The following is a 54,559-nucleotide window of genomic DNA, read 5'->3' on the forward strand; positions in this document are numbered from 1 at the left end:
AACCTAGGATCGGTGTCAAGCATCACCCGAGCACCAAACGTCAAGCACCAACCGAGGTTGCACAGGCTGTTTGCCCTGGTGCCGGGTCTCATGACCTGCGTGACAGCTCGGCTGGCGGTGGCCTGGTTAGGCTCCTGGTGCGTTGGCCAGTTGGGCTGGGGGTGGCATTGTCCGAGAGACGAGACCCGATCGTGAATGTTGCCATGGGTGTCCTGGAGAACATGTGGCTCGGGCATGGTGTGCGGGAGGCGGTAGGTCTGTTGATCGCCGCTGATGCCCGAATGAACCGATGGATGCTGGAAGTTGGCAAGGCCCGGCTCTCGCTTGATGAGTACCTGGCGGTCACTGTCGAGTTCGGCGAGTGTCTCGATGAAGCAGAGGCTGCCTGGGCGCGATACGAGGCTCTCGGCATACCTGAGGCACGGAAGAAGGCCAACGCCCTGCCGACCGCAGAGGAGCGTCGCGCTGGTCATGAGCAGCTGTCTCCGCGGGCGCATGCGGCTGAGGAAACTCTCTTGGCCGTGCTGCGGGACATCCTCGAACGGATACAGCGGCTCCCTGGGGGGACACCTGGGACGGCCCCTTCATCCCCGTGACCAGGGCAGGGGCCTGGTCAGGACATGAGTTTGCGGAGGGTTTCGCGGGTTTGGTCGGCGAGGCTGGTGGCTGCGCCCAAGCGGTTGTCGATGGTGTGGTGTACGCCTGGCGGGGCCTCGTCGGTGTTGAGGGTGCTGGCGTACTCGTCCCAGTGGGCGAGCTTCCAATGATCGCGTGGGGCGTCGCGGACCTCGATGTACTCGTGCATCGTGTCCAGATCGCTGTGCACCCAGACGGCGGCCACCTCGACGCCTCGGGCCTGGCACCGGTGGGTGAGGCGGGGCAGCCAGCCGGCGGTGTTCAGCTCGGTGATGAACGGGGCCGCGAGGATGATCGAAACGCCGGTGTCGATATTGGCGTACGCGCTGTTCATCAACACCCGGTACTCGTGCGGGCGGACCTCGGCCTTGTAGAGGTCGGTGTGGCGGTCGTGGGGGTCGGCGGCCAGGGAGGCCAGGAGCCGTTCGGTCATGCGGCGGGTGAGGGCGTCCTTGTCCAGGAACGCCCACCCGGTGAGGCCGGAGAGGAATCGGGCGAACTCGGTCTTGCCTGATCCGGCGTAGCCGCCGACCAGGACGAGCGCGGGGCCGCCGCCTGCGTTGGCGACTGCGCGTCCGTGCCATGCGTTGGCTATGCGCGACTTGAGCGCGTCGGCGTGGGGGAAGAACGCCGAGAGATCGAACGGGTGCCCGCTGGGGCCGGGCTCGTCGCCGCGGGCGTAGGCGGCCATGCGTTCCAGGACCGCAAGCGGCACGTTGTGCGCCTGGGCGATGTAGGGCAGCCAGTCGTCGGGGATGCGCTCGCCGCGTTCGTAGCGGGAGACCTCGTTGCGGGTGAGCGTGGAGGTCGCCGCCAGCTCGCACAGAAGGGCGGCCTGAGCGCGCTGGCTCCTGCTGCCCCGTAGGCGTGCGAGGTAGCGGCCGAATTCTCTGCGTCGATCGGTCGTCATCTGCGGCAACCTCCGTGTTTCAGTCTGGCCCCCTACTGGCCCCCTGTCAGGCGCCTTTGTCGAACGAGTCCGTACGGGAAGTTAGATCGGCCCCATTCCTGCGAACGGGTCTGGCCGTTAATGGCCGGAATCGAGCACGAACAGGAGGTCCCTGATGACGGAAAGATTCCCAAATGCCGATGATTCGGCGCTTGCTCGACTCCGCGTAGATTTCCCTGGCCATCGCATCTGGCGGTCGGTTCGCGGTGACGGTCGTCTCGGCGACTGGGTCGCGACCCTGCACGATCCGGCGGCGGGCGTCGAGCCGACGGTGATCCGTACCGACCCTGAGGCGCTGCGTAGGGCGCTGGAAGAGGAACGGGACCAGGCCGAGCAGCGCGCTCGGGCCCGGTGATGGACGGCGAGAGGCCATCGGTCCCATCACCGGATGGGGCAGCGGCGCGGTCGGTGAATATCTCCCCGGATGCATCGGCTGCGCTGTCCTTCGCCGATCAGTGGAAGCGGCGTTGGGCGTGCCGTCGGCTGGATCGGCTCGCGCGGGAACTGCGGCGCCAGGGCTGGGCTACGGAACGGCGTTACGGCCAGAATCCCCCGGTGCTGCACGTGTTTCCGAAGAGTGCTCCGCTCGTGGGCGACAGCATCTCGGTCGTCCGAGAGCCAAAGCTGTGGTGGTTCCGGTCGAGCACGGGCGCATGGCTCGGGCAGTGCACCCAACCCTGGCGGGCGGCCGATTCGATCACGATGCTCATGGCCATGTGGGGTATCACCCCGCGTGGTCGGCGGGGTGCATCGTGACCGCCGATCCGCGCTCGGACGGACCGCCGGCGGCGGTCGCCGTGGAGGGGCTCCGCGAGCAGTTTCCGGGGATACCGCTCTGGTACGGGTTGCACACCCGGATGTTCTGGGCGCTGGTCCAGGTGGCGGACTCCCCACGGCTGGTAGAGGCCATCACGCCCCAGGAACTCGCTACGGCGATCCGGCAACCGCGGTTGTGGCCGTGGCCGTCGCGGTGATGGTCAGGGGTTGACGGCTTCGATGATCCGGCGGGCCGATTCGGCGGGCTCGGCTTGGTCGGTGTGTATGACCAGGTTGAACGGCAAGGCGAGTCCCCGGGCCTCGCCTTGCCGTAGGTCTGCGTCGGTTTCGTCCCATGCGCGCAACCGTGCGGGTGTGTCGACGTCGCCTCGCTGCCGGGAGCGTTCGGCGCAGACCTCGCGCGGAATCGCGAGACGCACGCTCGTCCAGTCCAGCGGGACGGCGGCGCGTAGCTCGGTGAGGTCGGCGAGGTTGCCGATGTGGACGACCGGAACACCACCCGCATTGGTGAGTGCGTTGATGTCGTGGCGGTCCACGGCGTAGCGGTTGCCGTAGCGCTCGGTCTCCACTACCAGTCGTCCGGTCTGGCGAAGCGCTGCAAGGTCGGCGGCTGAGACCCGTCGATAGCCCGTTGTACGGCCCGTTCCGGCCTTCAGCTTGGCCAACAGCGCGAACCGGTCGTTCTGGTTGGTCAGTTCGGCGGTGATGGTGTCCTTGCCGCTGGTCGGCGGGCCGTACAGGATCACGCCTCGCTTGGTCACCCCAGGATCTTACGGAGGGCGTCCCTTGTCTGGTCGGCGATGCTGATGGCTGCGCCTAGGCGGTTGTCGATGGTGAGGTGAACACCCGGCGGGCTGCTGTCGGTCTTGAGGCCCTGGACGTACTCATCCCAATGGGTGAGCTTCCATTCGTCCCGTGGGGCGTCGCGGAACTCGATGTACTCCCGCATGGAGTCGATGTCACAGCGGACCCAGATCGCGGCGACCTCTACGCCCTTGGCCCTGCAACGGTTGGTGAGGCGGTTCATCCAAGCTTCGTCGTTCAGTTCTGAGATGAACGGCGCCGCGAGGATGGTGGAAATGCCGCAGTCGATATTGTCATTCGCGGTGTCCATCAGGCACTTGTACTCAAGGGGCCTGACCTCTTTGAGATAGAGGTCGCTGTGCCGGTCGTGGGCTTCGCCTCCCATGGAGGTCAGGAGCCGTTCGACAAGTCGTCTGGTCAGAGAGTCCTTGTCCAGGAACGCCCATCCCGATACGTCGCCGAGAAAGCGGGCGAACTCGGTCTTGCCTGATCCGGCGTAGCCGCCGACCAGGACTAGGACGGGCTTGTTGGTCCCGTCCGCGAGTGCTCGGCCTCGCCACGCGTTGACCAAGCGGCTCTTGAGGACGGTACCGGCGGTGGCGTCCCGGTCCTGGGTACCGTCGGTGACCTTGTCCAACCCGCGCGAAATGGTGGTGGCCGCCTCCTCGGTCACTACTGGGCTGGTGCCGGGAGTGGGCAGCGGCAACGCCGCCTCCAGAGCCACCTCCTCACCTGGCAGGGGTAGACGAAACCCCAGGTCGGGCTCTGTGGACTGGTACATCAGACAGTACGCGCGCCGGTAGTGCGGCCCTGGGTAGACGGTGCCGCTCTCGTGTCCCCAGAGAGTTTGGAAGTTGGCCGCAACGCGAAGTTCCGCACGGTCGGCTACCTGGCGCAACTGGTCGCCGGCGGCTTCCAAGCTCAAGCCGTGCGCCTCCCGTCGCTCCCGAAGCCTGCCGGGCTGCCAACCGGGACGCTGCTTGGTTGCGGTCATGCGTTTCGGCCTTTCCGTTCACTGTAGATAATGCCGTGCCCTGGGAGCTGCGCGGCCTACATGGGGGATGTGAAAGCGGACGTATAAACCGTTGTGAAGGCTTCTGATGATCGGTAAGTGATGGGTTCCTTCCGCCTCCTGCGCTGAAATCTCAGTGTGCCAATAAAGCAGAGCACGCAGCATGACAGGGGGCGGTTCTGAGTGGCGGCGGATGGCGAGCAGCGGCAAACCCCTACGGAACTGCTGTCACAGATCCTCGCGGAACTGGACGAGGTCACTTGCCGGGTCGACCAGCTTTCGACGGCTCTGCGAACACGCTCTCCTCAAGCCGGGCGACACGTTCGCCCAGGTCGCGGACAGCGCCGAGAACTTCCGCCAGCTGCTCCATGAGCGCGCCGTCTTCGACGGGCGGGGTCTGCCGCGGCTCGGCTGAGCTGCGGTCCTGGATGAACACGCCCTTGCCCTGCTGGCCGACGACCAAGCCCTCGGTGCGCAACACACTGATGGCGGCCTTCACGACACCGGCGGACACGTCGTACTGCTCGCGAAGCTGCGCGGTCGACGGCAAGGCATCCCCAGGGTTGAGCCGACCCTCGGCGACCTGTGCTCGCAGGTCATCGGCGATCTGGAGGTACCCGGGTCGCCCCGTCCGCTTGACCATCGTCTGCCTTCCCTCACGGCTGTGGACTCCAGTTCAGCACAGTCCGACCGACCAAGAAAGCCAAGGCATCCTTGACAACTTAGACATCTAAGTCGACTATGTTGTCTAAGTAGTCGAGATGGACCGTAGGAGGATCCACATGCGGAACATGCCCATCGACCTCGCGAACCTGGCGTTCGTGTGCGTCTCCCCGCCGCGTCCGAAGCTGGTGAGCCAGGAGACGGGTGAGGTCAAGGTCGACAAGAACGGCGAGGCCGTCTATCAGGTCGGTCTGTCCTGTGCGAACGAAAGCGGCCGTGTCGACCTGCTGACGGTCGCGGTGGCCGGTGACCCTGGGGTTTCGCTCGGTCAGGTGGTGACGCCGGTCGGTCTGGTCGGGTTCTTCTGGGAGCAGACGATCAACGGTGAGCGGCGGTCGGGGGTGTCCTTCCGTGCTGAGCGGGTGGTCCCGGTCGGCGGCGAGACTGCGGCGGCTGCCTGACATGGACGCCTCCACTGTGTTCCCGGTGCTCGGGGTCTCGGCCGCTGCGGCGGCCGGGCTCTGGGCCTGGGCCCGCTGGCACCCGTCCTCGTTCTGGTACGGGGTGGCGTTCCCTGTCCGGGTCGTGCGGGTGTACCTGACCTGGCGTTCGGTTGCGTCGGGCTGCAAGCTCACGCGGTCCAAGCGGGCTTGGCGGGTGACCCTGGACGCGATTCCGGTCGTGGGGCCGGCGGCCCGGTCGGCGGCGACGGTGGTCGAGCAGAAACGGCGGGTGCGGCGGGTCGATGTCGAGCAGGCTCCGCGGCTGGGCCTGATGCTTCCCACCCCGTACGGGTGGCGGCTGCGGGTGAAGCTCCTCGATGGTCAGATCCCGGAGGACTACGCCAAGGTCGCTGAGCGGTTCGCGCACGCGTGGCGGGTGCATGGCGTGCGGGTCTTGGAGCGCAAGCCGGGCCGGATCACGCTGCTAGCCACGCGGCGTGACCCGCTCAAGCTCGTCACGGTGACCGGCGGTTCGGCTGGTCTGCTGGTCGTGCGTCCGGGTGTGTTGGAGAACGGTGAGCCGTGGGTGATGGACTTCCGGACGGTGCCTCACTGGATGATCGTGGGTGCGACGCAGTCGGGGAAGTCGAACCTGGCCAACGCCATCATCAAGGCGCTGTCTCCTCAGCCGGTGGCGTTGATCGGGTTCGATCTCAAGGGCGGTGTGGAGTTCACGCCGTACGCTCCTCGGCTGTCGGCGCTGGCCACCACACGCAAGGAATCGGTGGACCTGCTCGCTGAACTCGTCGGCGAGGTGGAAGCCCGGATGGCGCTGTGCCGCGCGCACGGTGCCCGCAACATCTGGAAGCTTCCCGCCTCGGCTCGGCCGGTCCCGATGGTGGCGCTGGTGGACGAGGTGGCTGAGCTGTTCCTGATGGCCGACAAGTCCGAGAAGGACGAGGTGGCCAAGACAGGGACGGCGCTGCTGCGGGTGGCTCAGCTCGGTCGGGCGTTCGGGGTGTTCCTGATCATCTGCGGTCAGCGCGTCGGCTCTGATCTCGGGCCCGGTGTGACCGCTCTGCGGGCCCAGTTGTCGGGTCGGGTCTGCCACAGGGTCAACGACCCGGAGACCGCGAACATGGCGCTGGGCGACCTGGACCCGGCGGCGGTGGATGTGGCCCGGGCGATCGCTGCCGAGACTCCCGGTGTCGCGGTGGTCTCCGGACAAGACGGCACCTGGCACCGCGCCCGCGCCGTCCACGTCAGCGAGGAACAAGCCGAACAAGCAGCCCGTGACTTCGCGGCCCTGACCCCGTCCTGGGATGACCTGATCGGCCGTCCGCCAGCCATCGACGCCGCCTAACCCCCCTCCCCTCTTCCGGCTCGGCGTGAGCCCTGATCGCGCCACGTCCCTACCCGCCCCATGCCCGAAACCCCGTCCTGGAGGTGCCCGATGTCCATGCAAGCGGTCCCCTTCCGTCCCCGTCCCGTCCCCGGTCGTCCCCGCTCGTCCTGGTCGCCGTCCCCGTCCGTCCTGCTCCTGGGGACCGCGCGATGAGTCGGCGCATCGTGGCTGCGGTGGCCGACTCGGGGCCGGTGCTGGTCCTGGCCGGCATCGCGGCGGCCGGTTCGTTCACCCACATCCGCGATACCGCCGCCGAGCACGGTCAAGGCGGGTGGATGGCCTGGGCCATCGCCGTGTGCATCGACCTGACGTGCGTGATGGCGGCCCGTGAGCGGCAGCGCGACAAGCGCACCGAACGGCGGACGGGACGGCTGTCGTGGCCCACCCTCGTCCTGGTCGGCGGCATCCTGCTCAGCCTGGCCGCCAACCTCGCCCAAGCCGAACCGTCGGTCTGGGGCTGGCTGTCGGCCGCGACACCGGCCGGCGCCTTCCTGGTCGCCGTCTCCATGCTGGAACGCCGCGCGTCCGCTCCCCGTCCCGCGTCCCGTCCTGCGCCGTCGGCCGTCCTGTCCACGCAACCGGTCGCCGTCCCGCCGCCGTCCTTCGGCCGTCCCGCCGACCCGTCCTCGACCGCGCCCCCGGTGGTGGAGGACGGGACGGGCCCGGAACTCCCGGCGGTCCCGGACGGGCAAACCGAGATCCCCGTTCCCGCGGCCGAGTCGGCGCCTCGTCCGGCCGCTCCCCTGCTCGACTTCGCGCGCCGCGTCGCGGACGAGCACTCAGCCAAGCACGGGCGCCCCATCACCCGTGACGCCCTCCGGGGCCGGCTGGGCGTGTCCAACCAACTCGCCTCCGACCTCCTCCGCCAACTCCGCACCGACACCCCCGCCTGAACCCCACCAACCCACAGGAGATCGCCATGACCGACCACACCTTCGTGCCCGACGCTGACGAGACCGCCCACCGGGACCGCATCATTGACGGCCTGATCGACCTGGCCGCCTTCCTGGAGACCAACCCGGGCGTACCCGTCCCGCAATTCGACTGGGAACTACGCGTCCCCTCCGGCGTGAGCGTCAACGGAACCACCGACCTCCGCCAGCGAGCCGAGATCGACCGCATCGCCGAACTGCTCGGCGTCCCGGTCTGGGACGAGACCTCCGACGGCGGCCACTACACCGCGCGACGGCACTTCGGCCCGGTCACCTATTCGGCCGCTCACATCCCGGCCCGCCGCATGGCCCAGCACTACGCCGAACACAGCTACGCGGACAACATCCGGGCCGACTTCGACGGCGAGGCGGCCTGATGACCTCGATGACCTCCGAAGAGTCCACGGCATGGCGACTGCGGTGCCGGACCTGTGACATCACCACCGGCGCCCTGAACTGGGTGACGCTGCTCACCCTGAGCGGCGGTCCCTCGTGCCCGGCCTGCGGGTCGAACGAGGTCACCGCCCAAGACCCGGCGACGGGATCGGCGATCGCCTTCCCGCGGCCTCTGGTCCCGCCGGTCGAGTGGTGGCAGTGCTGCAACTGCGGCGGCACCGGCCTGGACGCCCACAGCGACACCTGCCCCCACTGCGCGGGCCTCGGGCACTGCCCCTGAGCTAGAGCGCCCCCGGCGTGGCCGCACAACCGCCAAGTCCCGCTGCCACGTCGGGGGCCATCCCCTCATCCGACCGAACGGTTAGGAGACCCCTCCATCGTGCCTCACCCTGTCATCACACCGGCCGACGCCCGGCTGATGGCCAAAATCCTCGACCGCCCCGACTTCGACCAGTGGGCGGCCCGTGCCCGCGCTACCGGCGGCTGCTCACAACCGGTCTTCCTGACCGGCACCGTGAACCACGTCCACACCGGTACCGGCGAACTGCTGCACCGCTACACCACCGATAGGGAGCCGGACGGGGCGCTTCCGGTCGCGTGCAAGACCCGGCGGGCCTCTCGCTGCCCCGCCTGCGCCGAGATCTACCGCGCCGACACCTACCAGCTCATCCGGGCGGGCCTGGCGGGCGGCAAGGGCGTACCCGACACCGTGTCCGGGCACCCGGCCGCGTTCGTCACCCTGACCGCGCCCTCGTTCGGCCCGGTCCATGCCCGGAGGGAAAAGGCCGGCGGACGGGTGGAGCGCTGCCACCCTCGCAGGAACGCCAAGCCTTGCCCGCATGGCGTGGTCGCCTCCTGCGGCATCCGGCATGACGAGGGGGACCTTAGGCTCGGCGAACCGCTCTGCCCCGACTGCTACGACCACACAGGGTCGGTCCTGTTCAACGCCCTCGCTCCGGAACTTTGGCGGCGCTTCACCCTCGCGCTGCGCCGCTACCTGGCCAAGTCCGCCGGACTCACACAGAAAGATTTCCGCGACACGTTGGCGGTCTCCTTCGCCAAGGTCGCCGAATACCAGCGGCGCGGCGTCGTGCACTTCCACGCCGTCATCCGCTTCGACGGACCCGACGGCCCGACCACGCCCCCGCCCGGCTGGGCCAACGTCCGGCTCCTGGAGGACGCCGTCCGGCACGCTGCGACGGCCGTAACGGTCACCACTCCGGCCGCTCCTGGAGTCCCGCCGCGGTCGCTGGCCTGGGGCACTCAGGTGGACATCCGGGCCATCACCTCATCGGGCACGCTCACGCAACAAGCCGTAGCGGGCTACATCGCCAAATACGCCACCAAAGCGGCCGAATGCGTCGGCACCCTCGACCGGCGCCTACGCCCGACCGACGACCTTGACGAGCTGGCGATCACGCCTCACGCCCGGCGACTGATGGGCGAGTGCCTCCGCCTGGGGGCACTGGAGGAGTTCGCTGATCTCCGGCTCGTCCAGTGGGCTCACATGCTCGGTTTCCGCGGCCACTTCTCCACCAAGTCCCGCCGGTACTCCACCACCCTCGGAGCGCTTCGCCAGGCGCGCATCGACTTCGTCCGCGAGCAGCATCCCGGCTGGCAACCGCCGGACGACCAAGACCCTGACCTGGTCATCGCCATCGGCGAATGGCGCTTCCACAGCCAGGGACTCACACGCGGCGAAGCACTCGTCACCGCAGCACTCACCGGAAGACCCCTCCCACCTCCCGCCACGACCGACAGGAAAGCCGCATGAGCAAAAGGAAGGCCGAGATGTCCCCGATCGACCTGGGCGAACGACTGCTGACCGTCGCTGAGGCGGCCGAAGTGCTGTCGACCTCCGAACGGTTCCCGCGACGGCTCATCGCAGAGCGGCGGATTCGCTTCGTCCGCCTCGGCGAGCCGGGCAAACGCGGACACGTCCGCATCCCCGAATCGGCCCTCCGCGAGTTCATCGCGGGCGGCCTCGTCGAACCCATGACCATTTCCGACATCTGGAAGGCTGCCTAATGGCGAACAAGGACGGGCACCGCCGTTTCGGCAACGTCCGCAAGCTGCCCTCGGGACGGTTTCAGACGCGCTACCCGGGACCGGACGGGCGCATCCGTAGCGCCCCGAAGACGTTCGCCACCAAACGCGACGCTGAACGTGCCCTGACGCTGATCGAAGGCCAGATGATCAGCGGCGAGTGGACAGATCCGGAGAGGAGCAAGGTCAAGCTCGGCGACTATGCCGCCAAGTGGATTGAGCAGCGTCAGAAGCTACGGCCCCGCACGCGGGAGCTGTATGCCTGGTTGTTGCGTAAGCACATCGCTCCGCACCTGGGCGCGGTCGCCCTCGGGCAGCTCAGTACGCCGATGATCCGGGATTGGCTGTCGGCGCTGGCCGATGCCGGGGTCTCGGCGACCTCGCGTGCCAAGGCGTACCGGCTGCTTCGGGCCGTGCTCATGACGGCCGTGGATGAAGACAAGATCCTCACCCGGAACCCGTGCCGAGTGCGCGGGGCCGGCACTGAGGACGCTCCCGAACGGCCTACCCTGACCGTGGCCCAGGTCTTCGAGCTGGCCGAACGGGTCGGTGTGCGGCCGGTCGGCAACATCCGCAAGTTGGACTCGGGAGAGTTCCGGCTGCGCTACCAGGTCAAGGGCGGGACCATGCGGCGGTTCCCGCAGACCTTCGCGACCCGTCCTGAAGCTGAGCATGTGCTCTGGAAGATGGCGGAAGACGGGCACGCAGACGTGATCCAGGACGATCGGCTTCGGGCGTTCATCCTGCTCGCCGCGTTCGCGAGCCTCCGGTGGGGCGAGATCACAGCCCTCCGGCAGTGCGATCTCGACCTCACGAATCAGACCGTGCGGGTTCGGGGCGCCTATGTCGAGCGGGCCAACGGGGAGATGATCCTCGGTCCCACCAAGTCAAAGGCGGGGATGCGTACCGTCTCCATCCCGGCCGCGATCGTTCCCCACCTGGTCGCCCACATGAACAAGTACGTCCGGCCGGACGCCGATGCCCTGGTCTTCGCTGGGATCAAGGGCGGACCGCTGCGGCGGAGCGGCTTCAACAAGCTCACCCGGTGGAGCTACGTTGCGAATGCGTTGGGGGTGCCGAACCTGCACTTTCACGACCTTCGCCACACGGGCAACACCCTCGCCGCGGACATGGGCGTCTCGCTGCGGAACCTGATGGCTCGCATGGGGCACGACAATGAGCGGGCCGCGCTGCGGTACCAGCACCGGTCGGCCAAGGGGGACCGGGCCATCGCTGACGGGCTTGATGCGCTCGTCCAGGCCGAACAGAACGAGGGCGGGGACGAGGATGACGACGGTTCCGCGGGCGCCCTGGTGCCGGTGGCCTAATGGCACGCTAATGGCACGAGGGTGCGTGTAGGGCTCCGGAAACGATCAAGGCCCGGGTGGGGAGGTGCTCCCTACCTGGGCCTTCGTTGTGGAGCGGGTGACGGGAATCGAACCCGCGCTGTCAGCTTGGGAAGCTGAAGTTCTACCATTGAACTACACCCGCGTGCTGCGGAGCATCGCGACTCGGTCATCGTACCGGATCGTGGGGGGTGGCGGGTTGGTCTGCGGTGGGTCCGCGGAGCCGGTAGCGTTTTTAACGTGCTGCTCTCCGATCGTGACATCAGGGCCGAACTCGACTCCGGGCGGGTGAAGATCGACCCGTATGACCCGGGCATGGTCCAGCCGTCGAGCGTGGATGTCCGGTTGGACCGGTTCTTCAGGGTGTTCGAGAACCACAAGTATCCGCACATCGATCCGGCGGTCGAGCAGAGCGATCTGACCCGGATGGTGGAGGTCGGCGGGGACGAGGCGTTCGTGCTGCACCCCGGGGAGTTCGTGCTGGCCTCGACGTACGAGGTGTTCGCGCTGCCCGATGATCTCGCGGCGCGGTTGGAGGGGAAGAGTTCGCTGGGGCGGCTCGGGCTGTTGACGCACTCGACGGCTGGCTGGATCGATCCCGGGTTCAGCGGGCATGTGACGCTGGAGCTGTCGAACGTGGCGACGCTGCCGATCAAGCTGTGGCCGGGGATGAAGATCGGGCAGATGTGCCTGTTCCGGACGAGCAGCCCCGCCGAGTACCCGTACGGGTCGGAGCGGTACGGGTCGCGGTACCAGGATCAGCGGGGCCCCACGCCGTCACGGTCGTACCTGAACTTCCACCGGACGAGCGTCTGAGCAGGTGGGCGCGGTGTGACGCAGATCACCAAAAGATGAAACATCCTCCCGGTACGGGTAGTTTCGTTCGACGCATGGTGTCTACGTCCGGTTGACTGCTGCTTTGTGTGAAGCACATCTCGATTCCGGGCGCGGCCATACGCGCTGAACGAGCCGTTTCCGCGCAAGCGCGGAAGCCCGGAAGGAGATCGTGTCCATACTCCGCGCAGAAAGCGTTACCAAATTGTTCGGCCGTAAGGCCGCCGAGGCACAGCGAAAACTCGGCGCCGGCGCGGCCCTCGAGGAGATCCGCGGCCTTGGCGTCACGGCGGCCGTGGTGGACGCCACGTTCGCCGTCGAGCAGGGCGAGATCTTCGTTGTCATGGGGCTGTCGGGGTCCGGCAAGTCGACATTGATCAGGATGCTGAACGGGCTGCTGGAGCCGACCTCGGGGACGATCGAGATCGAGGGCCAGGACATCGCCCGGATGGCCGGCAAGCCGCTCCGGACGCTGCGCCAGAACAAGGTCAGCATGGTCTTCCAGCACTTCGCGTTGTTCCCGCACCGGTCGGTGCAGGAGAACGCCGCGTACGGGTTGGAAGTCCGCGGCGTCCCGAAGGAGGAACGTGCCAAAACGGCCCGGGAGTTCCTCAAGTTGGTCGGTCTTGACGGCTGGGAGGACAAGCTTCCCGGGCAGTTGTCGGGCGGGATGCGGCAGCGGGTCGGGTTGGCCCGCGCGCTGGCCGCCGGGACCGACATCATCCTGATGGACGAGGCGTTCAGCGCCCTGGACCCGCTGATCCGCCGTGAGATGCAGGACCTGCTGCTCGATCTTCAGGCCCGGTTGAACAAGACGATCGTGTTCATCACGCACGATCTGAACGAGGCGATGCGGATCGGCGACCGGATCGCGGTGATGCGGGAGGGCCGGATCGTCCAGATCGGGACGGCCGAGGAGATCCTCACCGATCCGGCGAACGACTACGTGGCGCAGTTCGTCGCGGACGTGGACCGGACGCGGGTGCTGACGGCCTCGTCGGTGATGGAGAAGCCGCTGGTGACGGTGCCGGCGAACACGGGGCCGCGGACCGCGCTGCGGACGATGCGCGAGCACCAGACGTCGGCGGCGTTCGTGGTGGGGCGGGACCGCAAGCTGGTCGGGAAGGTGACCGGGACGACGGTCGCCGACGCGGTGCAGGACGGCGTGCAGACCCTGGACGAGCTGATCGATCCCGAGGATCTGGAGCCGGTGGCTCCGGACACCCCCGTGGCCGATCTGTTCGCCCGGTGTGCGGAGAGCGACCTGCCGGTGCCGGTCGCGGACGCCGACGGGATCCTGCTCGGGGTGATCCCGAGGGTGACGCTGCTGGCGGCGCTGGGCACGATCAACACCCATGTGGCCGAGGTGATCATCGAGGAGGGCGGCGTCGTTGAGAAGCATTGAGGTATTGGCGGCCGAGCTGCCCCGGGTGCCGGTGGGCGACTGGTTCGAGGGCCTGGTCACATGGCTGACCGACAACGTGGCGTGGCTGTTCGACGCGATCGGCGCGGCGGTCGAGGGCGCGGTGGACGGTCTGACGACGGTGCTCGTGGCTCCGCCGGCGCTGGTGCTGACGGGCGTGTTCGCGCTGCTGGCGCTGTTCCTGAGCGGCTGGAAGCTGGGCCTGTTCACGGTGCTGGGCTTCGGGCTGATCGAGAGCATGGAGCTGTGGGAGCCGGCGATGGACTCGCTGGCGCTGGTGCTGGTGTCGGCGCTGGTGTCGGTGCTGATCGCGATCCCGCTGGGGATAGCGGCGGCCCGCAGCGACGCGGTGAGCGGGGTGGTGCGGCCCGTTCTGGACCTGATGCAGACGATGCCGGCGTTCGTCTACCTGATCCCGGCGATCTTCTTCTTCAGCATCGGGGTGGTGCCCGGCGTGGTCGCCACCGTGATCTTCGCGCTGCCGCCCGGGGTGCGGCTGACCGAGCTGGGCATCCGCGGTGTGGACGCGGAGATGGTGGAGGCCGGTGAGGCGTTCGGCACGCCGCCGGGGCGGATCCTGACCCGGATCCAGATCCCGCTCGCAATGCCGTCGATCATGGCCGGGGTCAACCAGCTGATCATGCTGTCGCTGTCGATGGTCGTCATCGCCGGGATGGTCGGTGCGGGCGGCCTGGGCAACGAGGTGCTGGAAGGCATCGACCGGGTGAACGTCTCCCAGGGCTTCGAGGGCGGCCTGGCCGTGGTGGTGCTGGCCATCTTCCTGGACCGGATCACCGGGGCGCTGGGGGACCGTACGGCGGTGGCCCGCGCGATGGCGCAGATGACCTGAGTCTCGACCCTCCCAATCCGTTCGATCGAAAGGAACGTTCCGAGCATGCGCTTCAAGTTCAAGGGCGTGGCCGTCGCGGCCGTCGTGCTGTCACTGGGGTTGTCCGCCGCGGGCTGCGGCGGTGGCGACTCCGGCTCCGGCGGAGCCGGCGACAAGAAGATCACCATCGGGATGGTGACGGGCTGGGCCGAGGGCGAGGCCGCCACCGCCCTGTGGGAGAAGATGCTGAAGGACAAGGGCTACCAGGTCGAGATCAAGACGCTGGACACCGGTCCGCTCTACACGGGCATGGCCAAGGGCGACGTCGACCTGTTCCTGGACGCCTGGCTGCCGGGCACGCACGAGGACTACTGGAAGCAGTACGGCGACAAGCTCGAGAAGATCAGCGTCTGGTACGACAAGGCGCCGCTGACGATCGCGGTGCCGAACTACTCGCCGCTGAAGTCGCTGGCGGACCTCAAGGGCAAGGGGTCCAGCTACGGCGGCAAGATCGTCGGGATCGAGAAGAGCTCCGGCCTCTACCGGGTGTCCAAGGAGGACATGCTGCCCGCGTACGGGCTGAAGGACGAGTACGAGGTGACGACGTCGTCGACGGCGGCGATGCTCACCGAGCTGAAGAAGGCCACCGACGCCAAGAAGGACATCGTCGTCACGCTGTGGCGGCCGCACTGGGCGTACTCCAAGTTCCCGATCCGCGACCTCGCGGACCCGAAGGGCGCGATGGGCAAGCCGGACGGCGTCAACATCGTCGGCCGGCAGGACTTCTCCAAGGACCAGGCTGAGGTCGCGGGCTGGCTGAAGAAGTTCCGGATGGACGACAAGCAGCTCGGGACGCTCGAGGACTTGATGGAGAACAAGTACAAGGGCAAGCCCGAGCAGGCCGTCAACGAGTGGATGCAGGCCAACCCGGCCTTCGCCAAGGGCATCACCGGCTGACGCAGCCGCTTCCCCCGCACGGGCCGTCCGATCTTTCGGGCGGCCCTTGCCCTTTTCATCCGGCGACGCCGACGACGAGGAGTACGGCGACGACGCCGCATAGGGTCGCGCAGAGCGTCAGGACGCGCGGATGCCGGCTGTGCGCCTCCGGGAGGATCTCCGCCGCCGCCAGGTAGAGCAGCACGCCCGCGAAGAAGCCCAGGTACGGCCCGAGGACCGCCCTCGGGACGGTGATCAGCAGTGTCGCGAGCGCGCCCGCGATCGGCGCCAGCGCGTCGGCGACGAGCAGCACCAGCGCGGGACGGCGGCCGGAGCCGTGCAGGGACGCGGCGGTGAAGGTGTTGAAGCCGTCCGCGAAGTCGTGCGCGATCACGGCGAGGGCGACGACGACGCCGACGTCTGTGCCGGCCTGGAAGCCGAGGCCGATGCTGAGGCCGTCCACGAAGCTGTGCCCGACGAGCGCGCAGGCGGCCAGCAGCCCGCCCTTGCCGTGGTGCGCGTGGCCTTCCGCGTCGTCGTGGCGGGCGTGGCGGTGCTCGTGCGGCGCGTACTCGCCCTCGTGCGCCTGGTGGATGGCCGCGGCCTGCTCGATGACGTGCAGCAGCAGGAAGCCGACGGCGAAGCCGATCATGGGGGCGGGCACGCCCAGCGGGCCGGTGCCCGACTCCTTCAGGGCCTCCGGGACGAGGTCGAACGCGACGATGCCCAGGATCAGTCCGCCGGCCAGGCCCAGCACCAGGTGCCGGCGGTCCCGCACGCGCATCGCGACGAGCCCGCCGGTCAGGGTCATCAGGAAGGCCACCGCCGCGAGGACCACCGCCGCCATGGGACGGTCCTACCAGCCGGGACGCCCCCGTACACGGGAAAGGCCCCTGAAGCAGCGTGTCGCCGCTCCAGGGGCCTTCTCGCCTTACGGGCTACTCGGCGGACGCCGGTGCCGTTTCCTTCGGGGTGCCTTCGCCCTTGATGGAGCGGATGAGGAGCTGGGAGACGTCCACGACCTCGAGGGACTCCTTGGCCTCGCCGGAGTTCTTCTTCTCGTTGATGGCGTCGCCGAGCATGACCAGGCAGAACGGGCAGGCGGTGGAGACGGTGTCGGGGTCGGTGGTGAGGGCCTCGTCCACGCGTTCGGTGTTGATGCGCTTGCCGATGCGCTCTTCCATCCACATCCGGGCGCCGCCGGCGCCGCAGCAGAACCCGCGGTCCTTGTGCCGGTGCATCTCCTGGGTCTTGACGCCGGGGACCTTGGCCATGATGTCGCGGGGCTGCTTGTACACCTTGTTGTGGCGGCCCAGGAAGCACGGGTCGTGGTAGGTGATGTTCTCCTCGATCGGCGTGACCGGGGTGAGCTTCCCGTCCTCGACCAGGTGCGCGAGCAGCTGGGTGTGGTGGACGACCTCGTAGTCCCCGCCGATCTGCGGGTACTCGTTGGCCAGGGTGTTGAAGCAGTGCGGGCAGGTCGCGACGATCTTCTTGGCGCCCGCCTCGTTGAGCGTTTCGACGTTCTGCTGGGCGAGCATCTGGAACACGAACTCCATGCCCAGGCGGCGGGCGGGGTCGCCGGTGCAGGCCTCCATCGGGCCGAGCACCGCGAACTTCACGCCCGCGATGTGCAGCAGTTCGGCGACCGCCTTGGTGGTCTTCTTGGCCCGGTCCTCCAGCGCGCCGGCGCAGCCCACCCAGAACAGGTACTCGGTGTCCTCGGCGATCTTGTCGTCGACGACCGGGACCTCGAAGTCCAGCTCCTCGATCCATTCGAGGCGCTTCATCTCCGACATGCCCCAGGGGTTGCCCTTGTTCTCCAGGTTCTTCAGCATGACGCCGGCCTCGGACGGGAACGAGGATTCGATCATGACCTGGAAGCGGCGCATGTCCAGGATGTGGTCGATGTGCTCGATGTCGACCGGGCACTGCTCGACGCAGGCGCCGCAGTTGGTGCACGACCACAGCACGTCGGGGTGGATGACCCCGTCCTCGCCGACGAGCTCCTTGTCCACCTCCATGGCGGCCTTCTGCTCATCGGTGAAGGCGGCGCGCTCCTCCTCGGAGGCGAGCATGTAGGGCGCCTTGGCGAAGGCGTGGTCGCGCAGGTCGAGGACGACCATCTTGGGCGAGAGCGGCTTGCCGGTGTTCCAGGCCGGGCACTGCGACTGGCAGCGCCCGCACTCGGTGCAGGTGGCCATGTCGAGGAAGCCCTTCCAGGTGAAGTCCTCGATCTTGCCGCGGCCGAAGGTGTCCTCGTCGGGGTCGGCCTCCTCGAAGTCCAGCGGCTTGCCGTTGCTCATCATCGGCTGCACCGCGCCCAGCCCGTCGGGGCGGCGCTTGAACATGACGTTCAGCGGCGCGATGAAGATGTGCAGGTGCTTGGAGTTGACGACGATCACCAGGAAGATCAGCGCCACCGCGATGTGCGCCAGCAGCCCGATGGACTCCAGCACTTCGAGCGTGTCGTGGCTCAGGCCCTCGAACAGCTTGCCGGTGAGGTGGGAGAAGTAGGCGCCCTTCCCGAAGGCCAGGTTGTCATTGGCGGACGCGACGCCCCGGAAGAAGAACATCGTCCAGATCACGTTGAAGATCATGAACAGGATCAGCCACGCGCCACTGGTGTGCGAGCCCTTGAACCGGGACTTGCGGTCCAGCTTCTTGGGCGAGTTGGTGATCCGGATCGTGGCGAACACCGCCAGGCCGGCCGCGCAGGCGAGCGCGATGGTGTCCTGAACGAACCCGATCGGGCCCCAGGTCTGCAGGAACGGGATGTGCGCGTCCAGCCCGAACAGCAGCGCGACGGCCGCCTCCAGGTAGACGGTGATCAGCAGGATGAAGGCCCACATGACCGCGAAGTGCGCCATGCCGGCGACGGTCCACTTCAGCAGCTTGCGCTGCCCCATGACCTCGACGACCTGGCCCTCGATGTCGGCCTTGGGGTCCCGCTTGACCTGGAGCACGCGCTCAGGGTCGGGCTGGCCGCTCTTGAACAGCTTCCAGAGGAACAGCACACGCTTCCCGGCGAGCGCCAGGGCGATGGCCGTCCCGGCCACCCCTATGATCAATGTGAGCCAGAACACTGTTCCGTCCTCCTGAGGTACGGGCGTTGGCTGTCAGCGTAGGACTCGCGACAGACCGCACTTCATCCGGGCCCCGAATACTACTCGGTAGTAGCTTACGGGACGGCCGGATCACGCCCGGCAGACCGGTGTATATATGCGTGCCCTTGCCCCAGGCAAACGCCGAACCGCCGGCCGCGTCCGGGCCTCGTGGCCAGGGACACGACCGGCGGTCGACGGGATCACGGACGGGTCGGCGTCACGGCAGCGACGGAGGCCGCGGGGCCTGGTCGGTCCAGCCCGCGCCCAGGTAGAGCGTGGTCTTCTCCTTGCCCGGCACGGACTTGGCCTTGGGCTTGCTGACATCGTGCACCGACAGCACCTGCGAGCTGGCCGGATCGATGATCAGCCGGCTGCCCCTCGTGCTCTCCCCGTACGGGGTCACGATCGAGAACGCCACCCCCTTCCGGCCTCGGCCGTCCACGGCCGGCCCCTCCGACTTCACGATCGGCATGTCGGCCAGCGCGCGGTAGGCCGCCGCCCGCACCTTCGGCGAGACCGGCGCGGTGGTGAGCAGATCGATCAGCTTGCCCGCCGCGAAGCTCTGCCTGACCTGCTCGTTCTCGGCGTGCAGGGAACCGGGGCCGCCGTCGGACAGCGCGCGCTTCTCGGCCCGCTTGCGCAGGGCGGCCGGGTCGGTCGGCAGGTTCCGCAGGTCGTCGAAGGAGGGCTTGGGCCCCGCGATGGGGACTTGCAGGTACGTCTTGGGCATCTTCTCCAGGGTCCCGGTGCCGGGCTTGGTCTGGACGTACACGGGGGCCTTGTCCACCGTGTCGCCGACGCCCAGATCCCAGCGTGCCGGGGTGCCGTCGAGCCGCCATGCCTTCTCGTCCTGCGGCGTCTTCGGCTTCGCGCCGCCCACCCGCCGCCCGGCCCATCCGGTGCCGTTGCGGGCGAGCCAGTCCTCGTGGACGCGCGGCTCTACGACCGTGTAGGGCCTCGACTTCGGCCCGACCTTCACCGAGACCAGGAACATCGTCGTGACGCGCCAGTACTTGCCGGTGGCCGGGGCCGTCTCCGCCTTGTCGGCGGCGGCGAGCAGCACCGTGCGGGCCGAGGTCGCCTCCGGCTGCCGACTGGTCCCGCCGCCTGGCACGCCGCCCGTCCCGCCGCCGCCCAAGGACGAGACGACCAGCGCCGCCGCAGCGGCCGCGCCGACCAGCCCAAGGCCACCGCCCCACAGCGTCCCGAAGCGGCGCCGCGCCGGCACGATCCCGCGGTCGGCGGCACGCGCCGTAGCCGGGGCCATGGCCCTGGCCAGCTCCCTCCTCCGGGTTTCCGGGTCGACCGGGGCTTCCGGGTCCAGTTCGGCGGGACGGGCCTCGGCCAGCGTCCGCAGCACGTCTCGGCTCATGACATCTCCTTACTGACCATTCGGACGCGGGAACGGGCGGCCGGGGTCTCCGGGGGAGACTCCTCGACGGCGCGCATGAGGCGCTTGCGCGCGCGGTGCAGCCGGGCGCGCAACGCCGTGGCGCTGCAGCCGACCACTTTGGCCGCGTCCTTCGGGGACAGGCCCTGCCAGGCGACCAGGATGAGGATCTCCCGGTCGCCGTCGGAGAGCGCGGCCATGGCGCGCAGCACGGCGAGCCTTTCGGCAACCCGTTCGGCGACGTCGCCGTCCGCGGACGGCTCCCGTCCGGCCCACGCCCCCGCGGCAAGGCCGGTGGTGAAGGCGTTGCGGCGCGCCTCCTCGCGGTAGCGGTCGCGCAGCACGTTCCGGGCGACGCCGAGCAGCCAGGGCAGCGCCGGTTCGGGCACGTCGCCCAGCCGGCGCCACGCCACCGCGAACGTCTCGCTCACCACGTCGTCGGCCGCCTGCCGTCCCGCGCGTGCGGCCGCGTACGCCCACACGCGCTGCCGGCAGGCGTCGTAGATCGCGGTGAACCGCCTGGCATCGCCGGACGCCTCCGGCTCTCCGGGCTCGGCTGTCATCGCCCGCACCTCCGTCGTCCCTCGTCTCCGGTGTTCTGACACCAGGAAGTGGGACGGGGAGGCCCATCGTTACCGGCGAATCCGAAGATTTCCGGAAAATCCCGGAAGGTCAGGCGGGGACGCGTTCGAAGACGGCGGCGAGTCCCTGGCCGCCGCCGATGCACATGGTCTCCAGCCCGTAGCGGGCCTCGCGGCGGTCCATCTCGCGGGCGAGGGTGGCGAGGATCCGCGCGCCGGTGGCGCCGACGGGGTGGCCGAGGGAGATGCCGGAGCCGTTGACGTTGAGGCGGCCGTAGTCGTCCTCCTTGAGGTCCCACTCGCGGAGGACGGCGAGGACCTGCGCGGCGAACGCCTCGTTCAGCTCGATGAGGTCGATGTCGGAGAGCTCGAGTCCGGCGCGCTGGAGCGCCTTGGCCGTGGCGGGCACCGGGCCGATCCCCATGGTGCGGGGCGGCACGCCCGCCTGCGCCCACGACACCAGCCGGACGAGGGGACGCAGGCCCAGTTCCGCGGCGCGCTCGGGAGTCGTGACGACGCACACGGCGGCGCCGTCGTTCTGGCCGCTGGCGTTGCCCGCGGTGACGGTGGCCTGGTCGTCGCTCCCGCCGAGGACGGGACGCAGCTTGCCCAGGCTCTCCATCGTGGTGCCGGGACGGGGGTGCTCGTCGGTGTCCACGACCGTGTCGCCCTTGCGGGACCGCAGGGTCACGGGGACGATCTCGTCGGCGAAGCGGCCCTCGCGCTGGGCGGCGACGGCGCGCTCGTGCGACATGACGGCGAGCCGGTCCTGCTCTTCGCGGGAGATGCCGTACTCGCGGCGCAGGTTCTCGGCCGTCTCCAGCATGCCGCCGGGGACGGGGTGGTTGCGGCCGCCCGCGGTGACCCGTCCCTGGGCGAGCGCGTCGTGCAGTTCCAGGGCCGCGCCGCGGATGCCCCAGCGGGCCTGGGTCGTGTAGAACGGCGCGCTGCTCATGCTCTCTGCGCCACCGGCGATCACCAGGTCGCTCGCCCCGGTCTGCACCTGCATGGCGGCGTTCAGGACGGCCTGCAGACCCGATCCGCAGCGGCGGTCGAGCTGGCTGCCGCCGACCTCGATCGGCAGCCCGGCGTCCAGCGCGGCGACGCGGCCGATGGCGGGGGCGTCGGAATTGGGATTGCACTGGCCGAGGACGACCTCGTCCACCGCGGCGCCGGGGAGCCCGGTGCGCTCCAGCAGCGCCCGGATCACGGTCGCCGCCAGCTCGACCGGCGGGACGGTCTTGAAAACCCCGCCGAACCGGCCGATCGGGGTCCGCACCGGCTCGCAGATCACCGCTTCGCGCATCACTCGCTCCTCTACCTGGGCTGCCACGCCAACGAGGATAGGCACGCCCCGGGCCAGACCCGATCGCCGTTGATACCAAATGGAGCATGCAGTGAGACGCGGGCGCACATAATCGCTCGGATCGCTCAGACGATCTCCGGCGTCGGGAGGACCTCCTCGGCGACCGCGAGCACCGAGCGCAGCGCCGCGGACGGGTTGTCGGCGCGCCAGGCCAGCGCCAGCTCCAGCACGTTCGGCGCGCCCGCCAGCGGGCGGTAGACCATGCCGGGGATGCGGATGTGCTGCACCGACGAGACCGTGAGCGTGACCCCCACACCGGCTCCGACCAGCGCCAGCATCGTGTGCGAGTCGGGCGCCTCCTGGACGATCCCGGGCCGGAACCCGGCGGCGAGGCACGCGTGCACCAGCGCGTCCCGTACCGCCGAGCCGCGCGTGCCGGGGAAGGTGATGAACGGTTCGGCGGCCAGGTCGGGCAGCCGGATCTCGTGGTGGCGGGCCAGCGGGTGCTCGGCGGGCAGGGCCGCGACCAGGAACTCCCGTTCGATCAGCCGGACCCGCACGCCCTCGCGGTGCACGGGCAGCCGGACGAAGCCGAGGTCGTGATCGCCGTCGGCGACCTTGGTGACCGCCTCGCCGGAGTAGGTCTGGCCGCGCAGCACCAGCTCGATGCCGGGGTGCCGGGCCCGGACGGCCTTGGTGAGCACGGGCAGCGTCTCGTGGCTGCTGGCGCCGGCGAACCCGATGGTGACCCGGCCGACCTCGCCGCGCCCGCCGGCCTGCGCGGCGCGGCGGGCGACGTCCAGGTCGGCCAGCACGCGCCGGGCGGGGTCGAGGAACGCCCGGCCCGCCGAGGTGAGGCGGACCGAGCGGGTGCTGCGTTCGAACAGCTGCACGCCCAGTTCGTGTTCGAGCTGGCGGATCTGCTGGCTGAGCGGCGGCTGGGCGATGTGCAGGCGGGCGGCGGCGCGGCCGAAGTGCAGTTCCTCGGCCACGGCGACGAACCCGGCGAGGTGCCGGAACTCCATGAAACCGATTATGAACGCTCACCTATCACCGGCCGGTCGATTGTGAAAGCGCGGCTCTTGAAAACGCCCGCCCGATGGGATTTCATGCCAGTGCCCAAGTACCGCGCGAGCGCGCTACCTGGCCGATGAGGCGACGCCGGAGGCGAGCCTCACCGGCCAGATCGCGAAGCGATGCCGCGCTCGCACCAAGCACGGTCAGGGTGCGAGCCGCCAGGCGAGCATCCTGAGCCGGGATTGCAAATAACAGGGGATACGGCTGATGGAGCGGTGGACGGCCGGGCGGGTCCGCAGGGTCCGGGTGATCGGCACGGGCGTGATGGGCCGCGGGATCGCCCAGCTCGCGGCGGCGGGCGGCCTCACGGTCGAGTTGGCCGACCTGCGCTTCGAGGCCGTTGCGGACGCCGTCGACCACGTGGGCGCCATGTTCGGCAAACTGGCCGCGAAGGGCCGGATGACGGCGGACGACGCCGCGGCGGCCACGGCCCGGCTCCGGCCGGTCGACGACCCGCTGGCCGCGGCCGACGGCTGCGACCTGGTGATCGAGGCCGTCCGCGAGGACCTGGAGACCAAACGGGAGCTGTTCGCCGCCCTGGAGAAGGTGTGCGGCGCGGAGACGGTCCTGGTCACCAACACCAGCTCCCTGCCGGTGACCGCGATCGGGACGGCGCTGGAGGACCCGGGCCGCCTCGCGGGGCTGCACTTCTTCAATCCGGTTCCGCTGATGCGCCTGGTCGAGGTGATCCCGGGCGCCCGTACGGCCGGGTGGCTGCCGGGCGAGCTGGCCGAGCTGGTGCGGCGGCTGGGCCATGAACCGGTTCTGGCGCCCGACGCGCCGGGCTTCCTGGTCAACCACGCCGGGCGCGGGCTGGCCACCGAGGCGTTGCAGCTGCTCGCCGAGGCGGTGGCCGAGCCGGTGGACGTCGACCGCGTCGCGCGCGACGTGCTCGGCTTGAAGATGGGCCCGTTCGAGCTGCTCGACCTCACCGGCCTGGACGTGTCCCATCCGGTAACGGAGATCATCTCGGACGGTTTCTACGGAGACCCGCGGCTGCGTCCGTCCAGGATCGCGCGCGCCCGCGTGGAGGCGGGGCTGCTGGGCCGTAAGACGGGCGAGGGTTTCTACCGTTACGTGGACGGCGCCAAGCAGGAGCCGCCCGAGCCGCCCGTTCCCCCGGCGGACCCGCGTCCCATCTGGGTGCACGACTCCGAGCCTTTGCGCAGCCTCCTCGCCAACGGCGGCGCACACGTGGAGACGGGGTTCGGCCCTTCCGATGGGGCGGTCGTGCTGGTCACGCCGTACGGCCAGAGTGCGCTTGAGGCTGCCCGCGCGCACGACCTCCCGGTCGAACGTACGCTTGCCGTCGACCCCCTCGGCGACTTCTCCGGACGGCTCACCCTTGCTGTGCACCCCGGAGTGGACCCGGCCGTAGGAGGCGCTGCACTCGCGGCACTCGCCGCTACGGAACAGCCCGTGACCGTTGTCCGTGACGCCCCCGGCGCGGTCGCGCAACGGCTGCTCGCCTCGATCGTCAATGTCGCCTCCGGCATCGCAGAGCAACGTTTGGCCGAGCCCAAGGACATCAACACCGCCGTACGGCTCGGTTTGGGCTACCCGCAGGGGCCCTTGGAGTGGGGCGATCGCGTTGGGGCCTCCACCATCCTGCGCATTCTCCGCGCCATGCACGCCTCCACCGGCGACCCGCGCTACCGTCCAAGCCTCTGGCTGGTAGAACGGGCCGAACTCGGCCTGCCCCTGAGCGAAACCGGCACCACCCCCAACGACTTGCGTTAATCCAGCGTCGCCGCCTCCCGCGGGATCTCCTCCATAGCGCTGGGCCCTCGCAGCACGTAGGCGGCGAAAACAGCGGCCGCCAGCATCACCACGGCGGCTGCCAGGGTCCCGACCGAAACGGCGTGGACGAACGCGTCACGGGCGGCCCGAGCAAGCCCGGCGTCGCCGTACGACAGCGCCTCGCCCAGCGAGTCCCGCGCGGCGCCCGGGACGCCTTCGGGCAGGCCGCGGACGTACGCGGCGGAGATCACGCTGCCGAGCACGGCCACGCCGAACGCGTTGCCGAGTTCCGTTCCGGCGTCGTTGACGGCCGAGCCGATGCCCGCCTCCTCGGGCGGGACGGCGTTCATCAACATGGCGTACGCGGGCGGCGAGCCCAGCCCCGCGCCGAAGCCGAGCACGACGAGCCCGGCGACGATCGGGACGTAGCCGGGGGCGCCGTCCCCGCCCGGTTCGATCAGCGCGCCGACCAGGGCGAATCCGGTGGCCACGCACACGAACCCGAGGACCAGGGCACGGCGGGCGCCGAGCCCGGAGTCCAGCGCGGCGCCCGTCCCGTTGCCGAACGCCGCCGCGATCGCCACCGGGAGCAGCGCCAGCCCGGCCTTGAGCGGCCCGTGCTCCAGCACCAGCTGGAGGAACTGGGTGAGGGCGAACAGCGTCCCGGCCAGCGCGAAGGAGAACAGCGCGATCACGACCGCGGCGCCGGAGAAGTCGGGCCTGGCCAGCAGCCGCAGGTCGAGCATGGGCTCGGGGTTGCGGTGCTGCCAGAGGACGAACGCCCCCAGGGCGACCCCCGCGACGGCCAGCCCGCCGAGCGTGCGGGCGCCGGTCCACCCATGGCCCGGCCCGGAGATGACCGCCCAGACCAGCGCGGACAGCCCGGCCGTGGACAGCAGGGCGCCGAGCGCGTCGGGACGGCGGCGCGGCCCGCGCGACTCGGGCACCAGCAGGAGCAGCCCGAGCACGGCGACGGCGGCCACCGGCACGTTCACCAGGAAAACCGATCCCCACCAGAAGTGCTCCAGCAGCAGGCCGCCGAGCGGGGGACCGGCCGCGGCCGCGACGACCGAGGTGGTGCCCCAGATCGCGAACGCCTTGGCGCGCTCCTCCGCGTCGAAGACCTGCGCCAGGATCGACATGGTGCCGGGCATCAGCAGCGCCCCGCCGACGCCCATGAGCGCGCGCAGCGCGACGAGCTGGCCGGGGCTCGCGGCGAAGGCGGCCAGCAGCGAGCCGGTGCCGAACAGCGCGAAGCCGGCGAGCATGGCCGCGCGCCGCCCGAACCGGTCGCCGAGCGCGCCCGCGGTGAGCAGCAGCCCGGCGAACGCCAGCGAGTAGGCGTCGATCACCCATTGGACGTCGGCGGTGGTGGCGTCCAGATCGCGGATCAGGGCGGGGATCGCCACGTTCAGGATCGTGTTGTCGACCACGACCACGAAGAGGCTGAGGCAGAGCACGGCAAGGATCCGCCATCGACGCGGATGCTTCGGAGGCATCACGAGACTCCTCTCGTACAGTGTGCGATTTGACTCGCACACTGTACGAGTCAAATCGTACGATGTTCAAGTCCCGTACTCTGTACGAGAGCGGAGGGAGACCCAGCGGGCATGGCCGGAAAAGAGAAGGCCCCCACCTCGGTGTGGACGCGGCCCGAACGGCGGCGGCGCGAGCAGCCCACCCTCAGCCGCGACCAGATCGTCGACGCGGCCCTCGACCTCCTCGACGCCGAAGGCCTGGCCGGCCTGAGCATGCGCCGCCTCGGCACCCGCCTCAACGCCGGCGCCACCTCGGTCTACTGGCATGTGGCCAACAAGGACGAGCTGCTAGAACTCGCCCTCGACCGCGTCATGGCCGAAGTCCGCGTCCCCGACCCCGAGCAGGAGGGCTGGCGCGCCGCCGCCACCGGCTACGCACGCAGCGTCCGCGCGCTCATCCACCGGCACCCCTGGACCGTCACGCTCTTCGCCGGCGGCCCCATGCTCGGCCCCAACGCGACCCGCACCCTGGACGAGATCCTCGCCGTCTTCGAGCACGCGGGCTTCACCGGCCACGACCTGGAATACGCCTGGTCCACCCTCATCGACTACGTCATCGGCGTCGCGGGCAACGAGGCGAGCTGGCACACCGGCCAGCCAGGGGTCACCGCAGAGGAATGGATGGAATCGCTGGGCCCGTACCTGGAAGGCATGGACGCCCAGCACCCCCGCGTGGCGGCCCACATCCGCGAGATCTGGGCCAAGGATTATCAGAACGTCCTAGAGGAACGCTTCGCCTTCGGCCTGGAATGCGTCCTCAACGGCCTCGCCACACGCACCCCGACCCCCTGAAGACGCCGAACCGGGTGCCCGCCCCCTTGGGCACCCGGCCGGACGGCAACGCGTCAGTCCTGCGGACCCGATGGCCGCGATCACTTTCACGCCGATCCGCAAGACGCAGGACGCCCGGCCGGGGTCCCCGGCCGGGCGCTCGCCCCGAAACGTGGGATCAGGAATGGTGCGGGGTCTCGTTCGTCCAGCCGGCGCCGAGCACGAGCCGCCGGGACAGGACGTCCCCCGACCGCATGCCCTCCATGGAACCGCCGGGCTTGATCACGACCCGCCGGCCGGCGAGGATCCGGTACGTCTTCGGCTCCAGGACGAGCTGGTAGTCGAAGACGGTGCCGCTGCCCTCGGCCATGGTGCCGCGGGCCGCCAGCCCGATCCCGGTACGCCCCTTGTCGTCGGTCACCGACCCGATCGTCCGGACTCCGGGCACGCCTGCGAGGAAGCGGAAGGCCGCCGCGCGCACCTCGGGCGTGGCTGGCCGCCGGGTGAGGAAGTCGAAGCCCGCCATGAGGTCGGTCGCGGCGCTTCGCGGCCGCTGTCGGAGGCCCGCCGGGAACAGCAGTTCCTTGACCTTCGCCGGGTCGTCCACCAGTTCGACGCTGTCACGCGGGGTCTGCTTGATCTTGCGGCAGCCCTCCTTGGAAAGGGGCTTGCCGTCCTTGCGGAGCCTCGAGCACATCTCGTCGCGCTGCTCGGCCGCCCGCTTCTTGTCCTCGGGGGTGGAGCGGTCCTCGTCCCACGTGCCGGGTCCGACGCCGTAGGTCTTGCCCGGGACGGTGCTGAGCGTGGCCCAGTGGTCGTTGGACCAGACGCGCATCGTCTTGGGCGAGCCCGCCTTCTTCCAGGCCGCCTCGTCGGCCGCCGTCAGCGGGCGGGCGCCCAGGTCGCGGGCATAGAGGACGTCGTCGTCGGAGGCGGAACGGGCCCTCCAGTCGTCCCACTGGGAGCTGTAACCAAGGACCGTGTACCCGTCCGCGCCCTTGCCGACGCGGTACGCCTGGCCGTCGATGGTCTGGACGCGCCAGTAACGCCCATCGGGCTCCTTGGCCGCCTGGTCGGCCGCCGCGAGCAGGATCGAGCGCGCGGACGTCCCGCCTTGCTCCGGCTGCGGCGCCACCGTCCCGCCGCCCCCCAACGTGGCGACGGCGACGGCGGCCGCGGCACCGGCGGCGACCAGGCCGGTCAGGGCGAGCTGCATCCGCCCGGCCAGGCGCGGGCGGGGCCGGACGCGGCGCCGCGGCCCGCGTCCGGCGATCTCCGACTCCAGGGCCGCCAGGGCGGCGCCGGTGGCGCGGGCGGACGGCGGCGCGGGCTCGGCCATCAACTCGCGGACCTTGTTCATCTCGCTCATACCGTGGACTCCTCAGTGATGATCAGGGGGTCGGCCCCGCCCAACGCCGCGCGCAACTTCTTTCGAGCCCTGTTCAGCCGCGACCCGACCGTGCCCGTCTTCAGGTCCAGCGCCGTCGCGACCTCGTCGTACGAGAAGTCCGCGAGCGCCACCAGCAGCAGGACGTCGCGGTCGCCCGGGGACAGCCGGGCCAGCGCCTTGGCCAGCTCCCCGCCGACCTCGCCGGCGGTCACCCTGGCGGCGACACGGTCCTCGTGGCCGTGCGCGACGCCGTCGGCCGGCGTGCGCGCGAGCGCGCGGAGGTGGCGCCGCTCGGCCCGCCGGTGCAGGCCGATCTGGTTGGTGGCGATCCCGTAGAGCCAGGCCCGGACCGCCCCCTTCGCCGGGTCGAACCGGTCCCGGCGGCGGAACGCCGCGAGGAACGTCTCGGCGGCGATGTCGTCGGCGGCGTCGGCTCCCAGGCGCCGGGCGACATAGCGGTGGATCTCGGCGAAGTACCGGTGGAAGATCCCGGCGAACAGTTCGGGCTCATGCCACGACCTCGCGATCGTCTCCGCGTCGCTCTCCGGGTCGTCCGCTGCGTCCTCGGCCGAGGCGTGGCTCCGTCTCATCTGAAGTCCTTGTCGTGGGGAGGCTGTCACCCCTCTCTCATCCGTACCGGCGGTTCGCCTTCACGCACCCCCGTCAGGGAGCAGTAGGCGCGCTCGGCCTCTCGTTGGTCCAGCCGACCTCCAGGTAGGTCTGCGCGAAAAGGGTCTTGCCTCGGTTGACCACATGGAAGACAGCAGCTGCGAGGTGGCGGGATCCACCAGCGCCCGCTGGGCCCCGGCCTTGCCGATCCGCAACTCGCCCTGACGGCGCGGCCGCCTCATGCTCGTGGCGGAGGGGAGGCGGTTCGGCCTCGTCCGCGGCGACGATTCCCGAAGACGCGGCCGCCCGGCGGGAACCGGAATACATGGCTCAGACGTCCTGTTGATGTGAACGTCAGCAAAGTTGAGTCGCACAGACTCAAGTGATTTGACAGCGAGGGTCGGGCGCGGCAACCTAGGCCAACAGAAGACTCGACCGGCCGCGGGCCCGCCCCGAACAGGCGGCGGGCAGGTCGGCCCACATACCGGGACACGGAACCCCACGACGGAGGACGAGGAACATGGCACGTGCGGTCGGTATCGACCTGGGGACGACCAACTCGGTCGTCGCGATCCTGGAGGGCGGGGAGCCCACGGTGATCGCCAACGCGGAGGGGTCGCGGACCACGCCGTCGGTGGTGGCGTTCGCCAAGAACGGCGAGGTGCTGGTCGGTGAGGTCGCCAAGCGGCAGGCGGTGACCAACGTCGATCGCACCATCCGGTCGGTCAAGCGCGAGATGGGCACCGACTGGAAGACCAAGATCGACGACAAGCCCTTCACGCCGCAGCAGATCAGCGCGTTCGTGCTGCAGAAGCTCAAGCGCGACGCCGAGTCCTACCTGGGCGAGAAGGTGACCGACGCGGTGATCACCGTGCCGGCCTACTTCTCCGACCACCAGCGGCAGGCCACCAAGGAGGCCGGGCAGATCGCCGGCCTGAACGTGCTGCGGATCATCAACGAGCCGACCTCGGCGGCGCTGGCCTACCACCTGGAGAAGGAGAACGAGGCCACCATCCTGGTGTTCGACCTGGGCGGGGGCACCTTCGACGTGTCGCTGCTGGAGGTCGGCGACGGGGTGGTCGAGGTCAAGGCGACCTCCGGTGACAACCACCTGGGCGGCGACGACTGGGACGACAAGGTCGTCGACTGGCTGGTGGAGAGGTTCAAGAACGCTAACGGCGTGGACCTGGCCAAGGACAAGATGGCGCTGCAGCGGCTGCGCGAGGCGGCGGAGAAGGCCAAGATCGAGCTGTCGTCGTCTTCGGAGACGCAGATCAATCTGCCCTACATCACCGCCTCTTCGGAGGGGCCGCTGCACCTGGACGAGAAGCTGTCCCGGGCGGAGTTCCAGCGGATGACCGCTGAGCTGCTGGAGCGGACCAAGGCGCCGTTCAAGCAGGTGCTCAAGGACGCCGGGATCGGCGTGGACGGGATCGACCAGGTCGTGCTGGTGGGCGGTTCCACCCGGATGCCGGCGGTCAGCGAGCTGGTGAAGGAGCTGACCGGGGGCAAGGAGCCCAACAAGGGCGTCAACCCCGACGAGGTCGTGGCGATCGGCGCCAGCCTGCAGGCGGGTGTGCTCAAGGGCGAGGTCAAGGACGTCCTGCTGCTGGACGTGACCCCGCTGTCGCTGGGGATCGAGACCAAGGGCGGCATCTTCACCAAGATCATCGAGCGCAACACCACCATCCCCACCAAGCGCTCGGAGACCTTCACCACGGCCGACGACAACCAGCCGTCGGTGGAGATCCAGGTGTTCCAGGGCGAGCGGGAGATCGCCGCCTACAACAAGAAGCTCGGCACCTTCCAGCTCACCGGACTGCCCCCCGCGCCGCGCGGCGTGCCGCAGATCGAGGTCACCTTCGACATCGACGCCAACGGCATCGTCAACGTCAGCGCCAAGGACCAGGGCACCGGCCGCGAGCAGTCGATGGTCATCACGGGCGGCAGCGCGCTGCCCAAGGACGACATCGAGAAGATGATGCGCGACGCCGAGGAGTACGCCGAGGAGGACCGCCAGCGCAAGGAGGAGGCCGAGGTCCGCAACCAGGCCGACACCCTGGCCTACTCGACCGAGAAGTTCCTGCGGGAGAACGAGGACAAGATCCCCGCGGAGACCAAGACCGAGGTCGAGGAGGCCGTCGCCGAGGTCAAGAAGAACCTCGAGGGCACCGACGTCGACGCCATCCGCACCAGCGCCGAGAAGCTGGCCCAGGTCAGCCAGAAGATGGGCGCGGCGATGTACGCCCAGAACCCCGAGGGCGGCGCGGAGGCCGGCGGCGACGCCGGGCCGACGGCCGACGCCCAGGGCGGCGAGGCCGGTCAGGACGACGAGGTCGTCGACGCCGAGATCGTGGACGACGACAAGGACAAGAAGGACGGTGCCGCGTGACGACCCCTCCCACCAGGGGCGAGGGCGAGGAGCGTGAGGGCCCGGTGATCCGCGACAAGCGGCGCATCGACCCCGAGACGGGCGCGGTCCGGGATCCCGCGGGGGCGCAGCCCGCCCCGCCGCAGGCCCCGGTCCCGCCCGCCGGGGCAGCCCCCGGCGGGGGCGGCGCGCCGGCCGCGGACGGGGCGCTCCAGACCCAGCTCGCCGAGCGCACCGCGGACCTGCAACGGCTCAAGGCGGAGTACGACAACTACCGCAAGCGGGTCGAGCGGGACCGGGTCGCGGTCCGCGAGCAGGCCCTGGCCAACGTGTTGAACGAGCTGCTGCCGGTGCTGGACGACATCGGCCGGGCCCGCGACCACGACGAGCTCGTCGGCGGATTCAAGTCCGTGGGCGAGGCGCTGGAGGCGGTGACCGGCAAGCTCGGCCTGGTCCGGTACGGCGAGAAGGGCGAGCCCTTCGACCCGACCGTGCACGAGGCCCTGATGCACGGCTACTCGGCCGAGGTGACCGAGACCAGCGTGACCGACGTCCTGCAGCCCGGCTACCGGATCGGGGAGCGGATCCTGCGGCCCGCCCGGGTCGCGGTGGCCGAGCCCGACCCGAACGCGGCCGCGCCCGGCGCGGCCGAGCCCGGAGGCGCCGGTGACGGCGGGCAGGGTGGCGGCAAGTCCTGAACCGCGGAAGCGGAACCTCGCGGTGGCCCCGCACCCGGCGCACCGGGGCGGGGCCCGCGGGGGCGGAAACGACCTCACTTCAGTGGCACGAGCAGAGAGCGGAGCGCCGTGAGCACCAAGGACTACCTGGCGAAGGACTATTACAAGGTCCTCGGTGTCTCGAAGAACGCCTCCCAGGACGAGATCAAGAAGTCCTACCGCAAGCTGGCCCGCAAGTACCACCCGGACGCCAACAAGGGCGACACCGATGCCGAGGACCGTTTCAAGGAGGTCTCCGAGGCCTACGACGTCCTGTCGGATGAGAAGCGCCGCAAGGAGTACGACGCGGTGCGGGCGATGCCGGGCGGTTTCCGCGGGCAGCAGGGCGGCGGCTTCGGCTTCGACCTGGGCGACCTCTTCGGGCAGACCGGGGGCGGTGGTACGGGCGGCGGCGGCACCGGGGGCGCCGGCGACCGGCTGGGCGACCTGTTCGGCGGGCTGTTCGGACGGGGCGGCGGCGGCACCGGCACCCGCACCACCGGGTCGCGCCGGGCCCGCCGCGGCGCCGACGTCGAGACCGACGTGACGCTGTCGTTCGGGCGGTCGATGAACGGGGTGACCGTCCCGCTGAAGCTGACCAGCGAGGCGGGGTGCCCGAGCTGCCGCGGGACGGGCGCCAAGGCCGGGACGGTGCCGCGGGTGTGCCCGTCCTGCGAGGGCACCGGGCACGAGACCCGCAACCTGGGCAGCTTCGGGTTCCAGGAGCCGTGCCGCGAGTGCCGGGGCCGCGGGCTCGTCGTCGACGACCCGTGCCCGACGTGCAACGGCAGCGGCCGGGCGACCGGGACCCGCACGATCCAGGCCCGGATCCCGGCGGGCGTCGCCGACGGCCAGAAGATCCGGTTGAAGGGCAAGGGCGCGCCGGGCGAGAACGGCGGCCCGGCCGGCGACCTGTACGTCAACATCAAGGTGCGGCCGCATCCGGTGTTCGGCCGCGACCGCGACAACCTGACGCTGACCGTCCCGGTGACGTTCCCGGAGGCGGCGCTGGGCGCGGAGGTCAGGGTGCCGACGTTCCAGGGGCAGCCGGTGACGCTGCGGCTGCCGGAGGGCACCCCGAACGGCCGGACGTTCCGGGTGCGCGGGCGCGGCGCCACGCGTCGCGACGGCACCAAGGGCGACATGCTGGTCACCGTCGACGTGCAGGTGCCGCAGAAGGTCGACGACCAGACCCGCGAGGCGCTGGAGCGGCTGCGCGCCGGCGGCGCGGGCGACGATCTGCGCAGCGAGCTGCTCCAGAAGGCGCGGGAGGAGTGAGCCGGTCATGGACGCGTTCGGCGACGACACCCCGGTCTATGTGATCTCGGTGGCGGCGCAGCTGTCGGGCCTGCACCCGCAGACGCTGCGCACCTACGACCGGCTCGGCCTGGTCTCGCCCGGCCGCACGGCGGGGCGGGGCCGCCGCTACTCGATGCGCGACATCGTGATGCTGCGGGAGATCCAGCGGCTCTCCCAGGAGGAGGGCATCAACCTCTCGGGCATCAAGCACATCCTGGAGCTGCAGCGGGACAACGCGATGCTCCGCGAGGAGCTGGCGAAGGCGCACGCGACTCTGCAGGACCTGGCCAACGAACTCGAGTCGACCCGGGCGGTCGCCGCGCGGCTGGCGCAGCAACGGCGGCGCGGCGATCCCAAGGGCGGATCCGCCCCGGGCGGCGATCTGGTGCCGATCCGCCATACCAGTGTCGTGGTGTGGCGTGAACGCGGCGGCGAAGACTGACGGGGAGTGGGCAACCGAAGATGGACTACAAGCTGACGCAGAAGAGCCAGGAGGCGGTGTCGGTCGCGGTTCGCCGGGCCGCGGCCGAGGGGCATCCGCAGGTGGAGCCGCAGCATCTGCTGGTGGCGTTGCTCAGCCAGCCGGAGGGCACGGCCGCGCCGCTGCTGGAGGCTGTGGGCGCCGACTGGCAGGCCGTGCGCCGCCGCGCCGAGGAGCAGCTGGCGGCCCAGCCGAAGGCGGCGGGCTCGACGCTGTCGTCGCCGCAGATGGCGCGGCAGCTGATCGTGGCGATCAACACGGCGGCCAACCGGTCCAAGCAGCTGGAGGACGAGTACGTCTCGACCGAGCACCTGCTGGTCGGGCTGGCGGCCGACGGCGGCCCGGTCGCGGGCCTGCTGAAGGAGTTCGGCGCCACCCCCGAGGCGCTGCTGGAGGCGTTCGAGAAGGTCCGCGGGCACGCCCGGGTCACCAGCGAGAACCCCGAGGACACCTACCAGGCCCTGGAGAAGTACGGCGTCGACCTGACCGCGGCGGCCCGGGACGGCCGGCTCGACCCGGTCATCGGCCGGGACGCCGAGATCCGGCGGGTGGTGCAGGTGCTGTCCCGCCGTACCAAGAACAACCCGGTCCTGATCGGCGAGCCGGGCGTGGGGAAGACCGCGGTCGTCGAGGGCCTGGCGCAGCGGATCGTCGCCGGTGACGTGCCCGAGTCGCTGCGCGGCAAGCGGCTGGTGGCGCTCGACCTGGGCGCGATGGTCGCGGGGGCCAAGTACCGCGGCGAGTTCGAGGAGCGGCTGAAGGCCGTCCTGAACGAGATCAAGCAGAGCGACGGGCGGATCGTCACCTTCATCGACGAGCTGCACACCGTCGTCGGCGCGGGCGCGGCCGAGGGCGCGATGGACGCCGGGAACATGCTCAAGCCGATGCTGGCACGCGGCGAGCTGCGCATGATCGGCGCGACCACGCTGGACGAGTACCGCGAGCGGATCGAGAAGGACGCGGCCCTGGAGCGCCGTTTCCAGCAGGTGCTGGTGGGCGAGCCGTCGGTGGAGGACACCATCGCGATCCTGCGCGGGCTGAAGGGCCGGTACGAGGCGCACCACAAGGTGCAGATCAACGACTCGGCGCTGGTGGCGGCCGCGACGCTGTCCGACCGGTACATCACCTCGCGGTTCCTGCCCGACAAGGCGATCGACCTGATCGACGAGTCGGCGTCCCGGCTGCGGATGGAGATCGACTCGCGTCCGGTCGAGATCGACGAGCTGCAGCGCTCGGTCGACCGGCTGCGGATGGAGGAGCTGGCGCTCCACAAGGAGACCGACGAGGCGTCCCGGCAGCGGCTGGAGCGGCTGCGCCGCGACCTGGCCGACCGCCAGGAGCAGCTGAACGCCCTGGTCGGACGCTGGGAGCAGGAGAAGGCGGGGCTGAACCGGGTCGGTGAGGTCAAGGAGCGGATCGACCAGCTCCGCGGCGAGGCCGAGCGCGCGCAGCGCGACGGCGACCTGGAGACCTCCGCGCGGCTGACCTACGGCGAGATCCCGGCCCTGGAGAAGCAGCTCCAGGAAGCCGCGGAGCAGGCCGACGACGAGAACCGCGACGCCATGGTCAAGGAGGAGGTCGGGCCCGACGACGTCGCCGACGTCGTCGCGTCCTGGACGGGCATCCCCGCGGGCCGCCTCCTGGAGGGCGAGACCGCCAAGCTGCTCCGCATGGAGGACGAGCTGGGCAAGCGGCTGATCGGGCAGGAGCCGGCCGTCCGCACCGTGTCGGACGCGGTCCGCCGCGCCCGCGCCGGCGTCGCCGACCCCGACCGTCCGACCGGGTCGTTCCTGTTCCTGGGCCCGACCGGGGTCGGCAAGACCGAGCTGGCCAAGGCCCTGGCGGAGTTCCTGTTCGACGACGAGCGGGCGATCACCCGGATCGACATGAGCGAGTACTCCGAGAAGCACTCGGTGGCCCGCCTGGTCGGCGCGCCGCCCGGGTACGTCGGCTACGAGGAGGGCGGCCAGCTCACCGAGGCCGTCCGGCGCCGCCCGTACTCGGCGGTCCTGCTGGACGAGGTGGAGAAGGCCCACCCCGAGGTCTTCGACATCCTCCTGCAGGTGCTGGACGACGGCCGGCTCACCGACGGGCAGGGCCGCACGGTCGACTTCCGCAACACGATCCTGATCCTGACGTCCAACCTCGGCTCGCAGTTCCTCGTCGATCCCACCCTGGAGAACGGGGCCAAGCGGGACGCGGTGATGAACGCGGTGCGCACCGCGTTCAAGCCCGAGTTCCTCAACCGCCTGGACGACGTGATCCTCTTCGACGCGCTGTCCACGCAGGAGCTCACCCGGATCGTGGACCTGCAGGTCGACCGGCTGGCCAAGCGCCTGTCGGACCGGCAGCTCACCCTGACGGTCACCGACGCGGCCCGCGAGTGGCTGGCGCTGACCGGCTACGACCCGCTGTACGGCGCGCGGCCGCTGCGCCGCCTGGTGCAGACCGCGATCGGCGACCAGCTGGCCCGCGAGCTGCTGTCCGGCGAGATCCGCGACGGCGACGAAGTGGTCGTCGACCTGGACGAGGCCGCCGACACCCTGACGGTCGGCCCCGCCCGCGACGTGAGCCTGACCAAGTAACACAACGGGGCGCCCGCTTCCGCGGGCGCCCCGTGACCGGCTGGTGGTCGTCCGGATCGGGACGGTCGAGGGGACGCGGGCAGCTTATGGACGGTCCACCCTGCCGTGGCGCCCGTACAGCCGGACGATAGGCAGCAGCATCAGCGCGGTCAGCCCGCCCAGCAGGCCGAATGCCCGATGGAAGTCGCCCAGGCCGTCACGCAGGGAGCCGATCAGCACGGGGGCCAGCGCGGCACAGGCGTAGCCGACGAAAAATGCCATCGCGCTGATCTGCCCGGCTTCGGCGGCGTTGCGAGCGATCACTACCGGCAGCGTCAGCACGAGAGGGAACAGGCCGCCGTGGCCGATGCCCAGCGCGAGAATCCACACCCAGGTCGCCGTCCCCGGAGCGGTCGCCAGTCCAGCGAAGCCGAAGGTCTCGCTCGGCGACTGGTCGGTTCCAGGTGAGTTGTCCGTCTTCCAAGGTGGGGTACCGGTGGGTGGCCAGTGATCGCCAGGTTCAACGATGCCGTCCTTCCAGGCGTTCAATCCAGCACGCGCTTACGGTTGTCGTAGGCCGCGTTAATAGCGTCCATCCCGCCGCTGCCGAGCACGAGGCCGGTCTGGAGTTCGCGGCGCCTCAGTCAGTCGAGGACGGCGAACGCCTCGACTTCAACGAGCACATCGGGTTCGAACAGGTAATCGACGCCGATGAGCGACAGTGGCGGCAATGGCCGCGGGATCCCGAGCTCGTCGGCGACATGTTCGATGCCCGCCATGAAGTCGTCTATTTTCTCGGGGCTCCAGTGCGTGACGAAGAACCTGAGGCGCACGACATCGGAAAAGCCCGCTCCGGCACCGGCCAGGCCGAGCGCGGTGTTGCGCAGGGCCTGCACGACCTGGCCGGTGAGGTCACCTGTCGCGAGGGGGTTTCCCTCGGCATCGCGCGCTATCTGGCCGGCCACGTGCACCTGGCGGGTGCCCGTGCCGATCGAGACATGGTGGTAGGGGACGGGTTGAAACATGCCCTCAGGGCTGAGCATCTGCACGGTCATGTGCTGTCCTTGCGGTTGTCCGTTGGTGGTATCTAACTTCTACTTGGTACCCGAAGGGAACTTCAACGACACTAGGTGTCATGCAGGAGACCACCCACCTGGAATCCGACGGGCCCCAGCTCACCGCGACGCACCGCGAACTGCTCGACCAAGTGCTCGACAAATGGTCGCTGCACGTGCTCGACGAGCTGTGCGAGCAGCCCTTGCGCTTCAACGAGCTACGCCGGGCGATCCCGATCGTGACACAGAAGTCGCTCACGACGACACTGCGGCGCCTCGAACGCAACGGGATGGTCGAGCGCATGATCGCGAGCACGCGGCCCCTCGCCGTCGAGTACCGCATCACGCCGCTCGGAAAGACACTCCAAGATCTCATCGACGCACTCCTGAGCTGGAGCACCGTCAATTTGCCCGACGTCGAACGCGCTCGCGAGCGGTTCGATAACGAAGTGTGACCAGATGCTCGCTCTCTGGCGTACCTGCCGGACGCCTGGCTGGGTCGCCACACCTTCACCTGCGACCCGATGTCGGGCCCGTTCACCCAGTCGAGGCCAGGTAGCGGCCGAGTCGGCCTGAGCTGTGTTTCAAAGTCCTGGCCTTCGGCGCTCGCCTGGCGGCTCGCCTCCGGCAGCCAGGTAACGCGCTCGCGCGGCGCCTGAGGCCGCTTCGAGACGGGCCCTTAGGTCCTGTCTCTCTGAGCATGAGAGTCGGACCCGGCCGGGGGCATCCGTCCCCAGCCGTGCTCAACCGACTGGCGGCATCGGTCGGGTTCGTCTCCTGCGCTGGTGAACAGTGCGGTCAGCATGGGCACGCCGTGAGCGAGTGCCTGGTGCGGCAGAGGACCTGTGGCGACGAGTGAGGCGAGTCCGTGGCCGATGGCCCAGCTCTGTGTCGCCAGTTCCAGCGGGTCGACCTCGCCACGGAAGCGGCCGCTCGTCTTGGCGCGTTCGATGGCGCGGACGAGGCAGTGCAGGGTTTCGTCCGCGGCGTCGGCGTCTTCGAGGTCGAAGCCCGCGTCGAACATGACGCGGTAGAGATCGGGGCTCTCCAGGGCGTTGGCCAGGTAGGCGGCCCCCAGCGCGGCGAGGTCTCGTACCGGGTCCGCGGACATCCTGACGTCCGCGAGTTTGGCTGCCAGGCGGGTGAAGCCTTCCTGTCGCAGTGCCTTCCACAGGCCGTCCATACCGCCGAAGTAGGTGTAGACGGCCATCGTTGACACGCCGGTTCCGGCGACCAGGGCGCGGAGCGTGACCGGTTGCCTCATCCGCAGCATCTGCGCGGCCCGGTCGAGCAGCAGAGAGCGGACCGCTGGATCCTTCGTCCTCGCCATGGCCCCACAATACATAGCAGCGCTATGCTTCCATGGTGCTGGTCTTGTTGTCCCTGACGCCGCAAGGAAGAGGTCGTTCATGTCCGTGACGCTGGTCAACCCCGAGGGATTGCCGAAGCCCGAGGTCTACCGGCAGCTGTCGGTCGCCACCGGATCGAAGCTGGTGTTCCTCTCGGGGCAGGTGGCCCGCGACGCCGACGGCCGGCCGGTGGGCGAAGGAGACCTCGCCGCACAGGTCGAACAGTGCTATCTCAACGTCGCCACCGCCCTGGCCGGGATCGGCGGCTCCTTCGATGACGTGGCCAAGCTGACCATCTACGTCGTCGACTGGAGTCCTGAGAAGATGCCGCTGCTGGGCGAGGGGGTGGGCCGTGCGGCGGCGAAACTCGGCATCGACCCGGTCAAACCGATCACTCTGCTGGGCGTCGCCGCACTGGGGGAACCAGACCTCCTGGTCGAGGTCGAAGCCACCGCGGTCCTCGAATAGCCCCTGCACGTGTACGCCGTCCGCAAGACCGGACATCTACTGGTCGGCACCGACATCGGCCGGTTACTCTGTGCAATCACCGGGTGGACCGCCGGCCTGCTGGCTTGGCGACTCGGAGACCGGCACGTCGTCACCGTCGAGGTGGACGCGGACGTGGCGGCCCGAGCCTCCGCGAACCTCAGTTCGGTCGGCCTGCGTCCTCGTGTGATCACAGGAGATGGGGCGTTGGGGTTCAAGGACGGCCAACCCTACGACCTGGTTGACGTCACCTGCGGGGTGGACGCGATCCCATATACGTGGGTGGAGCAGGCGCGCCCCGGAGGCACCGTCGTGCTGCCCTGGATGCCCGGCTGGGCAGGCGGGCATCTCACCAAACTCGTCGTCCAAGACGGCGCTGCCGCTGGACGGTTCCATGGGGAGTGCGGCTTCATGCCCCTACGCGCTCAGAGACACCCCGACCGCCCGTTCGAAGGTGACGTACGAGAGTCGCAGACCTCGGCCGCACCCTCGGCCTTCACTGAGGGCGGCGAAGGACTGGCCATCGCCATCGCCGGGCTCCTGCCAGGGGTCAATGGCCACGGAGTCACAAACGCCGATGGGTCCTTTCGGGTAGCCGCCCGAGATGACGAATCCCACGCGCTGGCTACTTTTCCCCCACATGGAAAGGGTGCGACCGTGAGGCAACGCGGCCCCCGGAATCTATTCGATGAACTGGAAGTCGCCGTCCAGCGTTGGGTGGCATGGGGCAGGCCAGGCAAGGATCGTTTCGGCCTGACAGTGTCCCGTGACGGCCAGTACGTCTGGCTTGATGACTCAAGCAACCCGGTGAAGGCGTGACCATGGGAAAACACGCCAAGGAAGAAGACTGCTCCATTCCTTCTGGGCCGCGCATGTGGGCCGGCACGCTGAGGCGTTGCGCGGACGTCAGGAGCGGGCCTGTGACGGCTGGACGGTGTCGTAGCGGTGCCGGTGGTCGATGATCTCCTGTCGGTGCCCGATGGCCCATCGGCTCAGGGCGGTCAGGGAGTCCAGCAGCGTCATGCCGAGCTCGGTGAGCGTGTAGTCCACGCGTGGTGGAACGCTGGCGTGGACGGTGCGGGTGACCAGGCCGTCGCGTTCGAGTTGCCGCAGGGTCCGGGTGAGCATGCGCTGGGAGATGCCGGTGACGGCGCGGTGCAGTTCGCCGAAGCGCAGGGTGCGGTCGCGCAACTGGCCGATGACCAGGATGGTCCACTTGTCGCCGATCAGCGACAGGATCTGCAGCACCTGCCTGCATTGCTCCTCGTCGGCCTCCGGCCACAGCGATGTGCTCGAGGGTGCGGCCAAGGGTTACCTCCGTGTGCGTCACCGACATTTTTGTGCCGTCTTGATCATCTTTGCCGTGGTGACAAATCATGGTGTTACGAACAAATCGTAAGGAAGGACGCCGTGATGGTGAAGACGCTCGTCGTGGTCGGCGCAGGGCCTGGACTGGGCATGGGGGTGGCCCGAGCGTTCGGGCGGCACGGCTTTCAAGTCGGGCTGATCGCCCGCACCCGGGACAAGCTGGATGTCCTGGTCGGCGAGCTGGACGAGTTGGGCGTCACCGCGGCAGCGTTCCCGGCCGACATCCGTGACCGCGATGCGCTTGGCGGCGCCCTCACCGCGGCGAAGGAGCGGCTCGGCGCGGTCGACGTACTTGAGTACAGCCCCAGTCCGAGCGGGCCGATCACCCACGCGGCCGACACCACGGTCGACTCGGTAATGGCGCAGGTGGATCTGCACGTACTGGGAGCGGTGACCGCGGTGCGCCACGTACTGCCGGACATGCGGGGCCGCGGGGACGGCACGGTGCTGCTGACCACCGGGGTCTCCTCCACCATCCCCGCGCCGTTCCTGGCGAATGTCGGTCTTGCCATGGCAGGGCTGCGGAACTGGGCCCATGGGCTGCATGCCGAGTTGAAACCCCAGGGGATTCACGTGGGCACGGTGACGATCGCCTCGGGGATCGTCCCGGGCGGCGGCGAGGCGGACCCCGACGCCATCGGCGCCCGCTGCCACGACATGTACCGGCAGCGAGATCGGGTGGAGGAGGTGATCGGCGATCTGGAGGCGTTCCGCGCCCTGGTCGCCCAGCACTCCGCGGGCGCTCGTGAGTGATGAGCCAGGCCAGGGTCCAGCCTCGGCTCGACCGGCCGCAACGGCAAGCATGTGCCGGCCCAGGGCGTCGAGCGCGGGCACGAGATCACCGCCTTTGCCGGCCCGAGTCGCGCCGCACTGGCGGGCGTACACCAAGGCGGCGCGCACGACCTGGACGCCGTGCGCGAGGCCGTCCGAGGGCTTGACCGGAGAATCGCGCGCGGCACCCGGCTCACCGACGAACCGCTTGCCGGGCGGAGCACGGGCCTGCACTGGTCGTTGCCGGGCTCGTCTCTGCCTGCCGTCCTCGACAAGGCGGGCCAGGCTCGGACGACGACGCTCAGCGGGTCTGGCGGACGGCGAGCCGGTCTTCCAGGCCGTCGAGAAGAGCGCGCAGGCCGAACTCGAAGCTGCTTTCGGGAGCAGCGCCGTACTGCTGGGCCGCCGTGTCCTCGAGGCGGGCGCGGAGCCTCGGGAACTGCTTGGCGACCTCGGCCGCCTGCGCCATGGTGTCGCGCAGGCGTTCCTCGGCGTCGTCGCCCAGGCGATTGAGCTTTCTGGACAGCGAGGCCGTGGACGACTCGCCGAGCGCGTTACCGAGCACGAACATGAAGACGCCGGCCGTCGCCTGGTCCGCCTCTGCACCCGCGAAACCGGCCGCCTCGTATACGGCCAGGCTGTGGTCGTCGTGGCGGGCCTTACCCGGTCCGTACAGCACGTGTGAGGCCAGCGCCTGCACCACCCAGGGGTGCCTGGTGAACATCGCCAGCAGGTCGGTGGCCATCGCCGTGGCCGCGACCCGCCACCCGACCGCGTCCGGGTCGGGCAGCCCGATCTCCTGCCACACCTGGTCGCCGGCCAGGAGCAGCAGATCGTCCTTGTTCTTGACGTGCCAGTAGACGGCGGTCGCGGCCGAGTCGAGCCGCTGGCCGAGGGCGCGCATGTTCAGGCCTTCCAGGCCCTCCTCGTCCAGCAACTCGATCGCGGTCCGGACGATCTGCTCCTTGGTCAGCGTGTTACGCGGCATGCGCTCACGATACGGCAGCGACGACCCTCTTGCACAAAGTTCAAGGCACTACTTGCACTTTGTTCAAGTAGTGCCTAAGGTCGCACTTGAACAAAGTGCAACTCACTCACTCAGGGGAGTCCCCGATGACCACCGTCGCCGCCGTCGCCCAGCTGCTCGTCGCGCTGGCCTTCATCAGCATCCCGATGCTGCGCCATCGCTACGGAGCCACGACCGCCAAGGCGAACGCCGAGGCCGAGCTGCGGCGGCAGGGCGTTCCCACCGGCGTCCTCGCCGAGAACAAGCTCAACTTCGACGCCGCCGGCCACGAGACCGCGGTACCGGCCTCGGTCGCCGCGGTCATGGTCACCGTGGCGGCGCTCAACCTCGCGGGGAACCACTGGGGCCAGCTCCTGACCTGGGTCTTCTCATCCCTCGTCCTGGTCGGGAACGGGCTCATCCTGTGGAGCCAGCTGACCGCCGTGCAGTCCGTCCAGAAGGCATTCGAGCGCAAGGGCGACCCGACGCTGCGGCGCATCGACGTGCCGGCCCTGCTCAAGGCCGCCGAGAGCGGCTTCCCCACCTGGACGCCGATCCTGCAGAACGTCCGCCACAGCATGGTCTTCGCCGGCTCGATCATCGCCCTGGTGGCGGTCGGCCTCGCATGACGGCCTCAGCGGTCACGCCGGCCTGGCTGTGCCTCCGCGAGGCGTCGCCGTCCACCGCGGCGACGCCTCGAGTGGGCGAGTGGAACCGCAGGGCGTCTCGCCCGTTACACGGCTCGCTCGTGTCCGGGCGCGGTCGGCTCGCGCAGTTGTGCGCTCCACGGCGGGTTGGGGCCGGCCACGGTGCAGGTCAGGGCGGCTACGCGGACCGCGAACCGGCAGGCCTCGGCGACGTCGTCGGGACGCAGGCGGGACAGGCGGCCGCCGAGCAGCCCGCGCTCGCCGAGGTGATGCAGCAGCCCCGCGGTGAAGGAGTCCCCCGCCCCGACGGTGTCGACGACCTCGGTGCGCGGCGCCGGCACGGTGACGCGTTCACCGTCCAGCGAGGCCAGCGCGCCGTTCGCGCCGCGGGTGACGACCACGAGCCGGACACCGGTCTCGTGCCAGATGTCGCAGGCCCGGTCGGGCGGCGTTCCGGGCAGCAGTACCTCCAGGTCGTCCTCGCTGAGGCGCAGCAGGTCGGCGAGGGCGCACCAGCGGGCCAGCCGGTCGCGGTAGACGCCGGGGTCGACCAGCAGCGGCCGGACGTTGGGATCGATGCTGACGGTGGCCTGCGCGGAGGCCGCGTCCAGGAACTTCTCCACGACCGCGGCGCCCGGCTCGCGCACCAAGGCCAGCGAGCCGGTGTGCACGCAGGTGGTCGCGGACACGTCCACCGCCGCCAGTTCGGAACCGGTCCACTGCCAGTCGGCGGTGCCCTGCGCATGGAACGAGTACGTGGCCTGGCCGTCGGCGTCGACCTCGGCGATGGCCAGGGTGCTGGGCTCGGCGGCGCGCACCGCGTCGGACAGGTCCACGCCCGAGGCTTCGAGGTGCTCGCGGAAGAGGCGGCCGAACGCGTCGTCGGAAAGCCGCGTCAGGAAACGGGCCGGAGTACCCAGCCTGGCCAGGGCGACGGCCGTGTTCGCGGGTCCTCCCCCGGGCAGGACGCGCAACGTCATCTGGTGCGGCGCGCCTCCGGGTTCGGCGAACGCGTCCGCGACGTTTTCTCCCAGGACGGTGACCTGACGCGGGCGCATGGCTCTCTCCTGAACGAGGCGAACGTTTCGGGGACGGGGCATTGACGTTGCCGGAACCGGAGTCCATCATCGTCGCCAAGCAGTGTCAACGATGACATAGGTCAACGATGACACGCCGTCTGAATGAATCCGCAGGAGTGGCTCATGTCTCGCACCCCCCACCCCCTCCGCTCCCTTCCCTGGAAGCTATGCGCGTGCGCCGGCGCCGCGGCCCTCGCCCTGACCGCCTGCGGCCCCGGCGCCCAGGGCGGCGGCTCCGCGGCCGGCGCCAAGGTCGGCCTCATCACCAAGACCGACACGAACCCCTTCTTCGTCAAGATGAAGGAGGGCGCCGAGAAGGCCGCCCGGACGGCCGGCGTCGAACTGGTCAGCGCGGCCGGCAAGTTCGACGGCGACAACGCCGGCCAGGTCACCGCCGTCGAGAACATGGTCGCCTCGGGTGTGAAGGGCATCCTGATCACCCCCAGCGACTCAAAGGCGATCATTCCGGCGCTGGAGAAGGCGCGGGCCAAGGGCGTCCTGGTCATCGCGCTCGACAGCCCGACCGAGCCGCAGAACGCCACCGACGCGCTGTTCGCCACCGACAACTTCAAGGCCGGGCAGCTGATCGGCGAATACGCCAAGGCCGCCATGAAGGGCAAGCAGGCCAAGATCGCCACGCTCGACCTGGCGCCGGGGGTGGCCGTGGGCGTGCAGCGCCACAACGGCTTCCTCAAGGGCTTCGGCGTCGCCGGCAACGACCCGGCCGTCGTCTGCTCGCAGGACACCGCCGGCGACCAGTCCAAGGGCCAGACCGCCATGGAGAACTGCCTGCAGAAGGCCCCCGACCTCAACGTCGTCTACACCATCAACGAGCCCGCCGCGCTCGGCGCCCACACCGCCCTCAAGGCCAAGGGCCGCGACAAAGACGTGCTGGTCGTCTCCGTGGACGGCGGTTGCACCGGCACCAGGGCCGTCAAGGAGGGCAAGATCGCGGCCACCTCCCAGCAGTACCCGCTGAAGATGGCCCAGCAGGGCGTCCAGGCCGTCGCCGACTACGCCAAGAACGGCAAGAAGGCCACGGGCTACACCGACACCGGCGTCACCCTGATCACCGACCGGCCGCAGGACGGCGCCGCCTCCCAGACCACCGCCTTCGGCCTGGAGAACTGCTGGGGCTGATCCGCCCGGCCTTTCGGCAAGGAGCGTCATGACCGCCACGACCTACACCGAGCTGAAAGGGCCGACCACGGCCCGCAGACTCCTCACGGCACCGACCACGGGCCCGCTCGCGGCCCTCCTGCTGGCCTGCGCCTTCTTCTCCGTCACCACCGACCAGTTCCTCTCCGGCGGGAACTTCTCGCTGATCGTGCAGCAGGTCATGGTGGTGGGCACCCTGGCCATCGGCCAGACGCTGATCATCCTCACCGCGGGCATCGACCTGTCCTGCGGCGCCGTCATGGCGTTCGGCAGCATCGTCATCGCCAAGATGGCCGCCCAGGGCTCGCTGCCGCCGCTGGCCGCCATCGCGCTGGGCCTGCTGGTGTGCGCCGGGTTCGGCCTGGCCAACGGCCTGCTGGTGCAGATGGTCCCGCTGCCGCCGTTCATCGTGACGCTGGGCATGCTGAACGTGGCGTTCGCGCTGACCCACATCTACTCCGAAGACCAGACGATCAGCAACCTGCCCGCGCCGCTGACCGCGCTCGGCGAGACGTTCCCGCTGGGCTACACCGATATCACCTACGGGTCGCTGGTCACGATCGCGCTCTTCCTCCTCTTCGCGTACGCGCTGGGCAGCACGGCCTGGGGCCGCCACGTGTACGCGCTGGGCAACAGCCCGGAGTCCGCCCGGCTCAACGGCGTCCGCACGGCCCGGCTGACCATCGGCGTCTACACCCTGGCCGGGCTCACCTACGGCATCGCCGCGCTGCTGCTGATCTCCCGTACCGGCGTCGGCGACCCGCAGGCGGGCCAGACCGACAACCTCGACAGCATCTCCGCCGTGGTCCTCGGCGGGACGAGCCTCTTCGGCGGCCGCGGCGCGGTCCTGGGCACGTTCATCGGCGTGCTGATCGTGGGCGTTTTCCGCAACGGCCTGCAGCTGATGGGCGTCTCGTCCGTCTACCAGACCCTGATCACCGGTGTGCTGGTGATCCTGGCCGTGACCGTCGACCAGATCTCCCGGAAGAAGGCACGATGACCGGCCACGCGACCGACCCGGCGAGGTCCGCCGCGCCTCCCATCCTGCAGGCCCGCGGCCTGGTCAAACGGTACGGCCATGTGACCGCCATCGACGGCGCCGACTTCGACCTGCTGCCCGGCGAGGTGCTCGCCGTCATCGGCGACAACGGGGCGGGCAAGACCAGCCTGATCAAGGCTCTCACCGGCGCGCTCGCCCCGGACGCGGGCGAGATCAGGCTGAACGGCGAGCCGATCGTGTTCGCCGGTCCGCAGAGCGCCCGCAGGCACGGCATCGAGACCGTCCACCAGGACCTGGCCGTCGCGGCGTCCATGGACATCGCCTCCAACATGTTCCTCGGGCGCGAGCTGCGCAGGCCCGGCGTCCTGGGCACGGTGTTCCGGATGCTCGACAAGAAGCGGATGCGCGAGGAGGCCGCCCGGCACATGGCCGACCTCAAGATCGGGCTGCGCTCGCTCACCCAACCGGTGGAGACGCTGTCGGGCGGGCAGCGGCAGGCCGTCGCGGTCGCCCGGTCCGTCGCCTGGGCCCGCAGCGTCGTGGTGATGGACGAGCCGACCGCGGCGCTGGGCGTCAAGGAGTCGGGCCAGGTCCTCGACCTCATCCGCCGCGTCCGCGACAAGGGCCTGCCGGTGGTCCTCATCAGCCACAACATGCCCCACGTGTTCGAGATCGCGGACCGGATCCACGTCCACCGGCTCGGCCGCCGGGCCGCCGTCATCAAGCCCGGCGACCACTCGATGGCCGAGGTCGTCGCCATCATGACCGGCGCGCTCACCGTCGACGAGAGCGGCGATACTGTCGTGGCAGACAACGAGGCCGCGAAGGCGGCCGGCGTGTCGAACGCCTGACGGCGCGTCTTCCGTCGAACCGCGGGCCCCTGGCCGCGTCGCCGACCTGGGCCCGCCGCGCGAAACAGAAACGGTGGTACATGGCCGCGCCTCGCCGTCCGACCCTGGCCGACGTCGCCCGCGAGGTGGGCGTCAGCGCCAAGACGGTCTCCCGCGTCCTCAACGAGGACGGGCCGAGCTCACCGGAGACCAGGGAGCGGGTGCTCGCCGCGGTCGCCAGGCTCGGCTTCCAGCCGAACCTCATGGCGCGCAACATCCGGGTCGGCGGCTCCGACACCACGGTGGGCCTGGTGGTCCCGGACCTGGGCAACCCGTTCTTCGGCACCGTCGCCGGCGGCATCGAGGACACCGTCCGCGACCGCGGCCTCACGCTGCTCATGGGGTCGTCCGCCGACGACCCCGCCCGGGAGCACGCGCTGACCCGGACGTTCCTGGCGCGCCGGGTCAGCATTCTGATGATCGTCCCGTCCGTCGGGGCGGACCACTCCTCGCTCAGGACGCAGCGGTCGGCCGGGCTGCCGGTCGTGTTCCTCGACCGTCCGGGGGCCCGGCTGGCCACCGACAGCGTCGTCAGCTCCAATCGTTCCGGCGCCTACGAGGGCGTCACGCATCTGATCGCCCACGGGCACCGGCGGATCGGCTTCCTCGGCGATCTGCCGGTCAAGCTGTACACCCGCCGCGAACGCCTCGCCGGGTACCGTTCGGCGCTGGCCGACGCCGGGCTCCCCCTGGACCGCGCGCTCCTGGCCAACGCGCACGACGAGGCGGCGGCGGCCGGCGCCACGCGGCGCCTGCTGGGCCTCGCCGCCCCGCCCACCGCGCTGTTCGCCGGGAACAACATGCTCGCGCTGGGCGTCGCCGCGGAACTCGCCCGTTTGGGACGCAAGGACGTCGCGTTGGTCACCTTCGACGACGTCCCCCTCGCCGAGGTGCTGGAGCCGCCGCTCACGGTCGTGGCGCAGAACCCGGCCGAGCTCGGCAAGGCCGCCGCGGCGACCGCGCTCCGCCGCCTGGACGGTGACCGTTCCCGCGCCCGTACGGTCACCGTCCCCACCCGCCTGATCCCCCGCGGCTCCGGCGAGATCCCCGGCCCGGCCCGCACCCGCTGACCCGCTTACGCGTCGGCGGCTCAGTTCTCCGAGCCCCTGGGGTGACGTGCCTCGTCCACGTCTACGAACGGCGAGCGTGGGCCGTACCCAAGGTCTTCGACCGGATCGGGGTTCAGGTCTTGCGGGTGCGGGCGTAGTGGCGGGCGGCCTTGGCGCGGTTGCCGCAGACTGCCATCGAACACCAGCGGCGGGTGCCGTTCTGCGAGGTGTCGTAGAAGTGCAGGATGCAGTCGGAGTGCGCGCAGGCCTTGATGCGGTCGGGCATCTCGCGCAGCAGTCTCAGGTAGTCGTCCGCGGCGAGCCATGCGGCGAGCCATGCCGGATCGTCCACCTCGATCACGTCGGCTGGGCCGTGCTCGCCTAGTTCGCGGCGGACGCGGGCCTTGGCGAGGACGGCGTTGAGAGGTCTCGGGTCGCCGCCGTCCACCGCGGTGAGCAGCGCGGCCCGTGCGGTGAGCACGGCGTTCAGTGACGCCTCGTCGGCCGGGCAGCGGTCCGTCAGGTCTGCGCCGGCGAACCAGATGCGCAGGCCGTCCAAGCCGGTCAGCAGGTCCTGACGGGCGCCGTTCTGGACCCATCGGGTGTTGAGCAGGTCGAGCGAGAGCGGCTCGTCCACCAGGGGGCGCGGGTCCTGCTGCATCGTCATCCCCCCATCCTCGGGCCTCATTCTAACCACTGCGGACCTTGCAGCAGGTTGACGACTCTTTGATCTAACCTCTACTGTACTGAATACAGGTTAGAAATCGAGACAGGGAGTCAGCGATGCAGGAACTCAGCACCGGGCACATCGGGCTGAACGTGACCGATCTCGATCGCTCGCGGGACTTCTACCAGCGGGTCTTCGGCTTCGATGTGCTCGCCGAGTCGGACGGCGAGCGCCGCTGGGCGTTCCTCGGCCGGGACGGGCGGCTCGTGGTCACCCTCTGGCAGCAGAGCGCCGGCGAGTTCTCGTCCGGGACGCCCGGCCTGCACCACCTGTCGTTCCAGGTCGGGTCGATCGAGGAGGTCCGGGAGGCCGAGGCGCTGCTGCGCGAACTGGAGGTCACCTTCGCCTACGACGGTGTGGTGCCGCACGGCGAGGGCGCCGGCTCGGGCGGGATCTTCTTCACCGATCCGGACGGCATCCGGCTGGAGATCTACAGCCCGACCGGCGCGGAGGATGCGAAAGCACCCACCGCCGGCGCTCCCACCTGCGGCTTCTTCTAGAAGATGGGCTACCACCCCGGGGAGCGGCTCGTTCAGGAGCGGGCCGGCCGGATCAAGCAGGCCGACCATTCGCTGCGTGCGGTGCGCCGGACGATCCCCGCGGTCGCCGCGTCCTTCCTGGCCCGGCAGCCGATGATCGTCATCGGCGCGGCGGACGGATCCGGGCGGCTGTGGGCCACCCAGCTCACCGGCCCGCCCGGCTTCGTCCGCGCGGACGGCGAACACACGGTCGAGATCGCCGCCCGCCCCGGCGCACACGATCCCCTCTCCGGGGTCCTGGACGAGCCGCAGCGGATCGGGATGATCGCGATCGAGCCCGACAAGCGCCGGCGCATGCGGATCAACGGGACCGCCCGTCCTGCCGGCGACGGGCTGCTGGTCACGGCCGACCAGGTCTACGCCAATTGCCCCAAGTACATCCAGCGGCGCGAGCCGACGTTCACGGACGGCGGCGCGGCGCGGGCCCGTCGCGGCACCGGACTCACCGCCGCGCAGCGCGAGCGGATCGGGCGGGCCGACACGTTCTTCGTCGCCACGGCCGATGACCAGGGCGACGCCGATGCCTCGCACCGCGGCGGCAACCCCGGCTTCGTCCGGGTGCTCGGGCCCGACCGGCTGTGCTGGCCGGACTACCTGGGCAACTCGATGTTCATGACACTGGGCAACCTGCAGGCCCGTCCGCAGGCCGGGCTGCTGTTCCCGGATTGGACGACGGGTGCGTTCCTGCACGTGTCCGGCACCGCCGAGGTCGACTGGAGCCCGCGACCGGACATGCCCGGCGCGGAACGCCTGGTGCGCATGACCGTCACCGATGTCGTGGACGTGACCGGCGCGAGCCCGCTCCGCTGGTCCCCGCCCGAATACTCGCGTTTCAACCCTCCCGCCGACTGACCAGGAAGGACGACACATGCGACCGCCACTGCCACCGTTCACCGAGGAGACCGCGCGCGCGAAGGTGCAGGCCGCCGAGGACGCCTGGAACACCCGCGACCCCGAACGCGTCGCCGCCGCCTACACGGTCGACTCGATCTGGCGGAACCGGGACGAGATCTTCACCGGGCGGGACGCGATCGTGCGGTTCCTGACCCGGAAATGGGCGCGGGAGAACGGCTACGCACTGCGCAAGGAGCTCTGGGCGTACGCCGGCGACCGGATCTCGGTGCGGTTCCAGTACGAGTGGCACGACGACGAGGGCCGGTGGTGGCGCAGCTACGGCAACGAGCAGTGGGAGTTCGCCGCCGACGGATTGATGCGCCGCCGTGAGGCCAGCATCAACGACATCGCCATCGCCGAGTCCGACCGGTTCATCCGCGGTCCGCGACCGGCCGCCGAACACGGCCGTCCACTGCCGATCCCCTGAGCTCCGGTCAGCCCGCGGAGGACGGGGCGGGGCTGGAGAAGGTGGCACCGCCCCGTGTGAGCAGGGGGAGCGGTGCGGCGAGAACGGCCACGCAGGCGCCGACCAGCAAGAGGGGACGTGTGCCGAACTGCCCGACCGCCAGCCCTGCCATGAGGTAGCCGAGGGGCGTGCACGATTCGCTGCCCAGCCAGTCGAGGGCCATGACCCGGCCCAGGAGTTCGTCTGGGACGTCCTGCTGTACCGCGGTCGTCCAGAGGACTTCGAAAACGGTGATGCCCACGCCGGCCGTCCCCCAGAGGACGAGCACCCCGGGCAAGGGGAGCGCGGCCAGGGAAAGGGGCGCTCCCCCCACCAGAAGGATGCCGATGGCCGCGGCGAAGCCCGGACGGCTGGTTCGCAGCCTCGCCGTTAGGAGCGCCCCAAGGATCGAGCCCACGCCCAAGGCGGTGAAGGCCGCTCCATAGGCGCGGGGCCCATCCGTGGCGATGGGCGCGATGAGCATCATCGGCGCCACGGTCACCGTCATGACGAGCATGGACGCGCCCATGGACGCGGCAAGCCACCCGCGTCGCCGGACGGCCCGAAAACCTTCCGCGATGTCCCTCGCCATTTGCCCGAGGCCCCACGGGCGCGCTCTCGGGCCCGTCTCCACCGGGGACGACTCATGGACGAGGACGAGCGTGGCGAGGCTGGCCACGAAGGTGCCCACGTCCACCCACAAAGCCGCGGTCGTGCCTGTGGTGGCGATGACGGCCCCCGCCAGGGACGGTCCGATGACCAAGGCCGTGTACTGGGAAAGGGACGTCAGGGAGTTGCCCGCCTGGAGGTGCCGGGCGGGCAGCGTTCGCGGGATGACGGCGGCGTAGGCGGGCTGGAACAGGCCCTCGGCCATGGCCGTCACCACGACGAGCGCGGTCAGGACGGAGTCGGAGGCGACGGTGATTCCGGCCACGGCGACCGCCCGGACGAGGTCCGTCCACAGCATGATGGCGCGGCGGGAGAACCGGTCGGTCACGGCGGCCGCCAGGAGCGTCCCGGCGACGAGGGCGGCGCTCTGCGCCGCCAGGACAAGGCCCAGGGCGGCCGCGCCGGAGCCCCGCTCCAGCACCACGAGGGCGAGGATCACGGGGAACATCCGGTTCCCGACCGCGCTGAGCGACTGCCCGGCCCACAGCAGCGCGAAATACCGATTTCTCAGGGCCGCGAGCATGCTTGGCACCGCATCACGAGGTGATCATCACTTCAAGGTTATGACCTTATACGGGCATGGTCGTTTTCCACTGCTGCCAATGTGCTGAACACTGGCGATGTGAACACACCCCGCGACAATACACCGGGAATGCGCGTCACCTTGGCGGCCATGCCCTGGCAGTCGTTCGAACTGCCGTCCCTGCCGCTGGCCTTGCTGAAGGCACGGCTCGCCGAGACGCGCCCCGCCGACACGGTGACCGAATACTACGGCTATCTCCGATGGGCGGAGTACCTTCTGGAACGTACCGGCGGTGAGATCACCCCGGCGGTCTGCGAACAGGTTTCGGTCGATGACGTATTTCACGGAATCGGCGACTGGATTTTTGCCGGCGCGCTTTATGGCGATTCGCGATGGCGGGTCGCGGAGCTGGAGGCGTACGCGGCGCGGGCGCGCGGCGGCGCCTCCCTCGACCTGGGCCCGGCGCGCCGGATGCGCCCGCTGGCCGCCGGGTTCATCGGGCTGGCGGCCGCCGAGATCCTCGCGTCCGGACCCGATGTGGTCGGCCTGACCTCGACGTTCATGCAGAACGCGGCCAGTCTCGCGCTGGCCCGCAGATTGAAGGAGATCGCCCCCGGCGTCACGATCGTCTTCGGCGGGAGCAACTGCGACGGCGTGATGGGGCACGCGCTGCACCGCAACCACCCGTTCGTGGACTACGTCGTGCGGGGCGAGGGCGAGCGGGTGTTCCCGGAACTGCTGGCACGGATCGAGACCGGCGATTCCCCCGAACACCTTCCCGGTGTCTGCTGGTGGAAAGGCGACGATTCGGTCGCCAATGAAACGGCCGCGCATCCCGTTCCGCCGGCACTGATCCCGCGGCCCGACTTCGACGGCTGGCAGCGGGTTCTCGACGCTTCACCGGTGCGCCCTTTCGTCGAACCGAAACTCCTCCTCGAAGGCGCCCGCGGATGCTGGTGGGGCGAGAAACACCAGTGCGCCTTCTGCGGGCTCAACGGTTCCACGATCGCATTCCGGTCCCATCCCGCCGAACGCTTCCGCGAAGACATCGACCATCTCGTAAAAAGGCACCGCATTCTCGACATCATTACCGTCGACAACATTCTGGATATGTCATACTTCCGCGGACTGCTGCCCGGTCTGGCCGCGTCCGGATGGGACCTGCGCATCCACTACGAGGTCAAGGCGAACCTGCGCGCCGACCAGTTGCGGCTGCTTGCCGAGGCCGGCGTCCACTGCGTCCAGCCAGGTATCGAGAGCCTCAGCACCCGCGTCCTGGAACTGATGGACAAGGGCACCACCGCCACCATCAACGTGCGGATGCTGCGCGACTGCGAGACCGAGGGCATCACCGCGTCCTGGAACCACCTCTGCGGATTCCCCGGCGAGACCGACGACGACTACCTCAGGGTCATCGAGCAGATGCCCGCGCTCGTCCACCTCCAGCCGCCCGGCTCGGTGGGCCGCATCATGCTCGAACGCTTCAGCCCGTACTTCGAGCGCCCCGAGCTCGGCTTCGCCGAACGCCGTCCGCACCGGATCTACGACCACGTCTACGACCTCCCGGAAGAGGAGCTCAACGACCTGGTCTACCTGTTCGACACCCCGCCCGCCGGAATCTCCGACGAGCTCGAGAAGCGCCTGCAGGACGCGGCGGAGCACTGGCGCGAGGCATATACCGCCTCGGCCCTCGTCATCCGGGACGACACCGAGAACCACCTGCGCATCGAAGACCGGCGCGCCGGATGGCCCCGCACCGACCACGTGCTCACGGGATGGCAGGCCGACGCCTACCGCGCCCTGGAACGCGGCCGTACGGCCAAGGCCCTCGCCAAGCGGCTCACCATGGACGTCGGCGACTGGCTCCAGGAGCAGACCCGGCGCGGCCTGCTGTTCCAAGACGGGTCGACCTACCTGGCCATAGCCACGCGCGGCGTTCCCGTCCACAAGGTGCCCGAATGCCTGGGCGAGACCTCCCGCTGGCGGCCGCACGTATGAGCGCCATCGACGAACCCCTCGACCTGGGGGGCGACCCCGCGGCCACCACCCAGGCCGTGGCCCTACTGCGCGACCTCGCCCCCACCGGGCAACGCATCGAGTGGCGCGGCAGGGTCACCGGCCCCATCGACCTCAGCCTGCTCCACCACCTGCCCCCGCCTACCGAACTTGACGACGGCACCGACGACGCGTGCGACGCCAAGGACACCTGGGCCCGTTCGCACGGCTTCGGCTCGTTCTACTACCGGATGGGCCCCGGGTTCCTACAAGTGAAGGACACGCGCAACCCTGACAGCCCGTCCCAGACGGTCCTGGAGAACCCAGAACTCATCGACGTCTTCACCACGTGCCTGACGCCCACTGCCGTACGACATCTGGAGGCCCCTGCCCTGAGGGACCTCCTCCGCCGTCGCCTGCTCCTACTGGCGGGCGACCTCGCCGTAACGCTCCCCTGCCGCCTGACAAGGTGGCCGATCCCGTTCTTCGCCATCTGAACGAATCCCAGCGCACCGCCCACCCGGCCAGGCGGTCCCGT

56 protein-coding genes, 1 tRNA gene and 1 pseudogene (1 of these 58 cut by a window edge) are annotated in these 54,559 nt (G+C 69.9%); 35 read left to right on the plus strand and 23 right to left on the minus strand.

Annotation, left to right across the window (positions count from 1 at the left end; all coding sequences use genetic code 11):
- Positions 1-203: 203 nt before the first annotated feature.
- A complete protein-coding gene (locus ABD340_RS33035; protein ID WP_344594357.1) occupies positions 204-596 on the plus strand; it encodes a hypothetical protein in 393 nt (130 codons plus the stop codon).
- 17 nt (positions 597-613) lie between these two features.
- On the opposite strand, the gene ABD340_RS33040 is transcribed toward ABD340_RS33035, so the two are convergent.
- The gene (locus ABD340_RS33040; RefSeq protein WP_344594359.1) at positions 614-1,546 is read right to left on the minus strand and encodes an AAA family ATPase; all 933 of its coding nucleotides are present in this window, start codon (positions 1,544-1,546) and stop codon (positions 614-616) included.
- 791 nt (positions 1,547-2,337) lie between these two features.
- Between ABD340_RS33040 and ABD340_RS33045 the strand changes: the two genes are divergently transcribed.
- Positions 2,338-2,559 (plus strand): hypothetical protein, encoded by a 222-nt coding sequence (locus ABD340_RS33045; protein ID WP_344594361.1) that lies wholly within the window; start codon positions 2,338-2,340, stop codon positions 2,557-2,559.
- A 3-nt stretch (positions 2,560-2,562) separates the two neighbouring features.
- Here the strand turns inward: ABD340_RS33045 and ABD340_RS33050 are convergent, their stop codons facing one another.
- The 3 genes from ABD340_RS33050 to ABD340_RS33060 form a co-directional block, all read right to left on the minus strand.
- Positions 2,563-3,123, minus strand: a complete 561-nt coding sequence (locus ABD340_RS33050; RefSeq protein ID WP_344594362.1) for a guanylate kinase — start codon at positions 3,121-3,123, stop codon at positions 2,563-2,565.
- A complete protein-coding gene (locus ABD340_RS33055; protein WP_344594364.1) occupies positions 3,120-4,091 on the minus strand; it encodes a P-loop nucleotide/nucleoside kinase family protein in 972 nt (323 codons plus the stop codon). Before ABD340_RS33055 ends, ABD340_RS33050 begins: the two co-directional genes overlap by 4 nt.
- 343 nt (positions 4,092-4,434) lie before the next feature.
- The gene (locus ABD340_RS33060; protein WP_344594365.1) at positions 4,435-4,821 is read right to left on the minus strand and encodes a winged helix-turn-helix domain-containing protein; all 387 of its coding nucleotides are present in this window, start codon (positions 4,819-4,821) and stop codon (positions 4,435-4,437) included.
- A gap of 148 nt (positions 4,822-4,969) precedes the next feature.
- Here ABD340_RS33060 and ABD340_RS33065 point away from each other — a divergent pair, with 148 nt between their 5' ends.
- From ABD340_RS33065 to ABD340_RS33100, 8 genes are all read left to right on the plus strand, one after another.
- A complete protein-coding gene (locus ABD340_RS33065; RefSeq protein WP_344594367.1) occupies positions 4,970-5,302 on the plus strand; it encodes an SCO3933 family regulatory protein in 333 nt (110 codons plus the stop codon).
- Position 5,303: 1 nt separating this feature from the next.
- Positions 5,304-6,647 carry an FtsK/SpoIIIE domain-containing protein gene (locus ABD340_RS33070; protein WP_344594368.1) on the plus strand — a complete coding sequence of 448 codons (1,344 nt, stop codon included), beginning with the start codon at positions 5,304-5,306 and terminating at the stop codon, positions 6,645-6,647.
- A 191-nt stretch (positions 6,648-6,838) separates the two neighbouring features.
- Entirely contained in the window at positions 6,839-7,582 is a 744-nt protein-coding gene (locus ABD340_RS33075) for a DUF2637 domain-containing protein (RefSeq protein WP_344594369.1), read from the plus strand.
- 26 nt (positions 7,583-7,608) lie between these two features.
- A complete protein-coding gene (locus tag ABD340_RS33080; RefSeq protein WP_344594371.1) occupies positions 7,609-7,998 on the plus strand; it encodes a hypothetical protein in 390 nt (129 codons plus the stop codon).
- 8 nt (positions 7,999-8,006) lie between these two features.
- Entirely contained in the window at positions 8,007-8,297 is a 291-nt protein-coding gene (locus ABD340_RS33085) for a hypothetical protein (protein ID WP_344594373.1), read from the plus strand.
- A gap of 99 nt (positions 8,298-8,396) precedes the next feature.
- Positions 8,397-9,791 (plus strand): replication initiator, encoded by a 1,395-nt coding sequence (locus ABD340_RS33090; RefSeq protein WP_344594374.1) that lies wholly within the window; start codon positions 8,397-8,399, stop codon positions 9,789-9,791.
- Positions 9,792-9,808: 17 nt separating this feature from the next.
- A complete protein-coding gene (locus ABD340_RS33095; RefSeq protein WP_344594376.1) occupies positions 9,809-10,045 on the plus strand; it encodes an excisionase family DNA-binding protein in 237 nt (78 codons plus the stop codon).
- On the plus strand, positions 10,045-11,391 hold the full coding sequence (locus ABD340_RS33100; RefSeq protein WP_344594378.1) for a tyrosine-type recombinase/integrase: 1,347 nt from the start codon (positions 10,045-10,047) through the stop codon (positions 11,389-11,391). Before ABD340_RS33095 ends, ABD340_RS33100 begins: the two co-directional genes overlap by 1 nt.
- 89 nt (positions 11,392-11,480) lie before the next feature.
- Here ABD340_RS33100 and ABD340_RS33105 read toward each other — a convergent pair.
- Positions 11,481-11,554, minus strand: a tRNA-Gly gene (locus ABD340_RS33105).
- Positions 11,555-11,649: 95 nt separating this feature from the next.
- Between ABD340_RS33105 and dcd the strand changes: the two genes are divergently transcribed.
- The 4 genes and pseudogenes from dcd (at position 11,650) to ABD340_RS33125 (ending at position 15,452) form a co-directional block, all read left to right on the plus strand.
- Positions 11,650-12,225: a dCTP deaminase gene (dcd, locus tag ABD340_RS33110; protein ID WP_344594380.1), complete on the plus strand. Its 576-nt coding sequence runs from the start codon at positions 11,650-11,652 to the stop codon at positions 12,223-12,225.
- A gap of 223 nt (positions 12,226-12,448) precedes the next feature.
- A complete protein-coding gene (locus ABD340_RS33115) occupies positions 12,449-13,648 on the plus strand; it encodes a quaternary amine ABC transporter ATP-binding protein (RefSeq protein ID WP_344594382.1) in 1,200 nt (399 codons plus the stop codon).
- A 130-nt stretch (positions 13,649-13,778) separates the two neighbouring features.
- Positions 13,779-14,516, plus strand: a pseudogene (locus ABD340_RS33120) (ABC transporter permease); the annotation flags it as partial.
- Between the two features lie 45 nt (positions 14,517-14,561).
- Positions 14,562-15,452 (plus strand): glycine betaine ABC transporter substrate-binding protein, encoded by an 891-nt coding sequence (locus ABD340_RS33125; RefSeq protein WP_344594386.1) that lies wholly within the window; start codon positions 14,562-14,564, stop codon positions 15,450-15,452.
- 55 nt (positions 15,453-15,507) lie between these two features.
- Here the strand turns inward: ABD340_RS33125 and ABD340_RS33130 are convergent, their stop codons facing one another.
- The 6 genes from ABD340_RS33130 to ABD340_RS33155 all read right to left on the minus strand — a co-directional run bounded on the left by ABD340_RS33130 (position 15,508) and on the right by ABD340_RS33155 (position 22,840).
- Entirely contained in the window at positions 15,508-16,278 is a 771-nt protein-coding gene (locus ABD340_RS33130; RefSeq protein WP_344594387.1) for a ZIP family metal transporter, read from the minus strand.
- A 91-nt stretch (positions 16,279-16,369) separates the two neighbouring features.
- The gene (locus tag ABD340_RS33135) at positions 16,370-18,517 is read right to left on the minus strand and encodes a (Fe-S)-binding protein (RefSeq protein WP_344594388.1); all 2,148 of its coding nucleotides are present in this window, start codon (positions 18,515-18,517) and stop codon (positions 16,370-16,372) included.
- Between the two features lie 238 nt (positions 18,518-18,755).
- Positions 18,756-19,910, minus strand: a complete 1,155-nt coding sequence (locus ABD340_RS33140) for a CU044_5270 family protein (protein ID WP_344594390.1) — start codon at positions 19,908-19,910, stop codon at positions 18,756-18,758.
- On the minus strand, positions 19,907-20,491 hold the full coding sequence (locus tag ABD340_RS33145) for an RNA polymerase sigma factor (RefSeq protein WP_344594391.1): 585 nt from the start codon (positions 20,489-20,491) through the stop codon (positions 19,907-19,909). The genes ABD340_RS33140 and ABD340_RS33145 overlap by 4 nt, the downstream gene beginning before the upstream one ends.
- A 109-nt stretch (positions 20,492-20,600) precedes the next feature.
- Positions 20,601-21,815 (minus strand): acetyl-CoA C-acetyltransferase, encoded by a 1,215-nt coding sequence (locus tag ABD340_RS33150; RefSeq protein ID WP_344594887.1) that lies wholly within the window; start codon positions 21,813-21,815, stop codon positions 20,601-20,603.
- Between the two features lie 125 nt (positions 21,816-21,940).
- Positions 21,941-22,840: a LysR family transcriptional regulator gene (locus tag ABD340_RS33155; protein ID WP_344594393.1), complete on the minus strand. Its 900-nt coding sequence runs from the start codon at positions 22,838-22,840 to the stop codon at positions 21,941-21,943.
- A gap of 259 nt (positions 22,841-23,099) precedes the next feature.
- Between ABD340_RS33155 and ABD340_RS33160 the strand changes: the two genes are divergently transcribed.
- Positions 23,100-24,632, plus strand: coding sequence for a 3-hydroxyacyl-CoA dehydrogenase (locus ABD340_RS33160; protein ID WP_344594394.1), 1,533 nt, complete (start codon positions 23,100-23,102; stop codon positions 24,630-24,632).
- Here the strand turns inward: ABD340_RS33160 and ABD340_RS33165 are convergent.
- Positions 24,629-26,131 carry an MFS transporter gene (locus ABD340_RS33165; RefSeq protein ID WP_344594395.1) on the minus strand — a complete coding sequence of 501 codons (1,503 nt, stop codon included), beginning with the start codon at positions 26,129-26,131 and terminating at the stop codon, positions 24,629-24,631. The genes ABD340_RS33160 and ABD340_RS33165 overlap by 4 nt on opposite strands.
- 111 nt (positions 26,132-26,242) lie before the next feature.
- Between ABD340_RS33165 and ABD340_RS33170 the strand changes: the two genes are divergently transcribed.
- Positions 26,243-26,962: a TetR/AcrR family transcriptional regulator gene (locus tag ABD340_RS33170; RefSeq protein ID WP_344594396.1), complete on the plus strand. Its 720-nt coding sequence runs from the start codon at positions 26,243-26,245 to the stop codon at positions 26,960-26,962.
- 157 nt (positions 26,963-27,119) lie between these two features.
- On the opposite strand, the gene ABD340_RS33175 is transcribed toward ABD340_RS33170, so the two are convergent.
- Both ABD340_RS33175 and ABD340_RS33180 read right to left on the minus strand, forming a co-directional pair.
- Positions 27,120-28,310, minus strand: a complete 1,191-nt coding sequence (locus ABD340_RS33175) for a CU044_5270 family protein (protein ID WP_344594398.1) — start codon at positions 28,308-28,310, stop codon at positions 27,120-27,122.
- Positions 28,307-28,921, minus strand: coding sequence for an RNA polymerase sigma factor (locus ABD340_RS33180; protein WP_344594400.1), 615 nt, complete (start codon positions 28,919-28,921; stop codon positions 28,307-28,309). Before ABD340_RS33180 ends, ABD340_RS33175 begins: the two co-directional genes overlap by 4 nt.
- Before the next feature lie 539 nt (positions 28,922-29,460).
- On the opposite strand from ABD340_RS33180, the gene dnaK reads away from it, so the two are divergent.
- From dnaK to clpB, 5 genes are all read left to right on the plus strand, one after another.
- Positions 29,461-31,332 carry a molecular chaperone DnaK gene (dnaK, locus tag ABD340_RS33185; protein ID WP_344594401.1) on the plus strand — a complete coding sequence of 624 codons (1,872 nt, stop codon included), beginning with the start codon at positions 29,461-29,463 and terminating at the stop codon, positions 31,330-31,332.
- Positions 31,329-32,009, plus strand: coding sequence for a nucleotide exchange factor GrpE (grpE, locus tag ABD340_RS33190; protein WP_344594402.1), 681 nt, complete (start codon positions 31,329-31,331; stop codon positions 32,007-32,009). The genes dnaK and grpE overlap by 4 nt, the downstream gene beginning before the upstream one ends.
- Positions 32,010-32,117: 108 nt before the next feature.
- The gene (gene dnaJ / locus ABD340_RS33195) at positions 32,118-33,305 is read left to right on the plus strand and encodes a molecular chaperone DnaJ (RefSeq protein WP_344594404.1); all 1,188 of its coding nucleotides are present in this window, start codon (positions 32,118-32,120) and stop codon (positions 33,303-33,305) included.
- 7 nt (positions 33,306-33,312) lie between these two features.
- On the plus strand, positions 33,313-33,768 hold the full coding sequence (locus ABD340_RS33200; RefSeq protein WP_344594406.1) for a heat shock protein transcriptional repressor HspR: 456 nt from the start codon (positions 33,313-33,315) through the stop codon (positions 33,766-33,768).
- A 20-nt stretch (positions 33,769-33,788) separates the two neighbouring features.
- The gene (gene clpB / locus ABD340_RS33205) at positions 33,789-36,392 is read left to right on the plus strand and encodes an ATP-dependent chaperone ClpB (protein WP_344594407.1); all 2,604 of its coding nucleotides are present in this window, start codon (positions 33,789-33,791) and stop codon (positions 36,390-36,392) included.
- Positions 36,393-36,476: 84 nt separating this feature from the next.
- Here clpB and ABD340_RS33210 read toward each other — a convergent pair whose 3' ends face one another.
- Both ABD340_RS33210 and ABD340_RS33215 read right to left on the minus strand, forming a co-directional pair.
- Positions 36,477-36,920 carry a hypothetical protein gene (locus ABD340_RS33210; protein ID WP_344594408.1) on the minus strand — a complete coding sequence of 148 codons (444 nt, stop codon included), beginning with the start codon at positions 36,918-36,920 and terminating at the stop codon, positions 36,477-36,479.
- A gap of 95 nt (positions 36,921-37,015) precedes the next feature.
- Positions 37,016-37,426 (minus strand): RidA family protein, encoded by a 411-nt coding sequence (locus ABD340_RS33215; RefSeq protein ID WP_344594409.1) that lies wholly within the window; start codon positions 37,424-37,426, stop codon positions 37,016-37,018.
- A gap of 80 nt (positions 37,427-37,506) precedes the next feature.
- Here ABD340_RS33215 and ABD340_RS33220 point away from each other — a divergent pair, with 80 nt between their 5' ends.
- Positions 37,507-37,881: a winged helix-turn-helix transcriptional regulator gene (locus ABD340_RS33220; RefSeq protein WP_344594410.1), complete on the plus strand. Its 375-nt coding sequence runs from the start codon at positions 37,507-37,509 to the stop codon at positions 37,879-37,881.
- Positions 37,882-38,105: 224 nt separating this feature from the next.
- Here ABD340_RS33220 and ABD340_RS33225 read toward each other — a convergent pair whose 3' ends face one another.
- On the minus strand, positions 38,106-38,756 hold the full coding sequence (locus ABD340_RS33225; protein WP_344594411.1) for a TetR/AcrR family transcriptional regulator: 651 nt from the start codon (positions 38,754-38,756) through the stop codon (positions 38,106-38,108).
- A gap of 79 nt (positions 38,757-38,835) precedes the next feature.
- On the opposite strand from ABD340_RS33225, the gene ABD340_RS33230 reads away from it, so the two are divergent.
- Positions 38,836-39,243 carry a RidA family protein gene (locus tag ABD340_RS33230; RefSeq protein ID WP_344594413.1) on the plus strand — a complete coding sequence of 136 codons (408 nt, stop codon included), beginning with the start codon at positions 38,836-38,838 and terminating at the stop codon, positions 39,241-39,243.
- A 9-nt stretch (positions 39,244-39,252) separates the two neighbouring features.
- Positions 39,253-40,080, plus strand: a complete 828-nt coding sequence (locus ABD340_RS33235; RefSeq protein ID WP_344594414.1) for a methyltransferase domain-containing protein — start codon at positions 39,253-39,255, stop codon at positions 40,078-40,080.
- 87 nt (positions 40,081-40,167) lie between these two features.
- Here ABD340_RS33235 and ABD340_RS33240 read toward each other — a convergent pair whose 3' ends face one another.
- Positions 40,168-40,569, minus strand: coding sequence for a winged helix-turn-helix transcriptional regulator (locus ABD340_RS33240; protein ID WP_344594416.1), 402 nt, complete (start codon positions 40,567-40,569; stop codon positions 40,168-40,170).
- Between the two features lie 105 nt (positions 40,570-40,674).
- Between ABD340_RS33240 and ABD340_RS33245 the strand changes: the two genes are divergently transcribed.
- Positions 40,675-41,382, plus strand: a complete 708-nt coding sequence (locus ABD340_RS33245; protein ID WP_344594417.1) for an SDR family NAD(P)-dependent oxidoreductase — start codon at positions 40,675-40,677, stop codon at positions 41,380-41,382.
- Between the two features lie 319 nt (positions 41,383-41,701).
- Here the strand turns inward: ABD340_RS33245 and ABD340_RS33250 are convergent, their stop codons facing one another.
- A complete protein-coding gene (locus tag ABD340_RS33250; RefSeq protein ID WP_344594419.1) occupies positions 41,702-42,388 on the minus strand; it encodes a TetR/AcrR family transcriptional regulator in 687 nt (228 codons plus the stop codon).
- A gap of 125 nt (positions 42,389-42,513) precedes the next feature.
- Between ABD340_RS33250 and ABD340_RS33255 the strand changes: the two genes are divergently transcribed.
- A complete protein-coding gene (locus ABD340_RS33255; protein WP_344594421.1) occupies positions 42,514-43,035 on the plus strand; it encodes a hypothetical protein in 522 nt (173 codons plus the stop codon).
- Between the two features lie 104 nt (positions 43,036-43,139).
- Here ABD340_RS33255 and ABD340_RS33260 read toward each other — a convergent pair whose 3' ends face one another.
- Positions 43,140-44,111 carry a carbohydrate kinase family protein gene (locus ABD340_RS33260; RefSeq protein ID WP_344594423.1) on the minus strand — a complete coding sequence of 324 codons (972 nt, stop codon included), beginning with the start codon at positions 44,109-44,111 and terminating at the stop codon, positions 43,140-43,142.
- Between the two features lie 144 nt (positions 44,112-44,255).
- Here ABD340_RS33260 and ABD340_RS33265 point away from each other — a divergent pair, with 144 nt between their 5' ends.
- The 4 genes from ABD340_RS33265 to ABD340_RS33280 all read left to right on the plus strand — a co-directional run bounded on the left by ABD340_RS33265 (position 44,256) and on the right by ABD340_RS33280 (position 48,250).
- Positions 44,256-45,272 carry a sugar ABC transporter substrate-binding protein gene (locus ABD340_RS33265; RefSeq protein ID WP_344594425.1) on the plus strand — a complete coding sequence of 339 codons (1,017 nt, stop codon included), beginning with the start codon at positions 44,256-44,258 and terminating at the stop codon, positions 45,270-45,272.
- Positions 45,273-45,300: 28 nt separating this feature from the next.
- On the plus strand, positions 45,301-46,290 hold the full coding sequence (locus ABD340_RS33270; protein WP_344594427.1) for an ABC transporter permease: 990 nt from the start codon (positions 45,301-45,303) through the stop codon (positions 46,288-46,290).
- A complete protein-coding gene (locus tag ABD340_RS33275; RefSeq protein ID WP_344594428.1) occupies positions 46,287-47,141 on the plus strand; it encodes an ATP-binding cassette domain-containing protein in 855 nt (284 codons plus the stop codon). The genes ABD340_RS33270 and ABD340_RS33275 overlap by 4 nt, the downstream gene beginning before the upstream one ends.
- 80 nt (positions 47,142-47,221) lie before the next feature.
- The gene (locus ABD340_RS33280) at positions 47,222-48,250 is read left to right on the plus strand and encodes a LacI family DNA-binding transcriptional regulator (RefSeq protein WP_344594430.1); all 1,029 of its coding nucleotides are present in this window, start codon (positions 47,222-47,224) and stop codon (positions 48,248-48,250) included.
- Positions 48,251-48,362: 112 nt separating this feature from the next.
- On the opposite strand, the gene ABD340_RS33285 is transcribed toward ABD340_RS33280, so the two are convergent.
- Positions 48,363-48,896, minus strand: a complete 534-nt coding sequence (locus tag ABD340_RS33285; RefSeq protein WP_344594431.1) for a CGNR zinc finger domain-containing protein — start codon at positions 48,894-48,896, stop codon at positions 48,363-48,365.
- A 116-nt stretch (positions 48,897-49,012) separates the two neighbouring features.
- Here ABD340_RS33285 and ABD340_RS33290 point away from each other — a divergent pair, with 116 nt between their 5' ends.
- The 3 genes from ABD340_RS33290 to ABD340_RS33300 are packed head-to-tail and all read left to right on the plus strand — an operon-like array spanning position 49,013 to position 50,816.
- Positions 49,013-49,456 carry a VOC family protein gene (locus ABD340_RS33290; protein WP_344594433.1) on the plus strand — a complete coding sequence of 148 codons (444 nt, stop codon included), beginning with the start codon at positions 49,013-49,015 and terminating at the stop codon, positions 49,454-49,456.
- Between the two features lie 3 nt (positions 49,457-49,459).
- Positions 49,460-50,347 carry a pyridoxamine 5'-phosphate oxidase family protein gene (locus ABD340_RS33295; protein ID WP_344594434.1) on the plus strand — a complete coding sequence of 296 codons (888 nt, stop codon included), beginning with the start codon at positions 49,460-49,462 and terminating at the stop codon, positions 50,345-50,347.
- Between the two features lie 16 nt (positions 50,348-50,363).
- Entirely contained in the window at positions 50,364-50,816 is a 453-nt protein-coding gene (locus ABD340_RS33300) for a nuclear transport factor 2 family protein (RefSeq protein ID WP_344594436.1), read from the plus strand.
- Between the two features lie 7 nt (positions 50,817-50,823).
- Here ABD340_RS33300 and ABD340_RS33305 read toward each other — a convergent pair whose 3' ends face one another.
- Complete coding sequence (locus ABD340_RS33305) at positions 50,824-52,026, minus strand: MFS transporter (RefSeq protein ID WP_344594438.1); 1,203 nt, start codon at positions 52,024-52,026, stop codon at positions 50,824-50,826.
- Positions 52,027-52,155: 129 nt separating this feature from the next.
- Between ABD340_RS33305 and ABD340_RS33310 the strand changes: the two genes are divergently transcribed.
- Positions 52,156-54,024: a RiPP maturation radical SAM C-methyltransferase gene (locus ABD340_RS33310; protein WP_344594439.1), complete on the plus strand. Its 1,869-nt coding sequence runs from the start codon at positions 52,156-52,158 to the stop codon at positions 54,022-54,024.
- On the plus strand, positions 53,985-54,518 hold the full coding sequence (locus tag ABD340_RS33315) for a DUF5825 family protein (RefSeq protein ID WP_344594440.1): 534 nt from the start codon (positions 53,985-53,987) through the stop codon (positions 54,516-54,518). Before ABD340_RS33310 ends, ABD340_RS33315 begins: the two co-directional genes overlap by 40 nt.
- A 40-nt stretch (positions 54,519-54,558) precedes the next feature.
- Here ABD340_RS33315 and ABD340_RS33320 read toward each other — a convergent pair whose 3' ends face one another.
- Position 54,559, minus strand: partial view of a hypothetical protein gene (locus ABD340_RS33320; protein ID WP_344594441.1) — a 1-nt sliver only. The gene runs 755 nt beyond the window's last position; a 1-nt sliver of its 756-nt coding sequence is all that appears in the window; its start codon lies off the right edge, out of view; its stop codon straddles the right edge of the window (only 1 of its three bases is visible, at position 54,559).

Origin of the sequence: Actinomadura vinacea (assembly GCF_039532545.1) — a bacterium.
Classification (GTDB): Bacteria; Actinomycetota; Actinomycetes; order Streptosporangiales; family Streptosporangiaceae; genus Spirillospora; species Spirillospora vinacea.

What these genes read in the sequence shown, in the direction of transcription:
- ABD340_RS33095 (WP_344594376.1), top strand. Translation starts at nt 9,809, where the DNA reads ATGTCCCCGATCGACCTGGGCGAACGACTGCTGACCGTCGCTGAGGCG.
- ABD340_RS33125 (WP_344594386.1), top strand. Translation starts at nt 14,562, where the DNA reads ATGCGCTTCAAGTTCAAGGGCGTGGCCGTCGCGGCCGTCGTGCTGTCA.
- ABD340_RS33245 (WP_344594417.1), top strand. Translation starts at nt 40,675, where the DNA reads ATGGTGAAGACGCTCGTCGTGGTCGGCGCAGGGCCTGGACTGGGCATG.
- ABD340_RS33140 (WP_344594390.1), bottom strand. Translation starts at nt 19,910, where the DNA reads ATGAGCCGAGACGTGCTGCGGACGCTGGCCGAGGCCCGTCCCGCCGAA.
- ABD340_RS33305 (WP_344594438.1), bottom strand. Translation starts at nt 52,026, where the DNA reads ATGCTCGCGGCCCTGAGAAATCGGTATTTCGCGCTGCTGTGGGCCGGG.
- ABD340_RS33100 (WP_344594378.1), top strand. Translation starts at nt 10,045, where the DNA reads ATGGCGAACAAGGACGGGCACCGCCGTTTCGGCAACGTCCGCAAGCTG.
- ABD340_RS33130 (WP_344594387.1), bottom strand. Translation starts at nt 16,278, where the DNA reads ATGGCGGCGGTGGTCCTCGCGGCGGTGGCCTTCCTGATGACCCTGACC.
- ABD340_RS33075 (WP_344594369.1), top strand. Translation starts at nt 6,839, where the DNA reads ATGAGTCGGCGCATCGTGGCTGCGGTGGCCGACTCGGGGCCGGTGCTG.
- ABD340_RS33250 (WP_344594419.1), bottom strand. Translation starts at nt 42,388, where the DNA reads ATGCCGCGTAACACGCTGACCAAGGAGCAGATCGTCCGGACCGCGATC.
- ABD340_RS33270 (WP_344594427.1), top strand. Translation starts at nt 45,301, where the DNA reads ATGACCGCCACGACCTACACCGAGCTGAAAGGGCCGACCACGGCCCGC.
- ABD340_RS33085 (WP_344594373.1), top strand. Translation starts at nt 8,007, where the DNA reads ATGACCTCCGAAGAGTCCACGGCATGGCGACTGCGGTGCCGGACCTGT.
- ABD340_RS33150 (WP_344594887.1), bottom strand. Translation starts at nt 21,815, where the DNA reads ATGCGCGAAGCGGTGATCTGCGAGCCGGTGCGGACCCCGATCGGCCGG.
- ABD340_RS33080 (WP_344594371.1), top strand. Translation starts at nt 7,609, where the DNA reads ATGACCGACCACACCTTCGTGCCCGACGCTGACGAGACCGCCCACCGG.
- ABD340_RS33280 (WP_344594430.1), top strand. Translation starts at nt 47,222, where the DNA reads ATGGCCGCGCCTCGCCGTCCGACCCTGGCCGACGTCGCCCGCGAGGTG.
- ABD340_RS33070 (WP_344594368.1), top strand. Translation starts at nt 5,304, where the DNA reads ATGGACGCCTCCACTGTGTTCCCGGTGCTCGGGGTCTCGGCCGCTGCG.
- ABD340_RS33035 (WP_344594357.1), top strand. Translation starts at nt 204, where the DNA reads ATGGGTGTCCTGGAGAACATGTGGCTCGGGCATGGTGTGCGGGAGGCG.
- ABD340_RS33290 (WP_344594433.1), top strand. Translation starts at nt 49,013, where the DNA reads ATGCAGGAACTCAGCACCGGGCACATCGGGCTGAACGTGACCGATCTC.
- ABD340_RS33260 (WP_344594423.1), bottom strand. Translation starts at nt 44,111, where the DNA reads ATGCGCCCGCGTCAGGTCACCGTCCTGGGAGAAAACGTCGCGGACGCG.
- ABD340_RS33275 (WP_344594428.1), top strand. Translation starts at nt 46,287, where the DNA reads ATGACCGGCCACGCGACCGACCCGGCGAGGTCCGCCGCGCCTCCCATC.
- ABD340_RS33300 (WP_344594436.1), top strand. Translation starts at nt 50,364, where the DNA reads ATGCGACCGCCACTGCCACCGTTCACCGAGGAGACCGCGCGCGCGAAG.
- ABD340_RS33175 (WP_344594398.1), bottom strand. Translation starts at nt 28,310, where the DNA reads ATGAGCGAGATGAACAAGGTCCGCGAGTTGATGGCCGAGCCCGCGCCG.
- clpB (WP_344594407.1), top strand. Translation starts at nt 33,789, where the DNA reads ATGGACTACAAGCTGACGCAGAAGAGCCAGGAGGCGGTGTCGGTCGCG.
- ABD340_RS33230 (WP_344594413.1), top strand. Translation starts at nt 38,836, where the DNA reads ATGTCCGTGACGCTGGTCAACCCCGAGGGATTGCCGAAGCCCGAGGTC.
- ABD340_RS33285 (WP_344594431.1), bottom strand. Translation starts at nt 48,896, where the DNA reads ATGACGATGCAGCAGGACCCGCGCCCCCTGGTGGACGAGCCGCTCTCG.
- ABD340_RS33220 (WP_344594410.1), top strand. Translation starts at nt 37,507, where the DNA reads ATGCAGGAGACCACCCACCTGGAATCCGACGGGCCCCAGCTCACCGCG.
- ABD340_RS33295 (WP_344594434.1), top strand. Translation starts at nt 49,460, where the DNA reads ATGGGCTACCACCCCGGGGAGCGGCTCGTTCAGGAGCGGGCCGGCCGG.
- ABD340_RS33255 (WP_344594421.1), top strand. Translation starts at nt 42,514, where the DNA reads ATGACCACCGTCGCCGCCGTCGCCCAGCTGCTCGTCGCGCTGGCCTTC.
- ABD340_RS33180 (WP_344594400.1), bottom strand. Translation starts at nt 28,921, where the DNA reads ATGAGACGGAGCCACGCCTCGGCCGAGGACGCAGCGGACGACCCGGAG.
- ABD340_RS33160 (WP_344594394.1), top strand. Translation starts at nt 23,100, where the DNA reads ATGGAGCGGTGGACGGCCGGGCGGGTCCGCAGGGTCCGGGTGATCGGC.
- ABD340_RS33200 (WP_344594406.1), top strand. Translation starts at nt 33,313, where the DNA reads ATGGACGCGTTCGGCGACGACACCCCGGTCTATGTGATCTCGGTGGCG.
- ABD340_RS33165 (WP_344594395.1), bottom strand. Translation starts at nt 26,131, where the DNA reads ATGCCTCCGAAGCATCCGCGTCGATGGCGGATCCTTGCCGTGCTCTGC.
- ABD340_RS33310 (WP_344594439.1), top strand. Translation starts at nt 52,156, where the DNA reads ATGCGCGTCACCTTGGCGGCCATGCCCTGGCAGTCGTTCGAACTGCCG.
- dnaK (WP_344594401.1), top strand. Translation starts at nt 29,461, where the DNA reads ATGGCACGTGCGGTCGGTATCGACCTGGGGACGACCAACTCGGTCGTC.
- ABD340_RS33215 (WP_344594409.1), bottom strand. Translation starts at nt 37,426, where the DNA reads ATGACCGTGCAGATGCTCAGCCCTGAGGGCATGTTTCAACCCGTCCCC.
- ABD340_RS33315 (WP_344594440.1), top strand. Translation starts at nt 53,985, where the DNA reads ATGCCTGGGCGAGACCTCCCGCTGGCGGCCGCACGTATGAGCGCCATC.
- ABD340_RS33265 (WP_344594425.1), top strand. Translation starts at nt 44,256, where the DNA reads ATGTCTCGCACCCCCCACCCCCTCCGCTCCCTTCCCTGGAAGCTATGC.
- ABD340_RS33040 (WP_344594359.1), bottom strand. Translation starts at nt 1,546, where the DNA reads ATGACGACCGATCGACGCAGAGAATTCGGCCGCTACCTCGCACGCCTA.
- ABD340_RS33170 (WP_344594396.1), top strand. Translation starts at nt 26,243, where the DNA reads ATGGCCGGAAAAGAGAAGGCCCCCACCTCGGTGTGGACGCGGCCCGAA.
- ABD340_RS33060 (WP_344594365.1), bottom strand. Translation starts at nt 4,821, where the DNA reads ATGGTCAAGCGGACGGGGCGACCCGGGTACCTCCAGATCGCCGATGAC.
- ABD340_RS33065 (WP_344594367.1), top strand. Translation starts at nt 4,970, where the DNA reads ATGCCCATCGACCTCGCGAACCTGGCGTTCGTGTGCGTCTCCCCGCCG.
- ABD340_RS33145 (WP_344594391.1), bottom strand. Translation starts at nt 20,491, where the DNA reads ATGACAGCCGAGCCCGGAGAGCCGGAGGCGTCCGGCGATGCCAGGCGG.
- ABD340_RS33155 (WP_344594393.1), bottom strand. Translation starts at nt 22,840, where the DNA reads ATGGAGTTCCGGCACCTCGCCGGGTTCGTCGCCGTGGCCGAGGAACTG.
- ABD340_RS33225 (WP_344594411.1), bottom strand. Translation starts at nt 38,756, where the DNA reads ATGGCGAGGACGAAGGATCCAGCGGTCCGCTCTCTGCTGCTCGACCGG.